Origin of the sequence: Anaerospora sp., assembly GCF_032013335.1 — a bacterium.
Classification (GTDB): domain Bacteria; phylum Bacillota; class Negativicutes; order Sporomusales; family DSM-15969; genus Anaerospora.
This window is the reverse complement of sequence record NZ_DALZUO010000024.1, coordinates 1-56,661: the sequence shown is the minus strand read 5'-3', so window position 1 is coordinate 56,661 and position 56,661 is coordinate 1. Positions and strand designations below refer to the sequence as shown.

The following is a 56,661-nucleotide window of genomic DNA, read 5'->3' as shown; positions in this document are numbered from 1 at the left end:
AGCAAATCCTGCTCCTGCATTATAGGACCTTAGCCCTGAAAATTTGTAGGTGCAGTTTTTATTAATCAGGTTTAGTTGCCGCACAGAAGGATCTGGACAATGAGCTGCATCCATATAATAAGACCTTAACCATTAATAGCTAAACTAACCATGATTAGTTTATTGAGTTACCATAAAAATATACGAATAGCATTATTTTGTAATAATAGTAAAATTATGAAAATATAGTTTATTGAGATAATATTTGGAAGAAAGGGAAGGAAATGGAATTCAAATGGCAAATATTAGTAATTTGTTGTATTAATTTTTAATATGTTTAGGGAGGAAGTTATTATGAAAAAGAAAGTTTTATTAACCTTGGCTGCTGCAATGGCAGTGACATCCGTAGCTTTTGCATCACCGCTAACTAATTATGAAAAAGGAAGTTTGGCTCTTGATATTAATACATCCATATCTCCAAAGTTAGAATTATCCGTTAATGGAATGAGCGAATCTGATGATTCTAAGGAACGTCTAGGTGCAGGCATATCTTATGGTCTGGGTAATAAATTCGCATTGCAATATAAATACTTGGATAATAAAACCAAAGAATACTTAGTAGATGAGTACATAGGATCTTTTTATGAAAACACGACACTTAATGCAAAACTTACTGGGCATGAAATAAATGTATTGTATCAAATAAACCCTAACGTATCTGCATATGTGGGAGTGACCAGATCAACAGCAAAAGTTACGGTAACAGAAAATTACGGTCCTACCCCTGGAAATATTACAGATAGCGAAAGTCTTTCTGAATCACAATCTAAAAATGGATATCAAGTAGGGCTAGTTGGGCAAACAAAGTTAGCAGACAAACTTACAGGATGGGCATCCGTTAGTGCCGGTAATAGAGTAAATGCTTACGAAGTTGGCCTAGGATACGATGTAGCCAAAAACACTGAGTTGAATTTATTCTATCGTGAGGTTAAATATAAAGATTTTGATGCTTATAGCACTACAGTGGATGTTACCACTAAAGGCCTAGGTGCAGGAGTAACATTTAAGTTTTAATTTATTATCAGGAATAATTTCTTGCCCCATGCTTTGACAGGGGACCTTTGTATCGCCCCGGACTTCTGAACTGCACCCCTTATGTTAGACAGGATGATATACTGTCCAACATAAGGGGTGCAGTTCAAATCGGTTCGGGCTTTTTTATTTTTAAACAATATCAGGACAATTATCTTAGACAAATAGGTGGAAATACTCAAGGGTTTGAGGGAAGGATTTGCAGAATATGATAAGATGCTACGTACTAAATAACGGAGGATTTAATTTATGGATAAAATGGTAGAAAGCGTCGCAGGATTTATTGCAGTATATTTTATCACCGGAATGCTAACTCTTTTTTATTATAGCTTTTTTAAAAAAGGAAATTGGAAAAAGTCCCTAGTACATGTTGGGATTTCTATGTTTCTCTTGATGTTTACTATTGCTTTTTCTTTCGGGCTAGGGAATGACGTGTAATTAATTAATGGCATAGATGCCTTGTCTGAATAAAATAAGAGCCCTAATATCTGGGGTATGCCGCTAATCCTTTAAGGTGGGCGGTTTTTTGAAACTGAATTATGCCTGTCACTTGAGGCAGAATTCTCTATTATTACCGCATTGTAACACTAAACGCATGGACAAAGAAAAAAATCCGCTTCGAAGTGTGAGCGGATTGGCTGGATTGTTGAACGACAGTAGGTATATATTTATCGCAAAATCTAATCATTCGGTGTGGATTCAGCTGCTAGGTTTTTGGGGGTTGCGAGTGTTATATTAGGGAAGTGTTTACTATATACTTCGCTTTCAACCTTAGAGTACATCGCATTAAAATGGCCCTTAAGATTTGCCCATGTTGAGCTATAGTTAAATGTCTGATCGGCAATATATTGGTTATGTGATACATCAATTATTTTCAAGTGTATTCCTGAAGTCTTAGGTCCCAAAGTGCTAGATTGAAATGGTAAGGCTTCATAAATTATAATATAGTCAGGATGAAAACTTTTAAATAAGTCAATAACGTCTTCGCGAGCTAGTGAAGCAATATCGGGCGCGTCAGGTGCATTATAAGGTTTTTTATATTGTTCACTCAAATAGAGATTGTAGTTTGGTAAAAATGCTTTTTGTGTTTGCCGCTTTGTAATTTTAATAAATTCATCATCATACATTTTATATTTGTTAAGACATCCTGCAAAAGCAAACATGATGGTAGGTTTTTCTTTTACTCCTTGTGGAAGTTCAGAGCAGTTTCCAATACTAAGATTACTCAATAACAATATAGTTATACAGAAAAAGAATAATAGTTTCTTCATATACATCGCTCCTAAAAAATTATAACACTTAGGCTTAGAAATCCTGTTGATTTAATAGTATTCAGCAGTGCTCCGGACTTCCGTCCGGGGCTTAATTTTAATTAAGCGACTTTTGAAACAAAGGTGGGAAAAACTGTTTAGTAATAGTGACAGGTATTTCTTCTTTTCCTCGAGCAATTACAATATTTATCATATGGCCTTCTTCTCCTTGCTCGAAATAAGAATCCAATTCTTGAGGGCTCATTTTTCTTGCAATAAGGCCGTTGACCTTTAAGATGCGATCACCGATTAATATACCTACTCGTTCGGCAGGAAGTCCTTTTGATAGGCTAACTACCTCATAGTATCCCTTTTTAAATGCATAATCAATGCCGTAATAATAACCACCATTATAATAAGTCTTAATAATTCTCAGTATTCTGTTTGTTGTATTTGCGTAACCCATTAAATCTTCTTTATATCTAGGGTAGTATCCCATTGAGTTAATATTATCGACGTTAGCTACATGAACTTGTTCTTTATTAGTGCCGGGATCAGCAACTATTTGTATTTCAAATGAAACTAAAGTATCTGGTCCTGTGGAAATTATATTCCATATGTGCAAAACTTTTGCCGCTCCCCATGTAACATTAAAAGCAAAAGGCTTTGCTCTATTATCTTCCAATATAATTGAGTAATCTGAGCTAGTTCTAATAGTTAAACCATCCTTTATTTCAGTAGTTAGAATATGATTATAAATTTCTTTTTGTGGAACATCTTTAATTACTATTGTGCTAGCAGCCTCCGTGGGATATGAAAAAAGCAATGAGATCAGAAAAACTATGAAGAATGTAATTTTGCGCATTTGTTAGTAACGCTCCTTTCTAAAAGTTTCTATTAATTCTGTATTATAATACTGTAAATTACATTATATTCCTGCTTTACATACGTACGTACAGTAAGTAATGTTTTTGGGGCGCTTAATCATAGCCCGGTGGCTTCGGCTGCCGGGCTTTTTTGGTAGGAACACAGAAAAAGTGTGTGTTCAATACCGAAGTATGTTAGACTAAACTCGTAAATACCTATGTGGAAGGAAGTAACATATAATGATTATAATGGGTCGCTTACTAGTATTAGCTTTCATCTTGTGCTTTATTGGAACCATATGGTTCAATGGATTTTACTCTAGTGTATTTTTGTTTTTTACTTTGATTTTTTTCTGTGCAGGCCTTGCAGTTGCAATATATATTAGCGATGAACCTATTTATTTTATTAATAAAACAGACCCTAAGAAATTCGCTAAGCTTTTTACTGTATCTTCCGCAATAGTATTATTTGCAGTGTATCAAGTTATTTTTAAATGAAATATAAGACACAAATCCCGGATGCCAGTGTGCGCTATCTGGGATTTTTTATTTTGTCCACTTGCGGATTAACACAAAAGTGTCATTTTACTTTCAGCGGGCGCACAGCAAAAGAAATACCGCCTATTCGGCGGCTTTAAGTTTATCTATTTGATATTTTGCTGCATTAGCCTTTTCTTGAATCGTGCTCAGATAATCCAGCGCGGCTGCATAATCTCCATCTTTCACAGCTTTGCGGATTAACTTAATTCTAGGGCATATGTAATCTATTTCCCAGGTATGGTCAAATTCTTTCATATTAGGCATACGCTATCAGTCCTTTCAATTGATAATTACGGCGGGAGAGTAACACATCCTGCTCCTACATAGTAGGACATTAGCCCTGAAGTTTCGCAGTTCCGACTGGTGACAATCAGGAATTTAAGAAGCAGGCTGCCGTACATAAAAAGGAGCCAGGACAAAGGAAAAATCTGCTCGGAAGAAGGAGCGGATTGGCTGGATTATTGGTATGGATGGTCAATCAACAACTCACAATGAAATTTTTAATACCGCCAAATATAAGAATAAAATAACGATAAAGGGTAGAACTGAAAACTCATCTTTCTTGGGGTCATTACAATTTTTCTTGCTGCATTCACAATCACAATCTTTTATAAAGGATGGATCCTTGTATTGCATATAAGTAATAAAGCCAAATACTGCAGTAGTCAATAAAAAATTAGTGATTGTATCTTCAATGGCTAAAGGAGCGCCAAATAGTACTGCTATTTTAGTCGCCACTACACTAATCAACATAATAACAATGAGGCTCAGGCCCAATAACACTATTAATACTAGCAAGGATATTAACGTATTCATGATAATATCTCCCTCAAGCTTAATATTATTAAGTGTATCATCTTTAATAGAGTGTTAAAAGGATATTTACACATTTTCTAATTAACGCCTGGACCACGGTCTGGGGCGTTTTTATTTCTCTTATTTAAACAATCAGGACAATTATCTTAGACAAATAGGTGGAAATACTCAAGGGTTTTGGGGATCAATTTACAGAATGTGATAGATGATACGAACTAAATAATGGAGGATTGAATTTATGGCTAAAATGGTAGAAATCGCCGCAGGAATTATTTCAGTATATTTTATCGCCGGAATGTTATCTCTTTTTTATTATATCTTTTTTAAAAAAGGGAACTGGAAAAAGTCCCTTTTACACGTTGGTATCTCTGTGTTTCTCTTGATTTTTACTATTGCATTTTCATTCGGGCTAGGGATTGCTGTGTAACTAAGGGCATAGATGCCCTGTCTGAATAAAGAAAGACTGGGGATAGTCGCTTGCCTTTGGATAGAGCGAGTGCTCTATTTATATATTTGCAGGAGTAATACTACAAACGTTGAAATTTGTAAACACGGGTACAAAGAAAAGCTTCGAATAAAGCATAGGATTTAAAATAGGTGAAGGATCTATGAAAAAATTTAAACTTGCATTAATTATTACTTTACTTGTCATTAGCAGCATAACCTCTGTCTTTGCGGAAGGTGTTACTCACCCCCCTCGCATACTAATGAAAGTAGATACTCAATATCCCGAAGAAGCAAAAAAACAAGGGGTAGAAGGGGTAGTTGTTATAAAAGTTTCCGTGTCAGAGCAGGGGGAAGTAGAGCATCTAGAAATTAGTAAAAGTTCAGGCAATGAAAGCCTTGATCAGGCTGCTATCGATTCTGTTAAACAATGGCGGTTTATTCCGGCATATGAGAATGGAAAGAAATGTTCTGCTGATGCTGAGACAGCTATCATTTTTAAATTGAAGTAATGAAGTGTTTTACGAATGACGTTCTTTTAATTACATATTCGGATATAAAAACTACTCCGCTTATGGGGGAGTAAATATTGTTCAAGAGACAGTGGATTTCCTTAATACTATTGATTTGCTTCGTAGGATGACTAAATAACTGATAATACTTGAATTCATAAAGCCTGCCAATTACGGCAGGCTTTATGAATTTTTTACCGCTTTACAAAACGGAACGTTTGTTCTGAAGTAACCATGTAAAACATATGTTCTTGTAAAAGGAGGTAGTAAGATGAGCAAAATATTTATCGGAGTAGTAGCCGAGCATGACCCGGAAGGCAGAGTAAAGCCTCTATCTATAACATGGGAGGACGGACGCAAATACAGTGTAGATAAGGTATTGGACGTAAGAATGGCAGCATCTCTCAAAATGGGCGGGCAGGGTATGCGCTATAAATGTAGGATACACGGCAAAGAGGTTTTTCTATTCTGTGATACCGGGCAATGGTTCATAGAAAGATAAAAAGCCCACACTGTGATTGTGTGGACTTTTAATTAATTGCGTTTACGCGGAGCCATCCATAAGCTGCCGTTTTGATAAACATCTAATCTTTCCAAGATTATTGTGGTATTGTTCCCGAACCAACATTCTGACTCGGGAACGATCTTATTATTGATCGTTTTGCCAACAGTTTCACTTGATCCGTGTTGTTGTGTGAGCCAATTCAATATATTGATATAATTGTTTGTTCCTTTAAAAGTGATATAAATATTGCTAAAAATATTATTATTAAAACCATATTCTATTCTAATAAATTGAGTATCATCGCCAAGGGTGAAATTTTCATTTTTTTTGATATATGATAATGATGTGCCTACTGAGCGATAATAAATGAAGTCTTCTTTTAAAGAATCTAAACTAGTACCCCACGTAATTCCATTAAAACCGTCGGGATCATTCTGTATATCTCTGGCGATTACAGTTGTTGTGGGAAGAAACAAGCAAAGTGCGATAATTAGCACAATGCAGACTGTTTGAATAATCGATAAAACGGATCTACTTTTCATATTTTCACCTCTTTTTATTATAAATAGAAATATATTCTAAGATACTACTATTTACTATAATATTCCTGCAATTGAAGATCAATAAACTTGCCTTAGAGATACACAAAGACATAAAAATAAACCCACTTCAATGGGTGGGATGGGCCGGATATTCACTAAGAATCTTGTCCCTTTTTTTGTCCCTACTGTGTGATTTTAAGGGGACAAAAACTGCTTAAAACTGCAAAAATAGAATTGAAAACCCAATAAATAAAAACGTTATAAATCAAGTTGAGGGTTAAAGAGGGGCGGCTGCCGGGCTAAGTAGTTTCTTCATTTCACAAAATTTGTCGCTCCACCGAACGGTTTTTATTTGCCCAAAAAAGACTAGGTTCTATGCGGACTTTGCGACGATGGATATAGTTAAACATATGTATGTCGGACATGGAACAGACGGCAGCATAAGAACTCAAATCCACATATAACCTTACATACTAAATATTACATTATCATTTCTAAAAGAAAACAAAAGTTTGTAAAATATATTAAATTAGTATAAGAACTTAAAAAAGAGGAGGAGACTGATGAAAAAAGTAGTTCGCAATATATTTCTGGGGCTTCTTGGCACTACCATTGGATTGTATATGATGGTAACACCTGCATCAGTTTACGCAAAATCGCAACAGACTCCGAACACCGTTGGCAAGACAACTAATTTGACAGCGCAAAATAATCAATCTCCTTCAGTTAGCCAAGTCACGCAAGATCCGGTGGCGGTGGTTAAGGCTTCCGCAGGTAAGCTGGGGTTCAATAGCAAAAAGGATTCGTTTTCCTTGGCTAGCAAATCTGCTAACCAGGCAGTTGTTTCTGTACGGCATGAAAAAACAATATATAATGTTACCCTTAAGTTAAACAGTGCTAATTCTCAATGGGTCATCACGTCCGTTAAAAAAGCGAAGGGTGCAGAATCCAATTCTTCAGCCAACAATAATGGTACTGTAAATAGCGGTAGCCCTACTACAGGAACAACCAGTAGTAGTACGAGTTCTGCCAATGTAGCCACTGCTGAGAAAAACGCAGTTGAATTGATGAATGCCGATCGTCGTGCAAACGGGTTGTCGGATCTAAAGGTGAGCTCTGCAGTGACTGCAGTCGCCCGCAGTCATGCCCAAGATATGGTTAACCGTAAATTTTTCTCGCATAGCAACCCGGATGGAAAAACACCTTCCGACCGTTTAAAAGCTGCCGGCATTTCTTATAGTGCTGTGGGTGAAAACATTGCGGAAAATACAAGTGTTCAGGCTGCAGAAACCTCTTTTATGAATAGCTCAGGTCACCGTGCCAATATATTGAATTCGAATTATACCACGGTAGGCATTGGCGTTGCTTATGACAGTGCGGGAAATGTGTACGTGGTTCAAGACTTTATCAAGTAAATCAATTTTTATCCAGCCGCACCTCCGGGGTGCGGTTTTTGTTTATTAACACTTCACAACACGGAGCGTTTGTTCTAAAATGGGCATAAAAAAACATTGTTCTATATTGAGATGGTAAATGTGCCAAATAAAAAAATCGGGGACGTCAGCGGAGCAAGCCGGGACGGTATAGAGGACAGGGCATGCGATATACTTGCCGGATTCACGGCAAAGAGGTATGCCTATTCTGTGATTCTGGTCAATGGTTTATAGAAAGCTAAAAGCACCGTCTTACCTTATTTGGTAGGGCGGTGCTTCCTTTTGTGGATTGACTATGAAGGGGTAATCGACAAAGAAAAACCACTTGTGTAAACGTAAGCGGATAGGCTGGATCATATAATAGAGTATAGAACTAAGCGCATTGCTCAATCAAGCGCGAAAAAGCATGGTAGAAACTCTGACTTATGCTATAGAGGGCGTAAAACCTTTATTGATATGCAATTTAAATTCTGAAATGCTTAAGAGCAATTGCAAGACGAACTGTAATAAAAAACCGTCCGTAGGCGGCGTATTACATTGCAGGTTTTAAAAGTAATGATGTGTCAATTGTAAATTCATCTAAAGCTTTACCTAAAGCTTCTTTATAGGCTTTATCGAAGGTTGGAGCGTTATATACGGCAGCGCTTGAACCTTCTTTAATTATTTGCTTGCTTGCTAAGTAGTTACCAGTACTAATATCTAGCAATCTAACGTCACATGTTACAGTTGTTTTGTATTTTACAGAAAACAATCCAGAACTAAAGCGCGGGGTATCATTGTTAATTAGGATAAACAAAGCGTAGTCGCAATTAAGATTCGCACCTATTTTTTTTGAATATTCAAACGATTTACTGGTTGGGAATATTCCGGAGAGGTGAACATTCGGTGATCCTCTTTAAAAGTCCTTAATTCATTACTGGTAGTATCAAATGAAACCAAGTTGAATTTATTAGCAGGGAAAAGTTTGCTCGCTTTTTCAGTAACCATTGTTCGAACAGTTTCGTTATTAACAAAAGCTACTGGAGCATCTAAAAATACACCTATAGTCGGCAGGCCGGGAGCAGCGTTAGCGGTTAAAGGCATTACTAAAAAAATCACATAACAAAAAGCAATCTTTTCATACAAATCCCCCCCATTTTATCTAATTTGTTCATACTAATCAATAAATACTTTGAATTAGGTACTGACCGGTCTTTTTTATTTAGGTAAGGTGGTAGAAAGTGCTGTGAGAATTTATTCGTTTAAAGTTGGTTAAATAGAGATTGCTTTTAGAAGAAGCATGTTGCAGGAATTAATACCTAATTATGGAATTAATAACTAACTTATATTAACTGGAGTGATTGAATGAAAAAGATAATATTGCTATTATTACTAATTACAGTTAGTGTTTACATTTCTGGTTGCGGAGCAACTAAATTGTCTGGTATTTATGAAAGCGATATTGATTATCTAGAATTTGCTAATGGTAAAGTTAGGATGCTTGGGAATAATTTTTATTATGATTATGAAATTAAGGATAACAAACTCTCCATTAATAAAGAAGGTAAATATTTTATGCTTGATGTAATAGATGATGGAAAAACTCTAGTTTGGTGGTCATCAACGCGTGGAGAAGTAAAATATAAAAAGAAATAGCTATGTTATAATCAATAATTTTATTTAATCTAGGAGATCTATGAAAAAATTTAAACTTGCATTAATTATTACTTTACTTGTCATTAGCAGCATAACCTCTGTCTTTGCGGAAGGTGTTACTCACCCCCCTCGCATACTAATGAAAGTAGATACTCAATATCCCGAAGAAGCAAAAAAACAAGGGGTAGAAGGGGTAGTTGTTATAAAAGTTTCCGTGTCAGAGCAGGGGGAAGTAGAGCATCTAGAAATTAGTAAAAGTTCAGGCAATGAAAGCCTTGATCAGGCTGCTATCGATTCTGTTAAACAATGGCGGTTTATTCCGGCATATGAGAATGGAAAGAGATGTTCTGCAGATGCTGTGACCACTATCGTATTTAAATTAAAGTAATTGGACAAGAAGTCAGAGAAAATCAGGAAATACCGCATATATATTTTCTCTGGTTAGACATATTTGTGAGATTTAACCTCGGCAATAGCCGGAGAGGAGGAGAGTATATAATGAACAGTCAAAGCGGTGACCCAATAATGCGTGAAGCTATTATTCATGCCGGTGAACGGAATGAGGGAAAAATTACAGAGATAAGACGTAAGCTGAAGGAAAAATTCGATGAGGGTAAGGTTCCTATAGGCTACAATTATATAAATGGTAATCTTGAAGTTGACGGGTTCGAAGTATCAGTAATACGATATTTATATAACTGGTGGAATAATTCCACCAAGGAAGAACGAAGTGCCTGTGAAAGTGAATCAACGTTGGTTCTCAATATGATTAGAAGCGCTGGAGAGTGGAAAATCATACAAAGCGAGCCAGTTATTAGCCCGGAGACATTTGCCAAGGCACAGGAGAAGTTGATTAAGAAGAACAATTGAAAAGTTGACTAAGTAGTATAATTGACAGTTATAGCCGCTCATCCTTCGGGGTGGGCGGATTTTATTTTAAATTTGGAGGAGTATGGAATTTTTATCGCGAATTTTTATATCATTAAAAGTAAAGGAGAGTAATCATGAAAAAAGCTTGCTTGTTACTTTTAGTTGTTTTATTTACTGTCTGTAATTTGTCATATACTTTTGCCGAAGAAAAGATCGATCCGCCTGTGTTAATTAAGAAAGTAAAACTTATTTACCCTAAATATGCCTTGAAAAATAAGATAGAGGGAAGGGCAATATTAAAAGTCCTTGTGTCCGAAAAAGGAACAGTTGACCAAATTGATATTATTCAAAGCACTGGCGATACTAGCCTTGATCAATCTGCTATTGACGCTGTTAAGCAATGGGAGTTTTATCCTGCATTAATAGATGGGGAAAAATCTGCATCATTAATAAGTCTTCCTGTTGTATTTAAGCTTAAGTAACGCAATCTATCGGATTACTATGCCTGCCCATCGCGGCAGGCTTTTTGTATTTTATTACCACTTCACAACACAGAACGTTTGTTCTAAAATGGGCATACTGAACATATGTTCTATATGAGGTGGTAAATGTGTCAGATAAAAAATTCGTGGATGTAACAGCGGAGCATACCCGGGACGGTAAAGTAAAGCCACTGTCAATAACGTGGGAAGACGGACGGGTGTACAGTGTTGACCGGGTGCTGGATGTAAGAATGGCGGCAGCACTTAAAGCAGGGGGTCAGGGCATGCGCTACACTTGTCGGGTCCATGGCCGAGAAGTCTTCTTGTTCTGCGATGAAGGTCGCTGGTTTATTGAAAGTTGACAGGTCACATTATTTGATGTGGCCTTTTTATTCTATGTTTTGTTCGAGGGGGTAATCGCATATGAGCCGCACTATTCTCCATGTCGACCTAAACAATTTTTATGCCTCCGTAGAGTGCCTGTACAATCCGGAAATACGCGACAAACCGGTCATTGTCTGTGGTGATGCCGAAGCCCGACACGGCATCGTTCTTGCCAAGAACGGCCCAGCAAAGGCCCTCGGCGTGAAAACCGGTGATGTTATTTGGCAGGCTAAGCTAAAGTGCCCGGGCCTCATTGCAGTGCCGGCCGACTTCCGCAAATACTTGCGCTTTTCTCGCCTGGCCAAAGCAATCTATGCTGACTATACTGACCGTGTTGAAGCATTTGGCGTGGATGAATGCTGGCTGGATATCACCGGCACGGAGAAGCTTTTCGGGGATGGTGAAGCCGTGGCCAATAAAATCCGTCAGCGCTTCCGGGAAGAGTTAGGCCTTACGGCATCTGTCGGAGTCTCCTGGAACAAGATCTTTGCTAAGCTTGGCAGCGATATGAAAAAGCCCGATGCAACCACAGTTATCACCAAAGAGAACTTCCGTGAAAAGGTGTGGCCGCTGCCGGTCAGAGAGTTGCTGTACGTCGGCCGCTCTACCCGGACCAAGCTGCAAAATCGCGCTATATACACCATCGGCGAGTTGGCCAACCGCGATATACATAGCCTTCGTTTGCTCTTAGGCGTTTGGGGCGAAACGCTCTGGCACTTTGCAAACGGGCTTGATACGGCGCCGGTAAAGTTTGTTGGCGAGGAAAGTGTGGTTAAGTCTGTTGGCAATAGCACCACCGCGGTGAGGGATTTGCAGAATTTCGAAGATGTAAAAATGATTGTCTATGTCCTCGCTGAAAGTGTTGCAGCGCGCCTCCGGGATCACGGGCTTAAGTGTACAACTGTGTCAATTAGCGTTCGTGATAAGGAGCTGCACTCATTTGATCGGCAAGGCAAGTTGTCTGTACCAACGTTTCTCTCCGGGGATATTGCTCAGAAAGCGCTGGAGTTGTTCGCGGCCAATTATCGGTGGGATAGGGCGATCCGGAGCATAGGCGTTAGGGGAGCGGACCTTGTGACAGCAGATGGGCATATTCAGCTGGATCTGTTTGATAGGGATAAGACGCAGATGGAGGGCTTGGAGTCTGCTATTGATAAAATAAGGCAGCGGTTTGGGCAGTATAGCCTGCAGCGCTGTACGATGTTGTTTGATAGGAAGTTGACCGGGTTTAACCCGAAGGATGAGCATGTGATACATCCGGTTTCATATTTTAAGTAATATATGGGTAAAATGTACGCCTGAACAAGAATTAGAGCCTTTGGTATGGACGTATGAGTTGAAAAAAATTACTGATATTTTATAAAAAATGATAAGTTAGGGCAGCCAACCACAATAAATAAAGCGTATGTACTCGGTACAAGTGAATGACAAGCTTATATCGAGGAGCGCGAATTAATGTTATTGAGATTAAGATCTAATTGCAAAATTAATAATGCATAGCAGTAAAGCTTGCGCCATCATTAAAGGATTTACTTATTTTTAGATATGTTTCTATAGACCATACTCGTATTCATCTTATATCGCACTTTTCTGACAAATACCCCAAATAACTTAACAGGAATTACCTAAGACTATGTTGAAAAATAGATATTTAGATTATAACTGGCAAAAAATGATTGAACGGTGTGTTACTCGCTTCGGCGTATGTATAAAGATTTATTGACAAAATAGGAACCCCCCCGCTTATGTTTCTAATCTATATTGCTGTAGTAGGAACAAAGGGTCCAAAATAGCCTTATTAAAATGCGAGAAGAGGACGTGCGGAATGTTTGTAACTAAAGATGTCAATATACCAAATGAAATTTTTGAGGCATTAGAGAATGGAAAACTGGTTATATTTGCTGGAGCTGGAGTGTCTGTTGACCCACCATCTAATCTACCGAGCTTTACAGACCTTGCCAAACAAATAGGGGAAGGCTGTACATCTATGAAAAAGAGAGAAGCTATTGACCTATATTTAGGACGGCTGCAGAATGAAGGAGTTATGGTTCACGACTTAGCTAAAAGTATACTTGGGGATGCTGCTTCGAGGCCAACAAAACTTCATACAGGAATTGTGAACTTATTTAAAGAGCATAAAAACTTAAGAATAGTGACAACTAACTTTGACCCGCATTTTTCTAAAGTCATTGATGGAAAGTTCCCGGGGCTTGTAGATACTTATTACGCACCTGCACTTCCACTGGGAGAACAGTTTACTGGCCTCATATACTTACATGGTTCGGTTAATAAAGAATCAAAATCAATAGTATTGACAGACAGTGACTTTGGTCATGCATACCTAACATCGGGTTGGGCGACACGATTTCTGCAAGGTATGTTTGCAGCCTATACGGTTCTATTCATTGGGTATAGTCTTAATGATCCAATTATGACCTACCTTTCAAGAGGATTGGCCCTTCATCATGTTGCTAAGCCTAAACGCTTTGCTTTTACTACTGTAGGACAGGAGGATCGCTGGAAGAGCTTCGGCATCCAAGCCATCACTTTTCCAAAGCGTTTAGGAAGATTGCCGTATAACGCGCTTCCTGAAGCAATTACACGTTGGGTTAGTCTTACTAATATGGGAGCTCTTGATCATGATGAAAGAATAAAAAAGATCGTAAGTTCTCCTCCTACTCTTGAGGTAGATATTATAGACTACCTAGAGACAGCACTAAAATCACCTGTTTGGGTTCAATCTTTTGTTAGATACGCTAATAGTTTAGAATGGCTTTTATGGGCATCAGAAAAGCCCGGGTTTAAGCTTCTGTTTACCTTAACACCCGTAGATGAGTGCTCACAGACTATTTCTAGGTGGATAGCGGAGCAGTTCGTTACAGACTGTTCTGATGAAGTAATGTCAATAGTTCAAAAGAACCACAGGATTATTAATCCAGTTTTATGGAACGACCTTGCGGCGACATTAGCGTATAAAGATAACTCGAATAGCGTGATACTGAATAAGTGGATAGAAGTATTGTTAAGTACTTATACCCCTGGTTGTGCAAAAGTCTTTCTAGAGTACCTTTTAGATAATTGTAAATGCTCGATAGACACTTACGCACCAGTTCAATTGTTTGATTTTCTTACACGTCTATTTATTAATCTAGAACCAAACTTTGCGGCAGTTCTTTACCCGAGTGAAAATCGTGATAAGGTCAGTGCGAAAATCAGTATGCTAAGTGACCACTATCATTTAAACAGAGCATGGAGTGACGGAATTAAAAATAACATTGGTTTTTTTGTGGATCGATTCGAGCTAATACTAACCTCTCGCATAACGGAAGCTCATTTTATGCTTAAAGGCTTTGAGGCAGTACATAATCACTTTGATCCGATGAGTTATCGTCGCTCTGCCATTGAGCCACATGAGCAAGACCGATACCCAGAAGAGTTTGATGTTATCATTGATGCAGCGCGTGACGTTTTAGAATGGCTCCTCATTAATGAATCAAAGCGTGGTCATATCTTACTAAGTAGATGGCTAATGAGTAAAGTACCTCTTCTTGTAAGGTTAGCGATTCATGGGATGGGTTTTGCAATAGATGTAAGTTCTGACTATAAGTTGCAATGGGTAATAAATAACAAACTACTATATGCACCAGGTGTAAAGCATGAAACATTCCAGCTTTTAAAGGCAGCATACCCTAGTTCTTCCCAAGTTACTCGCAGAAAGTTACTACAAGCAATAATGCAGCAGTCTGTCCGAGACTTTATCGAAGTTAGTGAGGAAACTGCCGATTATGAACGCTATAACGCTATAGTATGGCTGAAGAAAGCTTCACCAGAATGCCCGAATTTAGAGAAGTACTTGAAGATGCAAGATTCTAATCATAAATTTACTCCTAGAGAAAACCCTGATTTTGATAGGTACTCAAGCTCTGGGTTTGTTGGATATACTTCACCAATGTCGGTGAGGGAATTATTGATCAGTAATCCATGTGAAATAGCGGATTTCCTTCTCACATATGAAGAAGATGCGTTCAATGGTCCTACTCGTAGTGGTTTACTAACTAACATAAGTGACGCAGTATCGAAAAAGTTTATTTGGGCTAGAAAACTCATTTCAATGCTTCAAAGAAGAAACGCGTGGGAAAGCGATTTATGGGATTCCGTTTTAAGAGGGCTGGAAAAGTCTGAACTCGGTAGTCGGCAGTGGAGGGTGGTTCTAGCAGCAATTAATGCTCACGGCAAGCCGTCTCTAATTGCAAATTCCGTGGCTGACTTACTATTATCATCTATCCGGAAGGAAACCCAAGGATTACCTGAGGACTGCATACTTTTTGCTGATCGGACTGGCGAGTTCATCTTTGATTCAATTCTTTTCGAACCATGCGAAGAAGGTAAGGACAGTAATATTAATTTTGACGGTAAGGATTGGTTAGGGATAGCTATGAATTGGCCGGGGGGAAAGATAACGGAGTACTGGCTGTACAGCTTATCAGCAGTAGTTAGGAAAGATAAGGACCTTCGTCATCTTCCAAAGCACTATACCGATATATTCACTAAGGTTCTTAACAGTAATCACTTTCAGGCCACACTAGGTAGGGTTTTACTAGCTGGGCAAGCCTTGTTTCTATATTCAATTGATCAAGAGTGGGCCGTTAAGAACGTTTTAACTTTGTTTAACTGGAAAAATGCAAATGAGGCTAAACGAGCATGGGAGGGATATCTTAAGCTAGGTAAGTGGAATGAGGGTATCTTAGAGCATATGATACCTTTATTTGAAAGTACTTTGTCTAGAGTCGAAACTGACATTCCCCATCTCGAAAAAAGATTTGCTGAGTTTATTGCAACAATAGCAATGTTCAGTTCTTTAGATCCTACTGCTTTTCTCCTACAATATAATAGGAAGGTATCTTATGTCGGAAGAATTTCATTAATTGACCATATGAGAAAAATCCTAAAAGAAATGGAGCCAAAAGCAACGGCAGAAGTATGGTCACGCTGGATGCAGAAATATCTTACAAATAGATCTAAAGGGGTTCCTGTAGCAATGTCTGTAGAGGAGGTAGTGGCCACGCTGAGGTTACTACCTTACCTAGAACCTGTTTTTGAGCCAGCAGTTAATGTAATCCTAAAGTTACCGGCACCTAGGGTAGATCGAAATTATTTTTACTATGAGCTTGAGAAACAAAAAATAGTAGAGAAGTATCCTAAAGAGGTTGCTAAAGTACTCCTCCATTTACTGCCAGAAGAGGAACAACCCTTCTACTATAGCCAGCAGGTAGCAAAAATGGTAATCTCTTTAGAACAAAGCGGCATTAGCCAATTTATATTACTTTCAATTTGTGATCAATTGGCTCGCCTAAGATATCAAGGGGCAGTAGAATTAAGACAAAGAATACTTATGAGTGCTAAAGACCGAGGGAAAATTACAAAATCAAAGTCGACATCGAAAAAGAACTAGTCATGAAGATAGTGACATTACTTCAGAATTTCTGCAAAAGAAGCTTTTCTAAGGCAGTAATGGCAGTTTTAGAATGCTTAACAAAGCGCTATGGAGAAAGGTATCATAATTTTATCGCAGAATTCTTGAAAATAAAACCGCATGTGTAACTCAGTTTTCTGATTTATATGACAAGATAATCCTACTGATGAAGATAAGGCTCGAATTGAAAAGTAGATCAGAGCCGTTGAAAGAATGTGTGATGTTTTGCCTATGGGCTCCGGGTTAAAGGGGATTATAAAAGTTGATGGCTACGTGACTATTCAGCCATTTATGACACATGATGATTTTTGGCATAGATTTATTATGTTTCTAGGAAACTAGGGATGGTATTACATGGGATTTTTCCAATGATGTAACTGATAAGAAAAATAGAGATCTAGCTAAGCTATTAAATACATATATGCTGTCTTACATATTCGCTATTATGGGATGCAGATGAAATTGTTAAAATTTAGGAGTGTTTCGAATGTTGTCAAATGCTCAGTTTAGAAAATTACTATTGAGTCTTAAGCCTTACGTATTTGTTGTCGGAAGTTATGCAACTGGTTGTAATCGAAAAGATAGTGATTTAGATTTATATATAAGACCGTTGTCAGATGGAATTAATATAGACTATGCTAATATAGCAAAAGTCGAAAAAATTATATTAGAATTCGGACTGCAGTTTGAACAACAGCTACCTACTGATTTTTGGATTACTAAGGGAGTTCCCATAGTTCTTGATATAAATGCACTTCACGGTGCCCTTTTAACGCAACCTCCAACTTATGGTACTGTTATTATTTTAGGAATCGCTATGGATGCAATTACAAACGTGTGGGATAAGTAATTGCTTTAAATTAGCGGTGTTGATTTAGCTTGTTTCATTAATATAAGAATCTAATCTTTTGCCATAAAAAAGTCTTCCAGATATTTCGCTGGAAGACTTTTTGAATTTTAGCTTTATACTTTGGCTAGCCATACAAAAAGGGGATTGATAAGACTATGAAGAATAGCCAAAAACAAGAAGTGTTATTTAAAGCGAGTGCGGGAAAGAGGATGAGGCATTGAACTTTATCGAGCTTAACCAATATAAGTATCTTTTTCTTGATAATATTCAAGATTCAACTGAAAATCCATTTGCAATAATAATTACCTTGAAAACTGGTGAAGTTAGTGAACAAACGGAAGACTTAACTGTTGGTGGAGCAACAATCCAGGATGTTAGGCCTATTATAGAAAACGAAAGTAATCGTATTAAAGTGATCTTTCCATCTTATGTGGCATATAACATACAACGTGAGACATACTCATTGGGGAATGATTATGATATATTCGAAGGAAGAAATGCACGAGAATATTCTAAATCACGCTATATGGAATTTGTCAAAAGTGATACTATAGCTTCGGATGAATGGCCGGGAAAGCTAAAGCATTTTGGAATTAGTTGTTGCTGGGAGATTGTAGATATAATTTCCGTAGATAAGCCTAAGATATTTGTAGATGCGTGATCGAATTTTAGTTACCTTTATATCATATAGGAGTGAGATATCATGTTCCTTAAAAATAGAGAAATGGAGCGAGTTATTGCTGTCATCAACGAAAGTGAGGAACCTCGACACAACTTGTCTGAGATATCTCGTGTATTATGGCCTGAATTTATTGAGGTTAGTGAGTGTATCATAATAAAGCAAAACAACGAAAACCTTCAAGAATTGAATATGGATCATATTTATAGGATGTTTGGAGATAGGACCGGATTTGAAGCGTCTGATAGTCATGTTCATATGATGGACTTAGCAAAGGAATTTGAACTACAACCATTGGAAGGGTTTAAATTTGCACTGAAGCTTTTAGAAATATGGGAGTGTAAATTAAAGCGTCATTTCCCTCAATATCAATTTGTTTTAATTTTATCCTTCGATGGGAAGGATAGCATTTTGAGATTTCATAAAAATAGAAATGAAGAGGGCTCCTGGCTGAATAATAACGACTTAGATGGTTATGAGGATACAGCAATTTTGGTTAAGTATGTAGGATAGGTACAATGGTTACATGAGAGGTGAAAAATGTCTACTTGGAAATTGAACTTTGACTCTGAAGAGTCGGTTGCGTCGTCAACATTAATTTCGCTGTTTATTGAAGTAGAGATTAAGGACGTTAAAATGGAAGATATATTGGATGTAGATGTTTTATTTTTGGCTATCCAAGAGCAAGGTTACTTGCCCTTATTTACTTGCTCGTGCGGAAATTTTAGTTGTGGCGGTTATTATGTAAAAGTATCACATCTAGACGGAGGTATTTGTTTCAGTGATAGGTATAAGCCGGTTGATAATCCCAGTGAGGCAGATTTGATAGAGCCTTTTGAATGTGAGTTATCATGGAAGGAATTATACCTTGTAGCGAGTGAAGTTTATGACAAGTTAATTGAAATAAGCAAGTCTTATCCTAGCTACGAAATTGGTTGTGGCGCTTTTGGTGAAGATGTGTTGAATAAAATAGATCGTTATGAATTATTATTGAAGGAACTGCGGAATAGGTTTAATGATTAATCTAGGAAGTAGAGTTTACACGTTTGACCTAAGAGGTGACATATGTTTTTCTTTAAAAAGAAAAATCCTGAAATTGATAAAAGAGTTAAATGTCCTTGCTGTGGCTATCCGACGTTATCTGCTAGATGTGAGTGGGAGATATGTATTTATGCGACTGGGAGGATGATGGTCAGGATAGCCCACATGAAGATGCTGTTTGGGGTGGCCCGAATGGATGGTATTCACTATCTGAAGCGAGGCGTAATTTTAAAAAATACTTGGTAATGTATTCTCCAGATAATGATACGAGAATTACTAAAGGAGATTCGCCGGAACAAAAGCTTTTAAAGCAACAGATAGTAGATGCTTTCGAGGAAATTGCTACTATGAATGATCAGGTTAAAATAAGCGAAAAATGGTCGAAGGTCATAGAATATGAGAAAAAATTGGGTGAGATCCTGGGCTATAGATTGAGGCAGTATGAGGAACAGGCTATAAGAAATAGGGAAGTTTGATTTGAATTAAGCAGTTTGAAGTGGGCTTAAGATCTATTGTTATATATACGGTATTTAGCTTTTTTGAGGTGTTTAAAAATAAATGGAAATTATAACTCGACAAAATCTTAGTCAAATAAAAACAATATACTTCCATGATGCAGAAATCTCAACAATAATATGCGATTATATAGAACATACGGTAAGGATGCCAATTAAGCTCTATAAAAGGGATGGTATGAAAGAATCTGAAATTACTTTTGAAAACATTGTAAATGTAGATATCAGTTTAGCCGAGCTATGGGGAGCCGGTATGTATGTAAATGGAGTAGCCGCAGAATCTATTGAGGTAAGAACAGGCTTTAATGCGGTTCTAAATTCAACTGATTATTTTAAAGTATGTTTTGAATTAAATTCTGGAGACAATATTAATATCGTAACATCAAAAATGGTTCTTGAAAGGACTTAACTAAAGCAAAATTTAGCGAGAAGTAACAGGAAAGAGGATGGTCTTTTGGCCCGGAATTTAGTGGAGGACGTTAAGATGGATCAAAACGAAAAGGCCATAATTTCTCCTAGTGGACAACACAAGGCCATAGTCTTAGAAAAAACAAATTGCTATAAATTGGACTTATATATTCTTTCTCAAGATCTTGACTCTGAGAATGGAACTATATATGGAGAGTATTGGTCGAGGCAAACTAAACATCCAATATTAATTGATAAAAATAAAAGCCCAGAGGGGTTTGCTATGCAAGAAATGAGAACCCTAGTGGGTGAACCAGACTCACCTTTATCAATTGAATGGATAAGGGATTTTTCATTCTGTCAGGATGCGAAGTTCTTGGACCCCGGCGAAGTTAACGTCTTTTGTAATGTTAATGGCCAAAGTGCTGTTGCAATTGAAGCAAAGACAATAATTAATTTTTCAGGATTATGCCTTGTTGAAGAGGTTGGATGCGAAGGTCAATGGCTAATGGGACAAATAGATGAAAACGGTAGAATATATTGCTGGGGTAGCTATGGTAATATAAAGGAAGCAATTATAGGTTTATGATAGAAAAGAAGGATATATTGCTTGACTGGAGATTTATATGAGAGTTAGAGTGTATGATAAACAATCAAATAGTTATTTTATTTCTGAAGTTTATGCAATAATAAACACTGGATATTATGAAAAATATTTAATTCTTGAAAGCAAAAATGATGCTAGATATTTTAGGCTTGTTGAGTACCTGTATAAATCAAATAGTAATCTTCCTGTAAATGTAAACTTAATAAGTTCGAATGATTTGACGGAATGGATATTCAAAGAGGAAAATGATTTAAAAGATATTAATAGTCGACTTGATGCGAAAGATAAGAATGATAGTTTTTATAGTTATCGTGGATACAATTTCATTTTTAAGCAAGAAAACTTACTAATAACATTATTAAAAGGTGAACAAGTTGATTATGAATCAATGTGTGGAAGAGAAAAAGAAGTTTCAACCAAATTAGATAGTTGGATTTATATTGAGAGCGAGAATGATATACATAATTTGATGGAAATATTCCACGGATTTCATGATTCTGTATTAAGAAACTTAAATTACATTAGTGGTTCTGGAAAAAGGGATAAAGGGATTATTGTTTCAGATAGCATTAGACAAGTTTCTATGATATTTGATAGCCTTTGGTCTGAGAGTATAGAAATTGTTTTTGAGGGTGTATTGTTACTTAATTTGAGACCGGCGCAAGATAAGTATTCTTCTGATTTATCGTCAGCAACGATCTTGATAAAAGATAGTGCAATATTGTTTTATGACGATAAGGTAGATTATGAACAGAAAAGTTATGAAGGAACCTGGATTAATGCTTTGGGAATGAGATGGAGATTTCTATTGGATTAAGACTTAATAGAATCGGTTGTGCTAAGTTGACTTAGGTAAGGTGCTAAACTCCTCAGCGAACCACTCGTCAAGCCGCACAAATCCGCCTCCCACAGCCGGACCGTCTTCTCATTAACCCCAAGCCTATCTGCAAATTCCTTCTTAGTGAGCCCGTGATATAGCCGTGCTTTTCTAATACGCTGCCCAAGCGTATTCTCCGGGAGAGCCTCATAGCACCCCAAAAACCAAACCGGCTGCTCCAGTACACTGGCCAAAGCCCGAATCGTCAATACAATCGGAATCTGCCGGCCATTCTCAACCTTACTAACTGTCGCAGTGCTCAGACCGGCGGCTCTGGCCACATCAACAATATCCATGCCAGCTCTAAGGCGCGCCCAATGGCAGCGATCGGCTATCGTGTTGCCTGGAGAGTTTCCTTCATTAATATAGGCATTTCTTGTTATATTGAGCAAGTTGTTGTCTACACGGTTGTCCGTGTGGCTATGTAACGGATTCAGAAAAACAGTGCACTTGCAGTCTGGTGAGATACGGCTCTATATCAAAAAAATATCCGGTCCATTATAGGACCGGATTGATGTACATGTACATGTTCGACGACCGAACTACACAGAACTAACTGCAAGCCGTGCCTGTGAAATGGCAGAAGACTGTGGTAATAATACTGTTGAATTACGTTGCTTGGCCTGTGATAGTACGGCGATACTAGTAGAATAAGATTATTTTTTAAGCGATTGCCAAATGGCAATCGCTTTTTTATGACGTATAAGATGCACTGGTTGTTATTGTAACTTCGATCGAAGCGCTACTTTATTGTTTTTGTGATTTAATAAGCTCAACAACACCAGATTCTTGGACAGCGTTGGTTAGTTTTTTATTCTCAAATATCCATTGAGTTTGCATTTGTTTGGTATCCAGGTATTCATATTGTAAACCCATGGCCTCAATATCCTTTTTAAAGTCAGGATCATTTATCATTGCATCTAAACCAGTAATTAACCGAGCTCTTATATCGGCAGGCATTTCTTTCGGTGCAACTACGCCGAATTGATTACCATAAAAAAGCTCCAGGCCTTGCTCTTTGAAGGTAAGCGCATTAGCAAAAACGGGATCAACTAAATGATTCGCATCAGCGACCGCTAGTGTTTTAAGCATACCACTTTTGACGTATTCTTTTACTGTTCCTGGATTAATAAATACTATCTGAATATGCTCACCTAATAAAGCCGTGACTGCCTCTGCTGCACTACGAAAGGGAACCTGACTCAATGTAATATTCGCAGATTTGGAAAAGGTTTCGCCAACGACATGTGGAATTGAGCCTACGCCACTGTGGCCAAATTTTAGTTCCCCTGGATGTTCTTTAGCATAAGCGATAAGATCAGTAGCATTTTGCCAAGGTTGGTCAGCCTTTACCACCATGATAACCGGAGTGGATGAAATCTGGGCTAATGGCTCCAAGGCAGTTGGATAATTATATCTTGATGTACCATAAAGCGGATGTAAAAAAAGTTCTGAAGCTGAAATACCAATTGTGTAGCCATCTGGTGCAGAAGTGACTAATTCATTCCATCCAAGAGTTCCTGCCGAGCCAGGCTTGTTGATGATAACAAGAGGTTGACCTAAATGTTTTACTGCTGATTTTTCTAGGATACGGGCTACTAAATCCATAGCACCGCCTGCTCCAAAGGGAACAATGAAAGTAATTGGCTTATCAGGGTATTTTTCCTTCGTTGTTGTCACTTTACTTTGCATGCTTGTACACCCTCCAATCATGGTCAAAATAATCAATAGGCAAGCTATTGTTAAAATAAGGGGCTTTTTTTGCATTTTGTCACCTCCTGAATATTCATGAAATATATGGAATATTATGGAATTAATAATATAGTAACATATATTATTAAAAAAGTAATTAGCTGATTTTGTAATAATCAGCTAATTACGAGTACAAAAGTAAAAAAAGGAAACCGCCCTTTGAGGCGGGTATAGTTTCACTTTTTCTTTTGGTTACTGTGGTCTACTTGGATAAAATAATCCATACTCTCCGTAACACTTGAATTAGAGGACCATTAGATGAACTTTATGCTTACACGAGGCTAGCTTGATGGAAGGAAGATAGGATTATTTCTTTGGGTTATCGTAATCTTCTTTTGGAAGGTGTACCGGCTTGGAAGTTGGTTGACAGATCGGTTTAAAGAATTGTCGATTTGCTGAGTGCCCTTGATATGAGGTTTGGGTTTGCAGGCATTGAAGGAGTATCCATCTACAAAATATTGCTCGTGCTAAAAATGTAATAAAATTATTGAAGTAATTCCAGTGTATTAACCGCACTTCACCCACTAGTACAAAAAGCGGGATGATAGCAAACGCATAAATACCACCTGCTATCACACTGTACATCAGAAATTTATTCCAACTGTCCGAATACTGATAAACAAGCATCAGCGCAATCGGAGCAAGTGTTAAGTGAAATGGAAAAAATGCAGGGCTGAATGGCAAGATTTTTACAGTGTACTGCCAAAGGACTAAGTTTTCAGCAATTAAATCAATGAAGGCGGACATAACTGCTATTAGCGATCCGAATAAAAGTAACTCTACAAGTTTTGATTTTTCGAGGAGTTTCCACCAGATGAAATAACTCGTTACGAGAAAGAGCACGCTAAACCACCAAGTAAAAGAGAAAAGTTCTGTAGTAAGCCAGGTGTGTTTATTTTTGCAGGAATATGTTATCAAGTGAAGAACTTAATTAAATTTAATAGGTAAATACGAATTGGATGATGATTTAATTTAAGAGGGTCTCTGAGGTAAAAGTAATGAAGCCAATACAAATTATTGATCGTATCAGCTATATTGCATTTGCTAACTTTTTCTTATTTATGGTTATGAGTGTAGTCATTGGTGGCGATGCATTAAGCGGTTTCGTTAAAGACGAAGAATACTTTGTTTCTGATTATGGCGAATATGCTCAAGTTGATATCTTTACCTGGTATTTAAGCAGAACATTAGGCCTAGGTGCGTTGGTATTTATGCCGTTAGCAATCACTTTGAAGTTCAGTCATTACTTATACCGTTTAATCCGAAGAATTTATGAGCTCATCAGAAAAAAATGCCGAAATAGCGAAAGTCAATAAAAAATTACACCAATCAAATACACATGAATGGTGTAATTTTTTATGCTATTGAGTAATCACTGCTTCCAAGTTTTCGTAGGAGTTAAATTTATGTAGAGAATACATTTCATTTGAGTATACTCCTAAAGGCCACATCAGACCATTGTCAATACACCTTCTCAGCGACGTTTAAAAAACCATTTAACCATCTTTTGGTTCAACCAAAAGACAAGTGTGATACTGATAAAAGTCCAATACCACTGCCAGCCTGAATATTTAATAAGCAGGGTATATTGCTCAAGAAAGACTTCAATCCCTGTGATCAGTAAGCTGATGCCTGTAAAATACATTGCTTTTACTAACCTTGCTGCTTGCCACGGATAGTAATTATTTACGTGTACGCATAGTACCGGCAAAACCATATATTCAAAAATAAAGCTAGTTCTGTTGACAGTTGCTAGCTCCCTGGCAGGATACTCCAGTAGCCCCAACTCCACCGCCGAGAGGCCGAGTATCCAGGTGGGAAACTGCACAAAAAGTATAATAAACTGCAGCTCCAGGCGCTTGTTTTTTGGAGTAAACGCGAGAGATAGTAGTGAGACCACGACTGCTGTTGCGAGAAATTTACCCTCCAGTGTCATTGCTGATCTGACCTCAGCTTTGCCAACTGGCTAAAATACCAATCCGCATAGATACGTTTTAAAAAATAGGATATGATAAAAAAAGGAACTGCCTTGTAACCTGAAAACGTAATATAGAGTAATAAATCAGTATATTTTTGCACAGCGACATGTACGAGGATGATGGCGCCCGTAAAAGCTAGAGTGTAAGCGATCTGGGCGAAATGGTTTCTACTTCGGGGATAGTGCCAATAATACGCAACAAATGCTGTAGGGAAGAAGATAAAAGATAGTAGAAAATTACTGTCGGTGGCTTTTGGGAACAGCCGAACCGGACTTTCGAGGATGCCCGAATATACTGCCAAGATTGTTGTTGGCCAAGTCACCGTTTGATCCAAAGTAAAAAGGAATAAGCTCTCGCGGGGCTTATCAGGTCGGCCCAGCACTGTCACTAGTAAAATACTGGCTATTGCCAGAGCGACCATCATCCAATATTCTCTGCTGATAGTCGATTCCTCCTCGTCTTACTACGCTTACATCATAGTGTTTACCTATCATTTCAACTACATACCGCCATTAAATCCGAGGATGGAGCGATCATTTGAGGAGGAAGATTTAAGTTGTTATTTGTTAAGAGAATAAAGTACAGAGCTAAAGTACTGGTTAATGCTAAGCTAATTCGGGGCTTTTTAATGAGCCATTATCGGGTAGTAAGATAAGTCCAAAAGCGCCTATAAGGTAAACTAAAATCCAAATAGTGCCTATAAGGTACTAGCAGCTTTAGGCAGCCGCCGGTGACGGATAGAAGTTGAACAAACACAATTTGAATGAACTACTAAGTTTTGAAGAACCAGCGATAGTACACTCCCATAGTAGTGCCCAACTATTAGAGTTTGGAGTTGAAGGCTGGTAGGCGGCATATCTTGTCTGGGATGATGGCTGGAAAATAGATAGACTAAGGAATGAAAGTCAAGTGCCTAAGTCAGCAAATGACCTTCCAGGTTTCCTTAGCCTAGATTAATTATATAAGGTGTAAACATTTATTATACCAAAGAAGAGAATGCGAAAGCCTTTAGGCAGTTAGAGGTGATACTTGCTGCATTTACCTTTGTATAGCGTATCAAGAGTGGCCCGGAAACGTAAGCCTTGTTTGCCATAGATTAAGCCCATTATAGGCATGTTAAAAATCATCTTTATTATCTTCAAGCGGTTTGTTGGCAGCGGGTTGAAGACTTGATGAAATACTTAACTTTTTGAACGGACTAGCATCGCCTTCCTGCCAAAGCTGATACCAATATAAGAGAACGGCACTTCCAGTAGCTACAAGGAACAATTGAAGATTACTTATATTCTGCATTTGTAAAATGCCTCTATTGACAAGCCAATTATTTAAAGGAAATGTGAGGATTAAATCAATAACTGCATTTATGGCAAGAAATAGCCAGAACCGGTTGTATGTGTACTTAAAAATCCAGATTATCCCAATAAGGAAAGAGCCGTAAATAAATATCGGCATATTAATAAATGGGAAAACTGTTTCCTTAGTCAACCACCAATTCAAAGTGACGCCTGCTTCTACTACAATGGTAGAAATTAAGGCTCCAAACAAGGCGACAGGCATATACCTTTTAAGTTCTGCCTTCTGTAGAAAAATAACAGATAGCCAAGAACTAACGAAACTTGCCCATAATAAGACTTGATTACTCATCTAAATCAACCCAATCAAAGTTATTTTATTTTAAGTGTTGGTTTGTTTTGTGATAAATATACAATTCGAAAAACTTTCAGCCAGAACGGAGATTACAAAGTACGGTGCAGTTACTTCCAGGCAGTTGAGAAAGGTCTACGACACTATATTATACCATCTGGGATGTTAGCCTAGAATGTCCTACGTAGTTGATCAAAGTATTCTCGCCAGTAAGCGGGATAATTTTCTCTCCTCGCTTCGGCGGTCTTTTTATTTTTATTAATTAGAACAATATCAGAACTTCATCCTTGGGCGGCGTTTTTAGTTCAGCGCATAACGCTTGCTTCTAGTCTAGCATATGCTATAAGTGGCAGCATCTGGCAAATAATAAGAGAGGAGTTTCTACGAGTATTGCACTATAAATTCAGTTTCATGCTAACTGGTAAATGTAAACTAATTAGGTGTTGATTAATAATCATAATTTTGACATTCTGATCAATTGTTGATAAAATATAGTACAGTTAAATATGATTTAAATCGGTTGGACAGGAAACTGTTTTCAAGTTGTCTGGGCACTCAGGGGGGAGTACCCAGACTTGTTGAAAGCAGTTTTCTTTTTTAATTTAAAAGAGCTGGAACAATGTACCAAGAGTAGTCGCTTAAAATTAGGAGGATTGTATGCTATGTTACTGTTTGCGGAAATATTGATCATATTGATAGCAACTAAATTAGGTGGTGCATTAAGTGTTAAACTAGGGCAGCCGGCAGTATTGGGCAAGCTTGTTAGTGGGATTGTTATCGGACCGGCTGTATTAGGTTGGATCGCTCCCTCTGAAATGATTACGCAGATTAGCGAGATTGGTGTTTTATTATTAATGTTTATTGCCGGTTTAGAAACAGATATTAAAGCACTAAATGAAAATCGTAATTCGTCTATTGCCGTTGCCGTAGGTGGAGTAGTGGCGCCATTATTTGTTGGGTATTTATCAGGCTTAGTAATTGGTATGGAGCAAAGCAATGCGTTATTTTTAGGCCTATTACTTTCAGCTACTTCTGTGAGCATTTCTGCACAGACACTCAAGGAACTCGGACAGTTAAAAAGCAGAGAAGGCACAACTATATTAGGTGCAGCTGTGCTAGACGATGTTTTAGTGGTTATCGTGCTAGCGGTTATGATGAGTTTACTCACTGCGGATCAGGTAAGTCTCAGCTTAATTATCGGCAAGAAATTTTTATTCTTTGCTGCAATTGTGCTGCTTGGTTGGAAGGGTGTACCACGGGTACTGAAACTCTTAGCTCCGCTGCCGGTATCTGAAACAGTTATTAGCGCAGCTTTAATCATTTGCTTCTTTTTTGCCTATTTGGCTGAAACTCTTGGCGTAGCTGGAATCATTGGATCATTTGCTGCCGGAATAGCTATTTCTCAAACAAAGTTTAAACATCGAGTAGAGCATAAAATTGAACCTATCGCATATGCGTTCTTTGTGCCGGTATTCTTTGTTAGTATAGGCCTTTCTGTTTCCTTTGCCGGGACTGGCAGCCAAATGGGAATAATTTTAGGGCTTACCATAGTCGCTATTGTAACCAAGTTATTTGGCTCAGGGATTGGGGCAAGACTAACAGGTTTTAACAATGAATCTTCACTGCGCGTTGGGGCAGGGATGATATCACGTGGAGAGGTAGCGTTAATTATTGCTGCTATTGGTCTAGAATCGAACTTACTAAAAGCAGAGCTTTTTACAGCTATCGTTATTGTTGTTATACTAACAACGTTAGTCACGCCTCCGATGTTGAAAGTATTGTTCGCAGATAAACGTCAACATGTCAATGACATCGAGTAAGTGCCGTAACATCACCCCAGACTTCTAGTCTGGGGATTTTTTGTTTCTATCACCTTTTATACCCAAGTAACATATTATGTAATATAAGGAGGTGTTATTTAATGTCAGATAGACTTTGCAATCAGGACGATAATAGACTTAGCGCCAGGGTAGAAAGATTAGAAGATGAAGTCGATCAACTACAAAGACAAGTACGCGAGCTTCAATTATTAGTTCGTCAGCTAGTAGCACAAGAAAGTTGTCTCAGCTAATATCAGCTTTATACACCAGTACCATCTGATGATTGATGCTTATTTGCCCGGTGGTCATATACCACCGGGCTATTTTAATTGTATTGACGGCTGAACTTTACTTAAAAGGAAAATTCATTGTATAATAATTACTCAGGTAAGGATATTGCATATCGCAATGCTATTACAGTACAGAAAAAGGAGTAACGATGGATACGCTAATTGGCTCAGATTATAAAAATATTAAGCCGCTGTTTTCTATTAATGATATAAGAGCAATCTTTCCAACCGGTAAGGCGAATACTGAAAGTTGGCTTTTTCTATCCACTAGTGGAATCAATGGAACATACATAACGTTAGATGATATTGAAAAAGGCAAGGCTAATGGAATAACAATACTCATTATTCAGCCACGTTTAGTTTGTATTCATCAAGGGCATATCGAAATAGGCATAGAAGATATACCGTATTTACGTAAATTAGTTGCTTCAACAATAAAAGCAATATCTATCTCCCAAACAGGAAATTTAGAGAAACAAGAAAGCTAGCAATAGCTATCCCAGTCCCGGACTTTTGTCTGGGACTTTTTTCAAAACGCAGTAATTAGCCGCCAGGGTTAACCCTGGCGGCTAATTATTATATGGCGTCTATAAGTCTTCGGATGTTGCATATATTTGTCTTAAATGATTCTATTATAAAACAAAACTGTTGTAGATTTAATGTTTAAGGAGAGGATTGTAAATGAAAGGGATTGATGTAAGTTATCATAATGGTAATATTGATTGGCAGTCCGTAATAGCTGCCGGATGTGAATTTGTCATAATCAGGCTTGGTTATGGTAAGCGTCATTTAGATATCAAGTTTGTTGATAATGTAAATGAAGCCTTACGAGCTGGGTTGAAAATTGGTGTGTATTATTACAGTTATGCTCTTGATGTTGAAGCTGCAAAAGCAGAAGCGCAGTTTGTACATGAAATCCTACAAAAGCATGGAGTTAATCCTGAGCTTGGCATCTGGTTCGACATGGAAGATGCAGATAGCTACAAGGCACGCAATGGGATGCCGGACAAGCAGACTATTACTGCAATGTGCTCTGCATTTATTTGCACGCTCAATGATATTGGCTATTCCTATGTCGGTATTTATGCCTCGTATTCATGGCTGACAGAAGTAATTGATACGACGCAGCTTGCCGATTATGTACCGTATTGGAATGCTCAATGGGGAAGCTGCAATGGTTTTTCTCGGGCGAGAATGTGGCAATTTACAGATAGCTTAATGATTAACAACCATAAATTTGATGGAAATGTGTATTATAGATAGAAAGTGTTCCTTCCTTTCAGTTGTTTTTCAGACTCGGGTTGTATACTGAGTTTGTATAGGAATTTACGTAACTTTAACTATAAAGCAGCCCGCTGCTTTATGATAAGGCACACGTAAGAGGAGGATTTATGTCATATACAAATTCATTAGAAACGACTAAAGATGACCGGATACCTCTAGCAATTATTATATTGGAAGTGGTTTTGTTTGCAGTTTTTGTTTTTAAAATGTTTGACGGTTGAATGGGTATCATCTTATACCTAGATGCAGTCCGTGTATTTGAAACTTAATTGAACTTATTATTATATACGGCATGATCCGGTTATGGATACTTCTACCTACTGGTAGTTAGTTTTTTTGTCACCTCAAAAGACTGTAAAACATATTATGTAAAAACAGGAGGTGTAAATGATGTCTGATGAAACTCGTGATCTTATTAGCTCATTTAAGAAACGGTTAGAAAGATTAGAAAATCAAATAGCAGAAATAGATAGAAATGTCGATGAAATTCTCCAACTGGCTCGTAAAAGAGAAGAGGAGGATTAATGCTTTTATTTCCCTGGCTCCGCAATTGCGGGGCTTTTTTATTCTAGAAAAATCTACATGCGCCGAACGATATCTTTTTGCATACGATAGTTAGCAAAGCACCTTTATCAGAGGAGGTCTTAAGATGTACGGTGGTTGTAAATGCCATAATAATTGTTTTCCTGATAACAGGACAGGGATCGTAGTTCTATTTATTATTGCTTTTTTATTGTTTTTCTGGTGTCCTGATGATTGCTGTTTTAATTACAATTAATCGTTGCTGAAAGCTTTTGTTCAATTCCAGCTACGAAAAAGTAATGGGTGGTAATCAAACAAACCGCTGGTCTTTTAGCGATATTTTTTGCTGTCAGATATTTTATTTTGATGAATTGTAATAATATCCAATAAAATATGATATAATAAACTATGTTGATATAAAGACTTAACAATATTTTATGTGAGGTGAAGCTGGCTAACGAGAGAGAAAAATGAAGTGAGGGAAATGAAATGATCAATCCACCGTTAGATGTCTTGTTAGACAAAGTTGGCGACAAATATACTCTTTCTGTTTTTGCAGCAAAACGGGCACGCGAAATATTAAGTTCTGGTGAAATGGTAGTAGATGGGAAACCAAAGAAACCCGTAAGTGCTGCTTTAGGGGAAATTGCTTCTGGAAAAATAAGCTTTCAACGAAGTAAGGGTGGAATTAAATAATTATCATCGCGGGGTGGAGCAGCTGGCAGCTCGTCGGGCTCATAACCCGAAGGTCACAGGTTCAAGTCCTGTCCCCGCAACCAGAAAGGTAAAACCGTATCCTGCAGGATGCGGTTTTATTTTTTGACAAAGAAAAAATGTTTGTCTATGCAATGAATATCGCAGTAGTTCATAAAGAAGATTCAATAGAATAAAGAGCCTTGCCAGCAAGGCTCTTTATTCTATTGAATTTATGTTCTCGCGTCATAATGTGGTTACTGGATGCATATCGTTTATAGAAAATATGTACGGAGGTGCCCCATGATGTTAGAAACCCTGATCAGCTGCGCTAATTTAGCAGTTCAAATATATAGAGCATGGAAAGATTATGGGGATACAGGCAGTAATACTATCTCTGAAAACGAAAAAAAATTTGTAAATACTGTTATGGATAATTCTCCTGCTATTACAGAACAATTATTAAGCCTTGAGCGGACCTTTGTTCAAAAAGGTGATCTTGAATCAGCGCAAAGAGTTAATCAACTGATTGATGAACGATTGAGAATAACAGAAGAATCTTATATAATATTAAGTTCTTATTTGGCAAGTGATGAATTTTATAAAAAATTATAGGGATAACGTAAAAAACAACAGCGAGAGCATTCCGATCCGCTCTCGCTGTTGCCGCCACTTCCCAGCACTGCTGCGTCACCACACGCAACAGCTCCCCACATAAAGATACACTATTTTTATGTAAAAAGCAAATTTTATAAGATGAAAATTTCAAAAGCTGTAATATCTCGAAGGAGTTCTACATTCGATCTTAATTGTATATATATTTACCAGCAAATTAGGGGGGCTAGAATGTGTGGCTTGATGGATCGGATGTTCCTAAATTGGCAGTTATTGTTATTGGAATAACTGCCTTATGTATATACTGGATTATGCATTCTGACCGTTCATAACATTGTTATACCAAATCACACTATCCGGCGGCTAAGGCTGCCGGTTTTTTTCTTTCTTACCTCCAGTACCCCGGTAAAAAGAATGCTAAAATTTCTCTATATAATAGAAGGGAATGTTAAGTTTAGGTTAAGTTTGTGATTCCTCATCCGCTAAATAGAAGCTTTTATACTAAGAAATAAGCTTTACTGCTAGAAGGAATTAATTGTAAAATATAGAATAATTTACAGAAAGTTGCGAATTAATGCTGGCAGTTTGAACAGTAGAAGGCATTGCGGCCACCGACGCGCTGCGTTTGGATTGGCAGGCCGCATTCGTAGCAAGGCCCATCTGTCCGGTATGCAACTTTAAGATACGGGACATAGCCGCCAGTCAGCGTATCACTTCGCGAGTATTTACGATCATAAACACCTCCGCGGTATATTGCTTGGTTCAATATGCTTCGCAAACAATGATAGATATGGCTAAGCTCTTCATCTGTCATTTCCTTGACTTTACGGGTTGGTAGTATTCGACTGCAAAATAAGACTTCATTCGAGTAAACGTTGCCAATACCAGCGATAAGTTTTTGGTCCATCAGCAGTGGTTTAATCATTCCCTTGCGTGTTCTAAGTAATGCTAAAAAATGAGAAGCAGTGAAATCCTCAGATAACGGCTCGGGTCCAATATTACTCACATCATCAATTGTTCGCCAATCTGTTGTGGGAAATAAATGAATATATCCCAGATTAATCTTAAAAAAAGCCAGCGTTTTGTCGGTAGACAAGCAAAGAGCTACTGACGCATGCGATAAATCCGGATCATCACTCTTTAACAATTGTACATAGCCTTCCAACATGAAGTGAATGGTGATCGTGTGATGATTGGAGAGTGTCAACAGGATTATTTTTGCACGCCTGCCGACAGCTGAGATTGATTGTCCAGAGACCAGGCTAATAAATGATTCAGAAGCGATATTTAAACATTTTGCGCGGTTAATGGTAATACCAGTGATGGGAGAGTTGAGGACTGAATCACGTAAATGAGTGCATACAGTTTCAATTTCCGGTATTTCGGGCAAGTCAAATCATTCCTTATTTATCATTTTTGTTTAGTATTTACCCGATCTATCAATAAAATTAAGCGAGTTTTGGAAGTAAGAATACGAGGGATGTGATAAGATGGAGCAAAATGGTGTATTAGAATGTTTTATGCGAACTGCCAAGTATATCCCACAGTTGGTTAGCGGTAAAGTCGGTATAGTTATCAGCAATAGAGAAAAATGGCTATTATCGCTCTCAATTCCGGAGATTGCTAATCAGGTAGTGGTAGGGGATCCGATTAAAGACGGGTCGGCAGTATACCAGGCAATGAAGAAAAAGCAGCGTGTAGTGGTAGAAGTACCGAAAGAAGTGTATGGTATTCCCTATATTGCAATCAGTATGCCAATTGTTGATGATAACGGCCTGGTAATTGGTGCGGTTGCCGTTCATGAGTCCCTCGAGAGAAAGGAAACGCTTCTTTCAGCAGCTGGCCAGCTTTCAAAATCAGCCGGAGAGCTTTCATCCTCAACCCAAGCAATTTTAGCACAGGCCCAGGAGCTTGCAGCAAGCGGAAGTTTCCTTAAAGATCTTGCAATACAAGCTAATAAAGAAGTCAGTGAAACAGATAATGTTGTTGCATTTATCAAAAACGTAGCGAAGCAAACAAATCTGCTGGGGTTAAACGCAGCAATTGAAGCTGCTAGAGTAGGCGATCAAGGCAGGGGCTTTGGTGTTGTAGCTGATGAAGTTAGGAAGCTCGCAATTGATAGCGCGGGTTCCGCCAGTCAAATAACCGGTACATTAGGAAAAATAAACGAATCTATCAAAAAAATTGTTATAGAAATTGAGCAAGTTGACGCAGTTTCTCAGCACCAGGCCGATACAATTCAGCAGTTAACTGCTCACAGTCAGGAATTAATCGCGATGTCAGAACAGCTTACTAAATTAGCAGCCGATTTGAATAAACAGTAATCCGAAAACCTGCACGCTATAAGGCGGCAGGTTTTTTACTTATCAAGCGTAAGAGAATGTGTAGATTTATGAATAAAAAATTTTAAACTGTAGATTAATTGTGATACAATAATAGATGTTTTGTTACAATTCGCCTATTGTGATAAGAGGAAATCTTTGAAAGGCGAAAAGGAGGCATTTTTTTGCGACCGCCAAGAATTCTTTTTCTTACAGCACCAATAGGAGCAGGTCATACACGCGCTGCGCAAGCAGTGAATAAGGCAATGGGCAGGCTTTATCCCGGGTGTGAAATGCGTATTGCCAATATATTTGATTTCTTTCATCCAGCCATAGGGAAAACAATTTTGGGAATTTATTTAAAAATATTGAGTGTTGTACCCGGCCTTTATGGATCGATGTATGGTTGGGGAAATGACAGCCGGTGGGCATTACGGGCAAGAGAATTGATTAATTCCTATCTCGCCGAACGAATGAGACGTTTTATTATGGAATATAACCCAACCGCTATTGTCTGTACTCATGCTACACCGGCCGGGATTGCATCATGTCTGCGTAAAGAAGGCAGCATTGAGGCTCCTGTCCTGGCAGTAGTGACTGATTTTGTGGTCCACAAATTATGGGTATACCCGACTATTGACTATTATTATGTAGCAGGCCAGACTTTGCGGGATTATTTAAACACTAATGGGGTGCCTTACTGTAAATCGTTATCAACGGGTATTCCAGTTGATTCAGATTTCTTTTCTGAGAGTGTTGTTAGTCCTAATATGGGGTCTTCTCTCGGGTTGAATTCTGATATTCCCATTATATTGATTATGGGCGGTGGGGCAGGGGTACTACCGATGGAAGAAATTATTATGGCCTGTCAGAATATTGAGCAACCTATTCAAATTATCGCTGTTGCCGGTCATAATAAAGCGTTATTTAATCAACTGACTGCTCGGCAGCAGGAGTTTAAGCATTGTGTTCGTATCTTAGGATATGTGAATAATGTTCCCGAACTAATGGCAATGGCCCAGATCATTATATCAAAGCCTGGTGGTATGACTTCAGCTGAAGCTTTATGTGCGGGTGTTCCTATGATTATTTACAAACCGATTCCCGGTCAGGAAGAAGCCAATACCAGTTATTTGGTTGCACAGCAAGTTGCCGAGCAAGTAGATTCGCTTGAAGAGCTGCAGACTTCACTTAATCGTATCCTTAGTGAAACAACAGAAGAGCGCAGTATGCGACGGCAGCGTTCTTTGTTGCTTTCTCGACCTTCGGCAGCCGATGATATTGCCAGTCATATCTTAAAATTGACAGTAGACGGTCAGGCTTAGTCTTGACCGATCTTTTTTTGCCAGTTATAATACCAATAATTACAAAATCTGATTTGCTGTTCTAAAGTTTGGAGGCAGGAATGAAGAACATACATCTGGCAGCTCTGCATATGGTCCCTGGAGTGGGGCATGCCCGTATAAAAAGCTTAGTTGCGTATTTTGGCGATGCTGAGCAGGCATGGCTTGCGAGCAAGGATGATTTGCGTTTGTCAGGCTGTCTGGATGAGATGTTATGTAATAAAATTGTTATTTGCCGGGAAAAGATAGATGTAAGTAAATTATTGGAGAACTGGGAGAGAAAAGGAATCAGGATTGTCAGCTTAGGAGAGGCTGAATATCCTGCTTTACTGGCAAACACGTATAATCCGCCAGCAGTTCTTTATTACCGGGGCACATTACCTGTTAGTGATAAGCTTATCTCTATCGTCGGCTCAAGGCGTGCTACAGCTTATGGACGCAACGTATGTAAAATGTTAGCCAGCCAGCTGGCGGCTGCAGGGATAGGCGTTGTAAGCGGAGCGGCTAGAGGGATTGATTCAGCTGCACATAGTGGAGCACTCGAGGAAGGCTATACCATAGCCGTACTTGGCAATGGGGTTGATATTTGTTATCCTCCGGAGAACGCTCGTCTTTTTGAACAAATTGTAGAGAAGGGATCTCTTCTGTCTGAATATCCTCCGGGAACAAACCCTCAGCCTAAGCTGTTTCCCGCTCGCAATCGAATTATTAACGGACTTTCACGAGGCGTGCTTGTTGTGGAAGCCGCTGAGCGCAGTGGATCCCTGATTACTGCCGACTTTGCATTGGAAGAAGGAAGAGATGTTTTCGCCGTTCCTGGCAGTATTCTCTCCAAAACAAGCAAAGGAACGCATTATTTAATCAAGCAAGGTGCTAAATTAGTCGACTGTGCAGCGGATATTTTAGATGAATATGGCTGGGGTGGATTCCAGCGCGAATGTAAGCCGCAATTGTTATCTACTGAGGAGCAGTCAGTTTATCATGTTCTCCAAGCGGATAATCCCGTAGGGATCGACGAAATTGTTTCACAAACACAACTACCAGTTCCTACGGTTACTCATATATTATTGCAACTGGAATTACAAGATTTAGCAATTGGATATGGCGGGCAGCGATATATGCGGACCGCCAGGGAGGGAACCAGGTGAGCAAAACGCTCGTTGTAGTCGAGTCTCCAGCAAAAGCCAAAACAATAGAAAAGTTTTTAGGAAAAAACTATATTGTACGTGCTTCTATGGGACACTTACGTGATTTGCCCAAAAGTCAGTTTGGCGTTAATGTAGAGCAAGACTTTGAGCCCAAATATATTAATATTCGGGGCAAGGGAGATCTGATTAAAGCATTAAAGGAAGCTGCCAAAACTGCCGATAAAGTATTTCTTGCAACTGACCCTGACCGGGAAGGGGAGGCCATTGCATGGCATTTAGCACATATTCTTACTATTGACCCATCCCGTGCCTGTCGTATTGAATTTAATGAAATAACGAAGTCTGCTATTCAGAATGCGGTTAAACATCCCCGCCCTTTGGATATTTCCAAAATTGACGCTCAGCAGGGGCGGAGAATTTTGGATCGCATTGTAGGGTATAAATTAAGTCCGCTTCTTTGGCGGAAAGTGCGGAAGGGGTTAAGCGCAGGACGTGTTCAATCAGTAGCGGTAAGATTAATATGTGACCGTGAAAAAGAAATTCAGGCCTTTGTGCCGGAAGAGTATTGGACAGTTACGGCTAAGCTGCGAGAAAAGTTAAAAGCACCCGTTTTTGATGCAGAGTTAGTTACAATTGAAGGCCAAAAGGCGCAGATTGGAAATGAAGATCATGCTATGGTTATTAAAACTCACTTAGAAGAAAGTGAGTTTACTGTAACCGACGTAAAAAAACGAGAGCGGCGCCGCAATCCAATTCCGCCATTTACAACCAGCAGCCTTCAGCAGGATGCCTCGCGTAAGCTCGGGTTTACTTCGCGGAAAATTATGATGCTGGCGCAACAATTATATGAAGGCTTGGAAATTGGCAAGAGCGGACATATTGGCTTAATTACTTATATCCGTACGGACTCTAATCGGGTTTCTGAATCAGCGCAGAGTGAAGCGCGTTCATTTATTACTACAAAATATGGAGCCGAGTATTTGCCTGATAAGGCGCCTATATATACTTCAAAAAAAAATGCCCAAGATGCTCATGAAGCAATACGGCCAACTAGTGTGGAGTTGCCGCCGGAGAGCGTAATTGCTCATCTGTCTAAAGATCAGTATAAGTTATATTCACTTATCTGGGATCGTTTTATTGCCAGTCAAATGACGGCAGCGATTTATGATACATTAACTATTGAGATTAAGGCTGGTCAATATGGCTTACGGGCAACTGGCTCCCATCTTAAATTTGCTGGTTTTATGGCTGTTTATACAGAAAGCAAAGAAGGCGAGGAGCAAGATAAGGACGTTGATCTTCCTGAGCTTACTGCCGGTCAATCCCTCAAAACATATAAAATTCTGCCTAAACAGCATTTTACGCAGCCTCCACCGCGCTATACGGAAGCTTCGTTAGTGAAAATATTAGAAGAAAAGGGGATTGGACGCCCCAGTACCTATGCTCCTATTATTGATACAATTGTCACTCGCGGATACGTAGAGAAAATAGAGAAAAAATTTCAACCAACAGAACTTGGGTGCTTAGTCGTTGATCTTTTGAAGCAGTATTTTGAAAACATTGTTGACGTTGAGTTTACGGCTAATATGGAAGACCGCTTGGATGATGTAGCGGAAGGAGAAATACCGTATAAGCAAGTTCTGCGGGATTTCTATCAGCCCTTTGCCGAGACGCTAAGCCATGCCGAAGAGGAAATTGGTCAAGTCGAGCTTCCAGTGGAGGTTTCGGACGTGCAATGTGAAGCATGCGGCCGTTTTATGGTAGTGAAAAAGGGGCGTTATGGCAGTTTTCTGGCTTGCCCTGGATTTCCGGCATGTAGAAATACAAAGGCTATTGTCAAAGATACTGGGGTAACTTGCCCGAAATGCCAGGGTGCAATTATTGAGCGACGAACAAAACGTGGCAAAGTTTTTTATGGCTGCCAAAAATATCCTGAGTGCGACTACGTAACATGGGACACTCCGCTGAAAGAAGTGTGCCAGACTTGCGGGACATTCATGTTAAAACGAGGGTTTAAAAAGGGTGGAGCTGCAAGTGTATGTGGAAACCCGGCATGCCCGACGCAGGTAGAGAGCACTCCCAAAACAAGTAAAGCTCCCAAAGCGACGAAAACAACGAAAGCAACTAAAGCAGCAAAAACAGCAAAACGGAGGAATAAGAGTGGCTAAAGTTACAGTTATTGGTGCTGGACTTGCTGGTAGTGAGGCCGCATGGCAGATTGCCCAAAGAGGCATTGAAGTTGATTTATATGAGATGAGACCCAAAACGTCTACTCCGGCTCATCACAGCAATTTATTTGCAGAATTGGTTTGCAGTAACTCACTGCGCGCAGCTAATATAGAGAATGCAGTAGGCTTGTTAAAAGAAGAAATGCGGCAATTAAACTCTCTGGTGATGAAAGCTGCTGATTTAAATAGAGTGCCTGCAGGTGGAGCTCTAGCAGTAGATCGACAGGGATTTAGCCAATATATAACGGATGTGCTGAGTTCTCATCCCCTTGTTACCGTACATCATGAGGAAGTAGCTGCTATCCCTGATAGCGTTCCTGCAGTGATTGCCAGCGGACCGTTGACATCACCTGTACTTTCCGAAGCTATTGCAGAGCTGGCCGGGCATGATTATTTGTATTTTTATGATGCGGCTGCCCCCATTGTTGTAGGCGACTCATTGGATATGGATAAAATATATCGGGCTTCCCGTTATGGAAAAGGTGACGAAGATTATCTCAACTGCCCAATGACCCAAGCAGAATATGAACATTTCTGGCATGAATTGATTCATGCAGAGCGGACTGCCGTCAAAAACTTTGAAAAGGCAATTTTCTTTGAAGGCTGTATGCCGGTCGAAGAAATGGCATCCAGGGGAATTGATACCTTGCGATTTGGACCGTTAAAACCAGTCGGCTTGAAACATCCGGTGACAGGAGAAATCCCTCACGCTGTCATTCAGTTGCGGCAGGATAATTTTGCGGCAACATTGTATAATCTTGTCGGATTTCAAACCCACTTAAAATGGCCAGAACAAAAAAGAGTTTTTCAATTGATCCCAGGGCTGGAAAAAGCAGAGTTTGTCCGCTATGGTGTTATGCATCGGAACACATACATCAATTCACCGCGGATATTGCAGCCTACATTAGAAACGAATACCCGGACAGGGTTGTTTTTTGCAGGTCAAATCACTGGCGTTGAAGGTTATGTGGAATCAGCTGCTTCAGGTCTTGTCGCTGGAATTAACGCAGCTCGCCTAGCGGTGCAGCAAGGCCCGGTTGAATTTCCGGCCGACACTGCTCATGGCGCACTATGCCGGTATATTACGCAAGCATCACCAGATGGGTTTCAGCCAATGAATATCAATTTTGGTTTATTGCCACCATTGGAATATCGGGTAAAAGACAAAAAACAAAAGAACAGTATAATAGCCGAAAGGGCATTAAGTTCATTAAAAAAATTAATAGAAAAGTTAGACAATGGTATTGCGTAAACTGAATTGCTGTGCTACTATAGATTAATAATTTAGTCCATATTTCGACAAAAAATGGATGAAATGAATGATTTTAAGCATAACCTTGATCGTTTTGTCGTATATTTGCAAGTAGAGAAGCGGGCTTCCCGGTGTACGATTAACAACTACCGTTCTGATTTAGAGCGGTTTGTTGCTTTTGCCCAAGAACAGGGGGCAGGTGATGTACTGGTTTGCAATATTACACAATTGCTGATTAGGAACTATCTTACCACGATGCATGCAAAAGAATATTCCTATGCCACAATTAACCGTAGTCTTGCTGCAATGAGATCGTTTTTTTTGTTTCTTTGCAAGCAAACTGTGATTGATGCTAATCCATGTGAAAATCTGCACGCTCTAAAACGTAAAAAGACAGTAGTACCAGTTTTAACCTCCTATGAAATTTCCGATTTGTTAGGGTTACCTGACCAAAGTGATTTGGGCAGACGGGATTTGGCTGTGCTTGAATTATTGTATGCAACCGGAATTCGGGCAAGCGAATTAGTGAAGTTGGCAACAGTGGATTTAGACTGTTTTAATGGATGTGCTGTCATTTCTGACAGCGAAGGCGAAGAGCGCATTGTACCAATAGGCAACAGAGCTGTTCGGGCGCTGGAACAATACATAAGACAAAGTCGTCCGCAGTTATACCGCAACAACACTGGAACACCTCATGACTATGCTTTTGTAAACAGCAAAGGTGGCCCGTTAACTGACCGAAGTATTAGGCGCATACTCAGTAAATATGTTGATATGCTTGCTTTGGAACAGTCCGTTAGTCCCGCTACTATCCGTCAGACCTTTGCAGTACATATGCTGAATAACGGCGCTGATTTTTGCTCAGTACAGGAGATGTTGGGACAGTTAAGTTTGTCGCAAATGCTACCTTCAATAGAAAAAGAGCGAATCAGATCAGTCTACAAAAGCGCACATCCTCGTGCGTAGGAGGTGTTGTTCATGTTTCATGCTACAACGATTGTAGCTGTTCACCATCAAGGGAAAACAGCAATTGCCGGCGATGGCCAGGTAACCTTTGGTGGCAATACAATAATGAAGCACAATGCTAAAAAAGTACGGCGACTTTACCATGGCAAGGTTTTAGCTGGCTTTGCCGGATCGGTGGCAGACGCGTTTACGTTATTTGAGAAGTTTGAAAGTAAGTTGGAAGAGTTTAATGGCAATATGATGAGAGCTGCAGTAGAGCTTGCAAAGGATTGGCGGCTTGACCGCGTACTGCGCCGCTTGGAGGCATTACTTATTGTAACGGATGCTCAGCACTTGCTGATTATTTCCGGTAATGGTGAAGTAATTGAACCTGATGATGGTGTTACTGCTATTGGCTCAGGTGGTCCTTATGCGCTGGCGGCAGCCAGGGCGCTTGTGAAGCATTCTGATCTGCCTGCAGCAGAAATTGTGCGGCAGGCATTGGAAATTGCTGCTGATATTTGTGTCTATACCAATTCGCATATTACAGTAGAAGAATTATAATGGCGAGGAAGGTGTGACAATGGAATTAACTCCGAAACAAATTGTCGGTGAACTGAATAAATACATCGTTGGTCAACATCAGGCTAAAAAATCGGTAGCTGTCGCTTTGCGAAACCGCTGGCGGAGTAAACGCTTGCCTGCTGAGCTGCAAGATGAGGTTATTCCTAAAAATATTTTGATGATTGGGCCAACTGGTGTTGGTAAAACTGAGATTGCACGGCGTCTCGCGAAATTGGTTAATGCTCCATTTGTTAAAGTGGAAGCAACCAAGTTTACCGAAATTGGTTATATTGGACGCGATGTAGAGTCCATGGTCCGCGATTTGGTTGAGACGGCAATCCGCATGGTTAAAACAGAAAAAATGCTTGCTGTTAATGACAAAGCTTATGAATTGGCTAACGAGCGGATACTGGAATGCCTAAAACCTTTGCCGAAAAAAGATACTGTTCGCAATCCCTTTGAACTTTTATTTTCAAATGCTGTAACTGCACCTAAGGAGGAACAGGTTGAACCTCAACCGGCATTTGATGATGAACGGCAGCAATTAATGAAACAATTACAAAATGGCAGCCTGGATGATGAGTTGATTGAAATTGTAGTTGAAGATAATGCACAGCCCATGGCAGGGATGTTTGCGGGGTCAGGGGTCGAAGAAATCGGGGCGAATATCCAGGATATGCTGGGCAATCTGTTGCCGAAGAAGCAAAAGAAAAGAAAAGTGACTGTTGCCAATGCGCGCAAGATCTTTATTCAAGAGGAAGCGCAAAAGTTGATTGATATGGATGAGGTAATTGCCGCTGCCATAAAGCAAGCTGAAAACTACGGGATAATTTTTCTCGATGAAATAGACAAAATCGCCGGGCGCGGGAAGTCAAATGGCCCCGATGTTTCAAGGGAAGGGGTACAGCGAGACATACTGCCAATTGTGGAAGGCTCCACGGTAGTGACTAAGTATGGACCGGTAAAAACAGATCACGTTCTGTTCATAGCTGCAGGTGCATTTCATATCTCAAAACCGTCAGATTTGATACCGGAGCTGCAAGGCAGATTTCCTATTCGAGTAGAATTAACGAATTTGAGTAAAGAAGACTTTCGGCAAATTCTTACTGAGCCAGCTAATGCGTTAATCAAGCAGTACGTTAGCTTATTAGAAACTGAGAGTATAAAAATCAGCTTCACCGACGATGCTATTGATGAGCTAGCAGAAATTGCCTGTAAAGTAAATACTCAAACGGAAAATATCGGAGCCCGCAGGCTGCATACGATTTTAGAAAAGTTACTGGAAGATTTAGCTTTTGATGCTCCTGATTTAGAGGAAACGTCAATAGTGATTAATCGTGATTATGTAAAAACTAAACTTGACCACATCGTAGTTAATTTAGACTTAAGTCATTACATATTATAATGGAGTTTGAAAGGCAGGAGTGATTGTAGTGTTAGCTTTGTTAGAACGTACTCGAAAAATTAATAAGATACTGCAAAAATCGGAGAATGTCGAATATGGTGAAATTTCCCGTGTGTTAAGTACCGTAATGAGTGCCAACGTTTATATCGTTGGTAAAGAAGGTGCTGTACTGGGCTTTGCTCTTCTGGATGATTTTGAATGTGATTTAATGCGTGATAAAGTTTTGCAGCAGGGAATTTTCCCGGAGCGCTATGTAGACTGGCTGCTTAGAATCACAGAGACATCACCGAATCTGCGCTTAGACAGCGGTAAATGTGCTTTCCAGGAGGGTACGGCTTGTATTTTCCAGGATAAGTTCACGACAATTGTGCCTATTCATGGTGGTGGGCAGAGAATAGGAACGCTGCTTGTGGCAAAATTCCACGAAGAATTTACGGATGCTGATTTAATCCTTGCTGAATATGGCTCAACTGTAGTTGGCATGGAAATTTTGCGTGACCGCAGTGAAAAGATTGAAGAAGAAGCCCGTAAAAAAGCGACCGTTCAGGTTGCACTTGGAACATTGTCCTACTCTGAGTTGGAAGCTGTTATGCACATTCTTAATGAATTAGAAGGAAATGAAGGATTATTGGTGGCAAGTAAAATTGCTGACCGCGTGGGAATTACCCGCTCCGTAATCGTAAATGCGCTTCGCAAATTTGAGAGTGCCGGTGTAATTGAGTCTAAATCGCTGGGGATGAAGGGCACATATATTAAGGTATTAAATGAACGTTTACTTGATGAGTTGAAAAAACTAAAAAAATAACATTATTAACAAAAACAACCACTCGACTGGAGTGGTTGTTTTTGTTATCTTATTAGAAAGTATAACTTTCTGATTACGTGCATAAGAACGACATAGACTTCCGCCTGCGCCCTAAAGGGCTTGGTACAAGTCAAGTCTTTTCTAATACTTTTTATAAAAAGAAAAAATTTCTAAACATGCAAAAGTGGAGAGGAATTTGTAGTTTTTTGTAGAATGTAGCCTAAAGCTTTTCACACAGTATGTATTTTACAAAAATGCAGGGGGGGTTTTTCGTGATTCAGTCTATTATGGGGTCTTCGCAAGCTTATGTGCTGGAGAAAGCCCTTTCCGCCTCATCGCTACGGCAAAAAACAATCAGTAATAATATAGCCAATGTCAACACACCTAAATTTAAGCGCAGCGAAGTTCTATTTGAGGATGTTTTGCAGCAAAAAATGTTTGGTTCCCAGCTAGAATTAGCGAAAACAAACGAAAAGCATATTTCAACACAGTCGCAAGCTTTAGGTCCAACAATGCGTACGGTGACAGATAATTCTTTCCGTACTGATGGCAACAATGTAGATATTGATATTGAAATGGCAAATATGGCTAAAAACAGTATTTATTATGACGCTCTGGCTCAGCAGCTTAGCCGTTACTTTTCTACATTGAAATCTGCAATCAATGAAGGGAGACGTTGATTATGCGCATGTTTAGTGCTATTGATGCCGCTGCTTCAGGGCTAACTGCAGAAAGGCTGCGGATGGATGTAATTTCTAATAATATTGCCAATGTTAATACTACCCGTACCGCTGAAGGCGGCCCTTATCGCCGTCAATTGGTGGTGTTTCAACCGAGAGAGGGACAAGCTGGCTTTTCCCAGATTTTATCGCAACAAATGGAAGCTGGTAACGGCGTTCGTGTGGTAGGAATTGAAAAGGATAATTCTCCAACTCGCAATGTTTATGATCCTCATCACCCTGATGCCAATCAAGAGGGATATGTTGAAATGCCCAACATTAATATTGTTTCTGAGATGGTTGATATGATAACGGCCACTCGTGCTTATGAGGCTAATGTTACAGCAGTGAATACCGCTAAAAGTATGGCTATGAAAGCACTGGAAATTGGAAAATAGGAGGCTGGTTAAATGCGTATCGACCCAATTAAATTAACACCTGTTACTTTTAGTGGCGGCTTAGATAAGTCGTCAGAAGTAACTGAAAGTGGTAAACCGTTTTCGGAAATCTTCTCTGAAGCGCTGAACAATGTAAATAAATTGCAATCTAATGCAAAGGAAGCCTCTATTAAATTAGCGGCAGGCCAAATCGAAGATATTTCAGAAGTAATGATTGCTTCTGAAAAAGCTTCCGTTGCACTTCAATTAACAATGCAAGTACGGAATAAAGTGGTAGACGCTTACCAAGAAGTTATGCGTATGCAAGTGTAAATACGTTATTACATAATCAGTATGATTATTTGTAACTGAAAGGTTGGAGACCATGGCCGACTGGAAGGAACAGCTGCTGCGCGTATGGCAAAATGTTGGTAAAAAAGAAAGGTATATGATTCTTGGTTCGGCAATACTGCTTTTTGTGGCTTTGTTAACATGGAGCTATTTGTGGGGCGGACGTCCGGATTATGTACCCTTATTTACAAATATGGAAGCAAAAGATGCCGGCGAAGTTGTAGCTAAATTAAAAGAATTAAAAATTGATCATAAAATTGACACCAACGGCACAGCTATTTTAGTGTCGGCTAAAGATGTTCATCGGGTGAGACTGGAATTAGCCAGTCAAGGATTGCCGCGTGGATACAAAGGTTTTGAGATTTTTGATCAGAATAAGTTTGGTGTTACAGAATTTCAGAACAAAGTGTACTATTTGCAAGCGCTGCAAGGAGAACTGACTCGCACGATTGAGCAAATGGCGGAAGTTGAGAAGGCTCGTGTTCATATTGTTATGACAGAAGACAGTTTGTACAAGAAAAACGAAAAACCGGCAACTGCTTCTGTTATGCTGAAACTTCGTCCTCAGACACAGTTAACCAAAGAACAAGTAAAAGGGATCGTTAATCTCGTTGCCCATAGCGTACAAGGGCTAAAGCCTGAAAATGTCACGGTTGTCGATCAATTAGCACGTGTGCTTAATAATGATCAGTCCGATACTCCCCAAGCGGCTGGTGCTGCTACGGTAACGCAAATTGAACTTACCAAAAAAATGCAGGACGATATCCAGAAAAATGTTCAAACTCTTCTTGAACAAGTGTTAGGCCCAGGAAAAGCAGCGTCGAGAGTGAGTATTGAACTAAATTTTGATCAGCGCATGCTGGATCGACAAGTTTTTGAACCCGTTGTCGATGATAAAGGAATTGTCCGAAGTTCGCAGGAAGTGAATGAATCCTTTAAAGGAACATCTGCTGCTCCCGGTGGTACACCAGGGACGACTTCCAATATTCCCGGTTATGTTACTGCCAACGCGGGACAATCCAATTATGACAAAAAAGAAGTCACTCGCAATTATGAAATTAATGAGACAAAAGAAAAAGTAATTAGTTCACCCGGCTCGATAAGGCGTCTTACTGTTGCCGTTCTTGTTGACAATAATGTAACAAGAGCGCAGCAAGACAGTCTTACAAAAGTCGTAGCTTCTGCTGTAGGACTTAATCCTGCACGGGGGGATGTAATTTCAGTTGAAAGTATTCCATTTAGCACTGAAGTTGCTGATAAACAAAAAAGAGAAGAAGAACTTTACGAACAACAAGCTAAACAAAATATGTGGATGAAAATCGCGGCTGTTGTAGGTGCCGTAGTGTTGGTCTTATACCTAATTCGCGTCTTTGCGCGCCGTAAGCAGGAAGCGGAAGAAGAAGAGTCGCAAATTGCAGCTGCGCTTTCGACAATTGATGAGTTGGAAGAGCCGACTGAAAAAGAGCTTTCGCAACAAGAGAAGGAACGGGCGCAGCAGCGTGAAGTTATTGAGAAGTTGGCTAAATCCAGGCCTGATGATGCGGCCCAACTGATCAAAATGTGGTTGGCCGATGAATAATTACAGGGGAGGTGAGGTGCCGTGTACCAATCAAATGATTTAACGGGCAAACAGAAAGCGGCTATCTTGTTGATTTCCCTTGGCCCCGATATTTCTGCGCAGGTTTTTAAGCATTTAAAAGAAGAGGAAATAGAGAAGCTTACTCTTGAAATTGCCAACCAACGGAAGATACCGCAAGAGCAAAAAGATAAGGTTTTGTCTGAATTTCACCAGATGTGTATTGCTAAAGATTACATATCGTCCGGTGGTCTTGATTATGCTCGAGAAATTCTTGAGAAGGCCCTGGGGGCTGAAAAAGCAGTTCTCATTATTAACCGTCTGACGTCAAGCTTGCAAATCAGACCTTTTGATTTTGCGCGTAAAACCGATCCCGGTCAATTGTTGAACTTTATTCAAAATGAGCATCCTCAGACAATTGCTCTAATTATGGCCTATTTACAAGCTGAACAATCGGCAGCTATTTTATCTGCGCTGCCTCCTGACCGGCAGGTGGATGTCGCCAAACGCATTGCTACTATGGACAGGACATCGCCTGATGTGATTAAGGATGTTGAACGCATTCTTGAGCGCAAGCTTTCCTCGCTTGTTACGCAGGACTTTACAGCTGCGGGTGGTGTGGATTCCATTGTTGAAGTATTGAACAGAGTAGACAGAACAACTGAACGAACCATTATTGAAAATCTGGAAGTTCAGCATCCTGAACTTGCTGAAGAGATCAAGAAGCGGATGTTTGTATTCGAAGACATTGTGCTGCTTGATGACCGTTCGCTGCAACTGGTACTGCGAGAAATTGAATCAAAAGATCTTGCTCTTGCTCTTAAAGCTTCTTCAAGTGAGGTTGCCGAGAAAATATACCGTAATATGTCTAAGCGGGCTTCCGAGATGTTGCGCGAAGAAATTGAATATATGGGACCTGTCCGCATCCGTGATGTGGAAGAAGCACAGCAGAAAATTGTTAATGTAATACGTAAACTCGAAGAATCGGGTGAAATTATTGTTTCCCGTGGTAAAGGGGACGAGATCATTGCCTAGGATTATCAAAAGCATTGATATTAGTGATGCACCGATCGTTTGTATTGCGGTGCCGGTGCCTGCCTATGAAGAACAGGAAGTTTTGCTTGTTGGACCGATTGAACCACTCAATGAAATTGATCCTGTTGCAGTTCAAAAAGCGCAGGAGCTTCTTGCGACAGCACAGGAAGAAGCAGCAGCTTGTCTTGCGGCTGCAACCCAAACTGCTCAAATGCAGTGTGAGGAGGCCCATAAACAGGGTCATGCGCAAGGGTATGAAGAAGGGCAGCGGGAAGGGTATGAAAACGGTTATAAGGAAGGAATAGATGCTGCTGCACAGGAGATGCAAACAAAGCTTCAAAGTGCAATTGCCAAAGCTGAACAGATCCTGTCGATAGCTGAACAGCAAGCGAAGGATATTATTGTTGGCGCTGAGCGGCAAATCATTGATATTTCTATGGCTATGGTAAGTAAAATCCTGGCAAGAGAAGTAGAGGAAAATCCCATGGTTGTTTTACCGATCGTCACGGCAGCCCTAAAAAAAGTTCGTGATCAAGAACAAATTGAGATTCGTATCAATCCGGAGGAATATCATTTGCTACTGCAAGCTCGCAAGGACTTGCAAATGGTATTAGGACGCGAGCAGGCTCTGCAAATTGTTGCTGATCAAACGATTGCAGCAGGCGGCTGCATCATTGATACTGCCTACGGCAGTGTGGATGCGCGTATTGATACTCAGTTTGACACTCTGCGCAAAGCGCTGGCAGAAATAATACCATGAGTACAATTGATTTCAATAAATACCTGTCAGTGATTAACAGTACAGCCTCAATGAAGTTTAATGGTAAAATAACGCAAATCATTGGTTTGGTAATCGAATCGCAAGGCCCAAATGTTAATCTTGGAGAGCTTTGCTATATTTATCCTAGATCGGGACAGCAGCCTATTCCGGCAGAAGTTGTCGGGTTTCGCCAGGAAAGAGTGCTCTTAATGCCAATTGGTGAAATGCAGGGTATAGGACCGGGCTGTGATGTTGTAGCAGCACAGCAGACCTTAAAAGTGCCGGTGGGCATGCATTTACTGGGTAGAATTCTTGACGGACTGGGAAACCCGATAGATGGGCGAGGCCCGTTGTTAAGTAATTCTTCTTATCCTCTGCATGCAATGCCGCCACCACCACTTAGCCGTCGCCGCATCACAGATAAACTGTCAGTCGGTGTCAGGGCAATTGACAGCCTGCTTACCCTTGGCCGAGGGCAGCGTGTTGGTATAATGGCAGGCAGTGGGGTGGGAAAAAGTACTTTATTAGGAATGATTGCCCGTAATACCGAAGCAGACATCAGTGTGATTGCCTTAGTAGGAGAACGAGGCAGGGAAGTTCGTGAATTCATTGAGCGCGACTTGGGTGAAGAAGGGTTGAAAAGATCGGTAGTGGTAGTTGCTACTTCAGATCAACCGGCGTTAGTTCGCCTTAAGGGTGCCATGACAGCTACTTCGATTGCAGAGTATTTTCGCGATGAAGGCCTTGATGTGATGTTAATGATGGATTCGGTAACGCGTTTTGCCATGGCGCAGCGGGAAGTAGGATTAACAGTAGGTGAACCACCGGCTACCCGCGGATATACTCCATCAGTATTTGCCATGTTGCCTAAACTGTTAGAGCGTTCCGGAACAGGGGAGCAAGGGTCTATAACAGGGATTTATACTGTCTTAGTCGATGGTGATGATATGAATGAACCCATCGCCGATGCAGTGAGAGGGATTCTTGATGGACATATTGTTCTTTCCCGGAATTTGGCTGCACAAAATCATTATCCGGCAATTGATGTTTTAGCTAGCGTAAGCCGTGTCATGCTTGAAATTGTTGATGAAACCCATTGGCAGGCAGCACAGAAACTGCGCACTGTTCTAGCAACCTACCGCGAAGCGGAAGACCTGATTAACATTGGAGCATATGCAAAAGGCAGCAATGAAAACATTGACCAGGCTGTCAATTTGATTAGTGGAGCCAAGAGTTTTCTCCAGCAGCAAGTCTATGAAAAAACAACTCTTGAAGAAACGATACAGAGCTTACGGTCTGTTGTACAGGCCAAATGACAGGAGTTGGTCCGCTGAATGAAGCAGTTTAAGTTCCAATTGGAAGCATTGCTGCGTATGCGCCGGTTGCAGCAAGAGGAAGCGCAGATGCACTTTGCTCAGGCAACCAGTCGTCATCAAGCAGAAGTGATGCTTCTTGAGCGTCTGCAAAATGAGCGAAAAGCGCAATTACATGAATTCCGGGCTGAACAAGCAAAAAAGCAAACGATAGATACACTTAAGAATTATTATTTTTACATCGATAAACTAAATGTAACCATTACTATGCAGCATGAGCAAGTTGAAGCAGCTGAACAGTATCGGTGTACTTGTCTTGCTGCATTGGCAGAAGCAACGACTAAGCTTAAGCTGGTAGAAAAGCTTAGGGAGAAAAGATTAGCTGAATACAAAACAGAATTGTTACAACAAGAACAAAAAATGCTTGATGAACTTGGTATGCAAGTTTTCATGCGGAATTGTTAGGTGTGAAATGGATAGTATAAGCCGTGTCTTACAACGTATCGATGCAATTGAACAGCGTTTTAATAAGCCTGCAGTGACTGCCAGCGGTTTTTCTGCGCTACTGTCCAAGGCGGAGCAGGCTGATAAAGCACCATCTCAAGGAAACAGTACTACAAGTGAAATTGCCAAAATGGTACAGGTTGCCGCCCAAAAGTATGGTGTTGACCCTAAATTAGCGATTGCTGTTGCTAAAACCGAGTCAAACATGACAGCTGATGCCGTGTCATCGGCTGGTGCGGTAGGTGTTATGCAACTTATGCCGGAGACGGCACGGGCGATGGGCGTTCGCAATATTTATGACCCTCGCGAAAATATTGACGGTGGCGTGAAATATTTAAAACAAATGCTGACTACATTTAATGGCGACATTGAAAAATCAGTTGCAGCCTATAATGCCGGTCCCAGTGCTGTAACAAAATATGCCGGTGTACCGCCATATTCGGAAACGCAGGCCTATGTGGGGAAAGTACTCGCTTTATATAGTTAATAGGTTAAGTGAATACGAGTAAAGGAATTGCTATGGCTGAAAAAACAAAAAAAACAATACCTCCTATGCCAAAACAATCAACTCCGCTTCCAAAGCCGAAAGCCAGATTTAGTTTTCTAAAAGCAACGGTTATTTTATTAGCACTTCTGGTAATCGGATGTGCGGGCTTTGCGGCCGGAGTCTACTTGAATGTCATTGATGTAAATAAGCTGGCAGCGGATTGGAAATTGAATCAGTATCCGGTAATCGGCCGCTATTTTCCAGTGCCGCCCCAAACTAATTTCGAGACTGTAGAGCTAACCGATTCCGCTACTGAGCAGACTGTTGAACCTGCTCAGCCCACTCAGTCAGTTCCTGTAACGAAACCAGATATGGCTGTTCCACAGGAAACTCCGCTGACAAGTGAGGAAATGCAGAAACTAGAGAAAGCTAAACAACAGGAAGAGGCAAAACGGATAGGGAAAATGGCGCGACTATATGGTGCAATGAAGCCTGAAGAAGCTGTGCCAATCCTAAATCAACTTGCAGATCAGGAAATCATTACGATTTTTAGCAAAATGGAAGAAGAACAAGTGGCTAAGTTACTGGCGAACCTGGATAGTAACCGGGCGGCTAGATTGACGCAGGCTATGCTAAAAAGTAAGCCCCTATAATAAGGCTATTAGGCAGTGAAAGGAGGTGAAAAGATGACTGAAATAAATTTAGCTTTGCCACAAGCCGATATGACTCCTAATGCTGCATTACCAGCTAATGGTAAAACCTGCAAACCGTCTTCAGGAAAAAAAGGCGCTTCCTTTGGAGCAATTTTGGATTCTGCAGCAGATGCAGGAACGGAAACGGGCAAAGGAGATGGTAAGACGGCAGCCAATGATAATCTGGCTTTCTTAGCGCTTAACGGTATCGTTCTTGCTTCACTGCCAACAGTGGTGAATACGCAGGAACAAGCAATTGACGTTGATCAGGCTGCTAACCCGGCGACATTAAATTCAGCTGTTAATCCGGTTTCTATTGTTACTGCAAATCAAGAAGTAATTAGCAATGCAAGCGAAGTTAATGTGGCCACAGCCAGTGAAACTCCTGCAATTATTCCTGCTCACCAAGCAATTGCTGCACCGGATTTTTCGTATTTGAAGAATGATAATGCGGCTGTTCAGCAGACGGTAGTTAATCTTCCGGCAGCACCGGCTAATGCGCAAATAGTTCAGCCTGAACAAGCAGGTGTCCAGCCTGAGCCAGTAGGTAGCGCAGTAACTGTTACACCACAGCAAGCAGCTATTGTAAATGATTTGCTCCGTAACAATAATGAACAAACTACGGGGAATATTGCCGGTAATGATTTAACGGTGCTTTCCGTAAAAGCAAATCCTGTTGTTACAACTACGATAGTACAGACAATTAAAGATACTGATTCGTTTTCTAAAAAAGAAGGCGCAAAAAGTTCTGAACTGGATAACTCAATTCCTTTACCTGCAGAGAATAATCTTGAAACGGTTGTAACTCCTGTTGCAGCCAAAGAAGCAGTAAAACCAGGCAAGGAAGAGCAGCAAGAGACGTTTTCTCAAACAAACCAACCTGAGCGCAGTGCTGCTTTAACAGACAGTGATGTGACTGCTGATTATGCCAAGGTGGAAACAGGCGTAAATAGGCAGGTGATAGTTGGTGAGCACGTGCCTATTGCCAATTTTGCCAGGACGGTTGAAGGTTCGAGCCCGACAGCTAGCCAACTGACTGCTGGCGTACCTGAGGATCCTCATAATATTGCCGGGCAGATAGTCGAACAAGCGCGAATGATTAACCGGGTGAATAATTCTGAGATGATTGTTAAATTGAAACCTGAACATTTAGGGGAATTGACCTTAAAGGTAACGGTCGAAAATGGTGCTGTAAGTGCATCCTTCCACTCGAATAACTCAGAAGTAAGAACCATAATTGAAGCATCCTTGACTCAGTTAAAGCAAGAATTATCGACGCAGGGTTTGAAGGTCGAAAATGTTGGCGTTTATGCAGGACTAAATCAATCTTTCTCTAATGAACAGCAGCAGCAAGCTGCTCAGCAGCAACAAATAAAATTTAAAAATCGTAGACAAGAGGAAAGCTTTATCAATGCAATTGAAGCGGCAGCTGTTTTGCCGGCAACTTCAGATGCGGGCGTAGATTATCGTATATAAAAAAGGAGGCGTAATCATGAGCACAACAGTAACGAATAATGAACAAACGTTCAGAACTGCTACTAATACCAGTTCTAATAAAACAACAAGTAAGGCTAACGACGCTTTAGGCAAAGATGATTTTCTCAAAATGCTTGTCACTCAGCTGCGTTACCAGGATCCTCTCCAGCCAATGGAAGACAAGGAATTTATTGCTCAAATGGCGCAGTTTTCCAGTTTAGAGCAAATGCAGAATATGAATACTGCCATGATAACGACACAGGCGACGAACTTAATTGGCAAAGAAATTCATTGGATGAATGACCAAGGGAAAGAGCAAACCGGTGTAGTTACAGCAGTAACGACATACGAAGGTGTTTCTAAGCTAATAGTTGGTGATACTTCTGTTGGTATGGACAAAGTCTTCAAAGTCTCTATAAAAGCATAGGTGCCTGCTATGGGAGACAATCGAATTTATTACCCTCAGACACCCCTGATACAAACACCGCAGACGAATAAAAGTCCAGTAATAAAACCAAGCACTTCAGCTTCCAACTCAGGGATATCGTTTAATGAGATACTCGAAAAACAGCTGAATGGTGAAGTTAAATTCTCGCAGCACGCCCTTCAGCGTCTGCAAAGCCGTAATATTAAACTTGATCAAGCTGCTATGGATAAGCTGAATGGTGCTGTGGATAAAGCAGCCCAAAAAGGTGCGAAAGAGTCTTTGATATTGATGAATAATTTGGCTTTGGTTGTCAGCGTCAAAAACCGGACAGTGATCACTGCCATGGATGAGTCGAACATGAAAGATAGTGTTTTCACGAATATTGATAGTGCTGTAATTGTGTAAGGGCTGGACCTCTTGAGGAAGCCCAAGCCGCAGAATGACTGATGCGGTATAAAACTAAATTGAATTTGTAGGAGGTCAGTTTATTATGATGCGTTCCCTTTATGCCGGTGTTTCCGGCCTGCGTAACCATCAAACCCGGATGGATGTTATCGGTAATAATATTGCTAACGTAAATACTGTCGGCTTTAAAGGCAGCCGTGTTACTTTTCAGGATGTGTTGAGCCAATCCATGAAAGGGGCTTCAGCCGGTAATGGTACCAGAGGCGGTACAAATCCTATGCAGGTAGGCCTTGGCATGGGTGTTGCCAGTATTGATACTCTCTTTACTGATGGCAGTTTCCAGCCGACTGGTAAGCCAACAGATCTTTCCATTCAAGGTTCTGGCTTCTTCATCCTTACTGATGGGATGAATCAGATGTATACTCGTGCAGGTAATTTTGATTTTGACAATGAAGGCAATTACCTTGTACCGGGAACGGGCTACAAAGTAGCTGGTTGGGTAGCTGATGATTCCGGTGTTGTCAATGCTAACGGCCCTGTAACCGGTATTAAAATACCTGTGGGCGTAACAATGGCAGCCAAAGTCAGTACGCAGACAACAAGCGCGGGCAATTTGTCAGCTGATGATCCGGTGGGCACCATAGTTCAGGCACCGACTGAACTATATGATTCTCTGGGTATTGCCCATAAAATGAACACAACTTATTACAAAATTGATAATACAACCTGGTTGTCGAAAACAACTGTTGCTGATGGGGCTATTACAGCTGATACCCAGTGGCAGCAAATCTCTTTTAATACGAATGGCTCTTTTAAAGAGGCTGTTACAATTAATCCGCCTACAACCACCGCAACCACACTAAACATCCCTAATCTGAAAATGGATGCAACTCCCAATGCAGTTCATACAGCTAATCATACTGTTTTTGATGCAGATGGAACTCCACATGCTATATCCATGACGTTTACCACTAATGCTGCAGGCAATGGATGGACCTATAAAATTTCTGAATCGGGTGTTAAGAATCCGACTGTAGTTGAAGGTACAATGGACTGGGATTCTGCGTCAGGTTCATATGTTCAAACACCGCATACAACACCTGTTGTTCCATTCTCCAGCCCAATCGCTGTGAAAGCAGGTGAGACCACCTATAGCTTCACCTTTACTCCTAATGCTCCAGGCACGGCCTTTAATGCTTCCCTAAGTCAACAAACATATCACACTAATGCGGTTACGACCGGTTTGACGCTACCTGCTCTTCAGATGGATAGTGACCTTGCTTCTTCACAAACTACACCGGAAGTTACAGTTGTTGATGCTGACGGGAATGTGAATACTTTTTCAATAACATTTACACAAAATGGGACTGGATGGGATTATAACTATACGATCAATGGAACAGCTACAGCAACAATGGGATCCGTTACATGGGATACTGCTACTTCAACCTATGCGGGCTTGCCAACAACCGTGTCGGTCGGAACTCCGCCAATAGCTTATGCTCTTGCAACTACTAATCCAGTAGCTCCTGCAAGCAATCCGACCACATCCCTTTCGACTACGTCTAGTCAAGCGACACTTGATAACTTCGATATAACTCCGACAACCGGAGCTACTCCGATGTCCATCAAAGCTAACCTAAATTCTATAACTTCTTATGCTGGTGAATCAACGGTGCAAGTGGAAAAAGATGGTTACGGCGCTGGTACGCTTGATTCCAAATATATCGATACTACTGGTGTTATTGTGGGTAACTTTACGAATGGTCAGAGTAAAGTTCTTGGACAGGTTGCATTAGCTACTTTTAACAATCCTTCCGGATTAAATAAAGTAGGTGATAACCTATTTGGTAAGTCGGTTAACTCGGGTGAGGCAAAGGTGGGCACATCCGGTTCCGGCGGCAGAGGAACATTTAATCCTGGTAATCTGGAAATGTCGAATGTTGATCTGGCCCAGGAATTCAGCAATATGATTATTACTCAGCGTGGCTTCCAGGCCAACTCTAAAATCATTACAACAACAGACCAAATGTTAGAAGAATTGGCTAACCTCAAACGTTAATTTACTAAGGAGGAGGGGGAGTAGCATCCCCCCTCATCCGATTTTATGGAGGCTGTAGAATGATTAA

General features: G+C 40.0%; 66 protein-coding genes and 1 tRNA gene. 53 read left to right on the top strand and 14 right to left on the bottom strand.

Features of this window, described 5'->3' with window-relative positions:
* Window positions 1-333: 333 nt before the first annotated feature.
* The gene (locus RTR76_RS16565) at window positions 334-1,053 is read left to right on the top strand and encodes an outer membrane beta-barrel protein (RefSeq protein ID WP_312522734.1); all 720 of its coding nucleotides are present in this window, start codon (window positions 334-336) and stop codon (window positions 1,051-1,053) included.
* 267 nt (window positions 1,054-1,320) lie between these two features.
* Window positions 1,321-1,509, top strand: coding sequence for a hypothetical protein (locus RTR76_RS16560; RefSeq protein WP_312522732.1), 189 nt, complete (start codon window positions 1,321-1,323; stop codon window positions 1,507-1,509).
* A gap of 242 nt (window positions 1,510-1,751) precedes the next feature.
* Here RTR76_RS16560 and RTR76_RS16555 read toward each other — a convergent pair whose 3' ends face one another.
* From RTR76_RS16555 to RTR76_RS16540, 4 genes are all read right to left on the bottom strand, one after another.
* The gene (locus RTR76_RS16555) at window positions 1,752-2,342 is read right to left on the bottom strand and encodes a hypothetical protein (protein ID WP_312522730.1); all 591 of its coding nucleotides are present in this window, start codon (window positions 2,340-2,342) and stop codon (window positions 1,752-1,754) included.
* Window positions 2,343-2,439: 97 nt separating this feature from the next.
* The gene (locus RTR76_RS16550) at window positions 2,440-3,186 is read right to left on the bottom strand and encodes a PDZ domain-containing protein (protein ID WP_312522729.1); all 747 of its coding nucleotides are present in this window, start codon (window positions 3,184-3,186) and stop codon (window positions 2,440-2,442) included.
* Window positions 3,187-3,808: 622 nt separating this feature from the next.
* Window positions 3,809-3,991 (bottom strand): hypothetical protein, encoded by a 183-nt coding sequence (locus tag RTR76_RS16545; protein WP_312522727.1) that lies wholly within the window; start codon window positions 3,989-3,991, stop codon window positions 3,809-3,811.
* Window positions 3,992-4,213: 222 nt separating this feature from the next.
* Entirely contained in the window at window positions 4,214-4,543 is a 330-nt protein-coding gene (locus RTR76_RS16540) for a hypothetical protein (protein ID WP_312522723.1), read from the bottom strand.
* A 238-nt stretch (window positions 4,544-4,781) separates the two neighbouring features.
* Between RTR76_RS16540 and RTR76_RS16535 the strand changes: the two genes are divergently transcribed.
* The 3 genes from RTR76_RS16535 (at window position 4,782) to RTR76_RS16525 (ending at window position 6,001) form a co-directional block, all read left to right on the top strand.
* Window positions 4,782-4,970 carry a hypothetical protein gene (locus RTR76_RS16535; protein WP_312522721.1) on the top strand — a complete coding sequence of 63 codons (189 nt, stop codon included), beginning with the start codon at window positions 4,782-4,784 and terminating at the stop codon, window positions 4,968-4,970.
* Window positions 4,971-5,151: 181 nt separating this feature from the next.
* On the top strand, window positions 5,152-5,499 hold the full coding sequence (locus RTR76_RS16530) for an energy transducer TonB (protein WP_312522719.1): 348 nt from the start codon (window positions 5,152-5,154) through the stop codon (window positions 5,497-5,499).
* A 271-nt stretch (window positions 5,500-5,770) separates the two neighbouring features.
* Window positions 5,771-6,001, top strand: a complete 231-nt coding sequence (locus RTR76_RS16525; RefSeq protein ID WP_312522717.1) for a hypothetical protein — start codon at window positions 5,771-5,773, stop codon at window positions 5,999-6,001.
* Between the two features lie 32 nt (window positions 6,002-6,033).
* Here the strand turns inward: RTR76_RS16525 and RTR76_RS16520 are convergent, their stop codons facing one another.
* Entirely contained in the window at window positions 6,034-6,546 is a 513-nt protein-coding gene (locus RTR76_RS16520) for a hypothetical protein (RefSeq protein WP_312522715.1), read from the bottom strand.
* A gap of 563 nt (window positions 6,547-7,109) precedes the next feature.
* Between RTR76_RS16520 and RTR76_RS16515 the strand changes: the two genes are divergently transcribed.
* Window positions 7,110-7,961, top strand: coding sequence for a CAP domain-containing protein (locus tag RTR76_RS16515; protein ID WP_312522714.1), 852 nt, complete (start codon window positions 7,110-7,112; stop codon window positions 7,959-7,961).
* Window positions 7,962-8,511: 550 nt separating this feature from the next.
* Here the strand turns inward: RTR76_RS16515 and RTR76_RS16510 are convergent.
* Window positions 8,512-8,685: a hypothetical protein gene (locus tag RTR76_RS16510; RefSeq protein WP_312522712.1), complete on the bottom strand. Its 174-nt coding sequence runs from the start codon at window positions 8,683-8,685 to the stop codon at window positions 8,512-8,514.
* A 116-nt stretch (window positions 8,686-8,801) separates the two neighbouring features.
* Window positions 8,802-9,104: a hypothetical protein gene (locus RTR76_RS16505; RefSeq protein ID WP_312522710.1), complete on the bottom strand. Its 303-nt coding sequence runs from the start codon at window positions 9,102-9,104 to the stop codon at window positions 8,802-8,804.
* A 219-nt stretch (window positions 9,105-9,323) separates the two neighbouring features.
* Between RTR76_RS16505 and RTR76_RS16500 the strand changes: the two genes are divergently transcribed.
* From RTR76_RS16500 to RTR76_RS16430, 15 genes are all read left to right on the top strand, one after another.
* Window positions 9,324-9,614 carry a hypothetical protein gene (locus tag RTR76_RS16500; RefSeq protein WP_312522708.1) on the top strand — a complete coding sequence of 97 codons (291 nt, stop codon included), beginning with the start codon at window positions 9,324-9,326 and terminating at the stop codon, window positions 9,612-9,614.
* Window positions 9,615-9,654: 40 nt separating this feature from the next.
* Complete coding sequence (locus RTR76_RS16495) at window positions 9,655-10,002, top strand: energy transducer TonB (RefSeq protein WP_312522705.1); 348 nt, start codon at window positions 9,655-9,657, stop codon at window positions 10,000-10,002.
* A 110-nt stretch (window positions 10,003-10,112) separates the two neighbouring features.
* The gene (locus tag RTR76_RS16490) at window positions 10,113-10,484 is read left to right on the top strand and encodes a hypothetical protein (RefSeq protein ID WP_312522700.1); all 372 of its coding nucleotides are present in this window, start codon (window positions 10,113-10,115) and stop codon (window positions 10,482-10,484) included.
* Between the two features lie 134 nt (window positions 10,485-10,618).
* Complete coding sequence (locus RTR76_RS16485) at window positions 10,619-10,966, top strand: energy transducer TonB (protein WP_312522696.1); 348 nt, start codon at window positions 10,619-10,621, stop codon at window positions 10,964-10,966.
* Between the two features lie 128 nt (window positions 10,967-11,094).
* Window positions 11,095-11,328 (top strand): hypothetical protein, encoded by a 234-nt coding sequence (locus RTR76_RS16480; RefSeq protein ID WP_312522695.1) that lies wholly within the window; start codon window positions 11,095-11,097, stop codon window positions 11,326-11,328.
* A gap of 61 nt (window positions 11,329-11,389) precedes the next feature.
* Window positions 11,390-12,628 carry a DNA polymerase IV gene (locus RTR76_RS16475; RefSeq protein WP_312522693.1) on the top strand — a complete coding sequence of 413 codons (1,239 nt, stop codon included), beginning with the start codon at window positions 11,390-11,392 and terminating at the stop codon, window positions 12,626-12,628.
* Window positions 12,629-13,175: 547 nt separating this feature from the next.
* On the top strand, window positions 13,176-16,802 hold the full coding sequence (locus tag RTR76_RS16470; RefSeq protein WP_312522691.1) for a DUF4020 domain-containing protein: 3,627 nt from the start codon (window positions 13,176-13,178) through the stop codon (window positions 16,800-16,802).
* Between the two features lie 508 nt (window positions 16,803-17,310).
* A complete protein-coding gene (locus RTR76_RS16465; RefSeq protein WP_312522690.1) occupies window positions 17,311-17,673 on the top strand; it encodes a nucleotidyltransferase domain-containing protein in 363 nt (120 codons plus the stop codon).
* A 217-nt stretch (window positions 17,674-17,890) separates the two neighbouring features.
* A complete protein-coding gene (locus tag RTR76_RS16460) occupies window positions 17,891-18,334 on the top strand; it encodes a hypothetical protein (protein ID WP_312522688.1) in 444 nt (147 codons plus the stop codon).
* A 42-nt stretch (window positions 18,335-18,376) separates the two neighbouring features.
* Window positions 18,377-18,865 (top strand): hypothetical protein, encoded by a 489-nt coding sequence (locus RTR76_RS16455; RefSeq protein ID WP_312522687.1) that lies wholly within the window; start codon window positions 18,377-18,379, stop codon window positions 18,863-18,865.
* A gap of 27 nt (window positions 18,866-18,892) precedes the next feature.
* Window positions 18,893-19,375: a hypothetical protein gene (locus RTR76_RS16450; RefSeq protein ID WP_312522686.1), complete on the top strand. Its 483-nt coding sequence runs from the start codon at window positions 18,893-18,895 to the stop codon at window positions 19,373-19,375.
* A gap of 140 nt (window positions 19,376-19,515) precedes the next feature.
* On the top strand, window positions 19,516-19,869 hold the full coding sequence (locus tag RTR76_RS16445; protein ID WP_312522684.1) for a CPCC family cysteine-rich protein: 354 nt from the start codon (window positions 19,516-19,518) through the stop codon (window positions 19,867-19,869).
* Window positions 19,870-19,951: 82 nt separating this feature from the next.
* The gene (locus RTR76_RS16440; RefSeq protein ID WP_312522681.1) at window positions 19,952-20,317 is read left to right on the top strand and encodes a hypothetical protein; all 366 of its coding nucleotides are present in this window, start codon (window positions 19,952-19,954) and stop codon (window positions 20,315-20,317) included.
* Between the two features lie 75 nt (window positions 20,318-20,392).
* Entirely contained in the window at window positions 20,393-20,905 is a 513-nt protein-coding gene (locus RTR76_RS16435) for a hypothetical protein (protein ID WP_312522679.1), read from the top strand.
* Window positions 20,906-20,942: 37 nt separating this feature from the next.
* Window positions 20,943-21,740, top strand: a complete 798-nt coding sequence (locus RTR76_RS16430) for a hypothetical protein (RefSeq protein ID WP_312522677.1) — start codon at window positions 20,943-20,945, stop codon at window positions 21,738-21,740.
* Here RTR76_RS16430 and RTR76_RS16425 read toward each other — a convergent pair.
* The 3 genes from RTR76_RS16425 to RTR76_RS16415 form a co-directional block, all read right to left on the bottom strand.
* Window positions 21,737-22,192, bottom strand: coding sequence for a helix-turn-helix transcriptional regulator (locus RTR76_RS16425; RefSeq protein WP_312522675.1), 456 nt, complete (start codon window positions 22,190-22,192; stop codon window positions 21,737-21,739). The two genes, RTR76_RS16430 and RTR76_RS16425, sit on opposite strands and share 4 nt — an antisense overlap.
* A gap of 355 nt (window positions 22,193-22,547) precedes the next feature.
* Entirely contained in the window at window positions 22,548-23,492 is a 945-nt protein-coding gene (locus RTR76_RS16420) for a tripartite tricarboxylate transporter substrate binding protein (RefSeq protein WP_312522778.1), read from the bottom strand.
* A gap of 366 nt (window positions 23,493-23,858) precedes the next feature.
* Window positions 23,859-24,395, bottom strand: a complete 537-nt coding sequence (locus RTR76_RS16415; RefSeq protein WP_312522673.1) for a CBO0543 family protein — start codon at window positions 24,393-24,395, stop codon at window positions 23,859-23,861.
* A gap of 155 nt (window positions 24,396-24,550) precedes the next feature.
* Here RTR76_RS16415 and RTR76_RS16410 point away from each other — a divergent pair, with 155 nt between their 5' ends.
* A complete protein-coding gene (locus tag RTR76_RS16410; RefSeq protein ID WP_312522671.1) occupies window positions 24,551-24,868 on the top strand; it encodes a hypothetical protein in 318 nt (105 codons plus the stop codon).
* A 158-nt stretch (window positions 24,869-25,026) separates the two neighbouring features.
* On the opposite strand, the gene RTR76_RS16405 is transcribed toward RTR76_RS16410, so the two are convergent.
* From RTR76_RS16405 to RTR76_RS16395, 3 genes are all read right to left on the bottom strand, one after another.
* On the bottom strand, window positions 25,027-25,488 hold the full coding sequence (locus RTR76_RS16405; RefSeq protein ID WP_312522667.1) for a CBO0543 family protein: 462 nt from the start codon (window positions 25,486-25,488) through the stop codon (window positions 25,027-25,029).
* Window positions 25,485-25,955, bottom strand: coding sequence for a CBO0543 family protein (locus RTR76_RS16400; protein WP_312522661.1), 471 nt, complete (start codon window positions 25,953-25,955; stop codon window positions 25,485-25,487). The genes RTR76_RS16405 and RTR76_RS16400 overlap by 4 nt, the downstream gene beginning before the upstream one ends.
* Before the next feature lie 692 nt (window positions 25,956-26,647).
* Entirely contained in the window at window positions 26,648-27,175 is a 528-nt protein-coding gene (locus RTR76_RS16395; RefSeq protein WP_312522658.1) for a hypothetical protein, read from the bottom strand.
* Between the two features lie 662 nt (window positions 27,176-27,837).
* Here RTR76_RS16395 and RTR76_RS16390 point away from each other — a divergent pair.
* The 8 genes from RTR76_RS16390 to RTR76_RS16355 all read left to right on the top strand — a co-directional run bounded on the left by RTR76_RS16390 (window position 27,838) and on the right by RTR76_RS16355 (window position 32,399).
* Entirely contained in the window at window positions 27,838-28,995 is a 1,158-nt protein-coding gene (locus RTR76_RS16390; protein ID WP_312522655.1) for a cation:proton antiporter, read from the top strand.
* Window positions 28,996-29,096: 101 nt separating this feature from the next.
* Window positions 29,097-29,246 carry a hypothetical protein gene (locus RTR76_RS16385; protein ID WP_312522653.1) on the top strand — a complete coding sequence of 50 codons (150 nt, stop codon included), beginning with the start codon at window positions 29,097-29,099 and terminating at the stop codon, window positions 29,244-29,246.
* A gap of 188 nt (window positions 29,247-29,434) precedes the next feature.
* Window positions 29,435-29,773 carry a hypothetical protein gene (locus RTR76_RS16380; protein ID WP_312522651.1) on the top strand — a complete coding sequence of 113 codons (339 nt, stop codon included), beginning with the start codon at window positions 29,435-29,437 and terminating at the stop codon, window positions 29,771-29,773.
* A 193-nt stretch (window positions 29,774-29,966) separates the two neighbouring features.
* Window positions 29,967-30,548, top strand: coding sequence for a GH25 family lysozyme (locus RTR76_RS16375; RefSeq protein WP_312522649.1), 582 nt, complete (start codon window positions 29,967-29,969; stop codon window positions 30,546-30,548).
* 408 nt (window positions 30,549-30,956) lie between these two features.
* A complete protein-coding gene (locus tag RTR76_RS16370; RefSeq protein WP_312522647.1) occupies window positions 30,957-31,094 on the top strand; it encodes a hypothetical protein in 138 nt (45 codons plus the stop codon).
* 486 nt (window positions 31,095-31,580) lie between these two features.
* A complete protein-coding gene (rpoZ, locus tag RTR76_RS16365; protein WP_312522645.1) occupies window positions 31,581-31,787 on the top strand; it encodes a DNA-directed RNA polymerase subunit omega in 207 nt (68 codons plus the stop codon).
* Window positions 31,788-31,794: 7 nt separating this feature from the next.
* Window positions 31,795-31,870 (top strand) — tRNA-Met (locus tag RTR76_RS16360).
* A gap of 217 nt (window positions 31,871-32,087) precedes the next feature.
* Window positions 32,088-32,399, top strand: coding sequence for a hypothetical protein (locus tag RTR76_RS16355; RefSeq protein ID WP_312522643.1), 312 nt, complete (start codon window positions 32,088-32,090; stop codon window positions 32,397-32,399).
* 571 nt (window positions 32,400-32,970) lie between these two features.
* Here the strand turns inward: RTR76_RS16355 and mutM are convergent.
* On the bottom strand, window positions 32,971-33,789 hold the full coding sequence (gene mutM / locus RTR76_RS16350) for a DNA-formamidopyrimidine glycosylase (RefSeq protein ID WP_312522641.1): 819 nt from the start codon (window positions 33,787-33,789) through the stop codon (window positions 32,971-32,973).
* A gap of 100 nt (window positions 33,790-33,889) precedes the next feature.
* Between mutM and RTR76_RS16345 the strand changes: the two genes are divergently transcribed.
* From RTR76_RS16345 to RTR76_RS16235, 23 genes are all read left to right on the top strand, one after another.
* The gene (locus RTR76_RS16345) at window positions 33,890-34,723 is read left to right on the top strand and encodes a methyl-accepting chemotaxis protein (protein WP_312522639.1); all 834 of its coding nucleotides are present in this window, start codon (window positions 33,890-33,892) and stop codon (window positions 34,721-34,723) included.
* A gap of 182 nt (window positions 34,724-34,905) precedes the next feature.
* The gene (locus tag RTR76_RS16340; RefSeq protein ID WP_312522637.1) at window positions 34,906-36,045 is read left to right on the top strand and encodes an MGDG synthase family glycosyltransferase; all 1,140 of its coding nucleotides are present in this window, start codon (window positions 34,906-34,908) and stop codon (window positions 36,043-36,045) included.
* A gap of 80 nt (window positions 36,046-36,125) precedes the next feature.
* Window positions 36,126-37,211, top strand: coding sequence for a DNA-processing protein DprA (gene dprA, locus RTR76_RS16335; RefSeq protein ID WP_312522635.1), 1,086 nt, complete (start codon window positions 36,126-36,128; stop codon window positions 37,209-37,211).
* Window positions 37,208-39,379 (top strand): type I DNA topoisomerase, encoded by a 2,172-nt coding sequence (gene topA, locus RTR76_RS16330; protein ID WP_312522633.1) that lies wholly within the window; start codon window positions 37,208-37,210, stop codon window positions 39,377-39,379. Before dprA ends, topA begins: the two co-directional genes overlap by 4 nt.
* Window positions 39,372-40,691: a methylenetetrahydrofolate--tRNA-(uracil(54)-C(5))-methyltransferase (FADH(2)-oxidizing) TrmFO gene (gene trmFO, locus RTR76_RS16325; protein ID WP_312522631.1), complete on the top strand. Its 1,320-nt coding sequence runs from the start codon at window positions 39,372-39,374 to the stop codon at window positions 40,689-40,691. The genes topA and trmFO overlap by 8 nt, the downstream gene beginning before the upstream one ends.
* 63 nt (window positions 40,692-40,754) lie before the next feature.
* Complete coding sequence (locus tag RTR76_RS16320) at window positions 40,755-41,657, top strand: tyrosine-type recombinase/integrase (protein ID WP_312522630.1); 903 nt, start codon at window positions 40,755-40,757, stop codon at window positions 41,655-41,657.
* A 12-nt stretch (window positions 41,658-41,669) separates the two neighbouring features.
* A complete protein-coding gene (gene hslV / locus RTR76_RS16315; protein ID WP_312522628.1) occupies window positions 41,670-42,200 on the top strand; it encodes an ATP-dependent protease subunit HslV in 531 nt (176 codons plus the stop codon).
* 19 nt (window positions 42,201-42,219) lie between these two features.
* Complete coding sequence (gene hslU, locus RTR76_RS16310) at window positions 42,220-43,605, top strand: ATP-dependent protease ATPase subunit HslU (protein WP_312522625.1); 1,386 nt, start codon at window positions 42,220-42,222, stop codon at window positions 43,603-43,605.
* A gap of 28 nt (window positions 43,606-43,633) precedes the next feature.
* Window positions 43,634-44,410, top strand: coding sequence for a GTP-sensing pleiotropic transcriptional regulator CodY (codY, locus tag RTR76_RS16305; protein WP_312522623.1), 777 nt, complete (start codon window positions 43,634-43,636; stop codon window positions 44,408-44,410).
* Window positions 44,411-44,682: 272 nt separating this feature from the next.
* The gene (gene flgB / locus RTR76_RS16300; protein ID WP_312522621.1) at window positions 44,683-45,090 is read left to right on the top strand and encodes a flagellar basal body rod protein FlgB; all 408 of its coding nucleotides are present in this window, start codon (window positions 44,683-44,685) and stop codon (window positions 45,088-45,090) included.
* 2 nt (window positions 45,091-45,092) lie between these two features.
* Complete coding sequence (flgC, locus tag RTR76_RS16295; protein ID WP_312522619.1) at window positions 45,093-45,527, top strand: flagellar basal body rod protein FlgC; 435 nt, start codon at window positions 45,093-45,095, stop codon at window positions 45,525-45,527.
* 12 nt (window positions 45,528-45,539) lie between these two features.
* Complete coding sequence (gene fliE / locus RTR76_RS16290; RefSeq protein WP_312522616.1) at window positions 45,540-45,839, top strand: flagellar hook-basal body complex protein FliE; 300 nt, start codon at window positions 45,540-45,542, stop codon at window positions 45,837-45,839.
* Between the two features lie 52 nt (window positions 45,840-45,891).
* Complete coding sequence (gene fliF / locus RTR76_RS16285; protein ID WP_312522614.1) at window positions 45,892-47,436, top strand: flagellar basal-body MS-ring/collar protein FliF; 1,545 nt, start codon at window positions 45,892-45,894, stop codon at window positions 47,434-47,436.
* Between the two features lie 21 nt (window positions 47,437-47,457).
* Window positions 47,458-48,468, top strand: coding sequence for a flagellar motor switch protein FliG (gene fliG, locus RTR76_RS16280; protein ID WP_312522612.1), 1,011 nt, complete (start codon window positions 47,458-47,460; stop codon window positions 48,466-48,468).
* Window positions 48,461-49,228: a FliH/SctL family protein gene (locus RTR76_RS16275; RefSeq protein WP_312522610.1), complete on the top strand. Its 768-nt coding sequence runs from the start codon at window positions 48,461-48,463 to the stop codon at window positions 49,226-49,228. The genes fliG and RTR76_RS16275 overlap by 8 nt, the downstream gene beginning before the upstream one ends.
* Window positions 49,225-50,544 carry a flagellar protein export ATPase FliI gene (gene fliI, locus RTR76_RS16270; protein WP_312522608.1) on the top strand — a complete coding sequence of 440 codons (1,320 nt, stop codon included), beginning with the start codon at window positions 49,225-49,227 and terminating at the stop codon, window positions 50,542-50,544. The genes RTR76_RS16275 and fliI overlap by 4 nt, the downstream gene beginning before the upstream one ends.
* A gap of 18 nt (window positions 50,545-50,562) precedes the next feature.
* Entirely contained in the window at window positions 50,563-51,006 is a 444-nt protein-coding gene (fliJ, locus tag RTR76_RS16265) for a flagellar export protein FliJ (protein ID WP_312522607.1), read from the top strand.
* Window positions 51,007-51,013: 7 nt separating this feature from the next.
* Window positions 51,014-51,532 carry a lytic transglycosylase domain-containing protein gene (locus tag RTR76_RS16260; protein WP_312522605.1) on the top strand — a complete coding sequence of 173 codons (519 nt, stop codon included), beginning with the start codon at window positions 51,014-51,016 and terminating at the stop codon, window positions 51,530-51,532.
* Window positions 51,533-51,564: 32 nt separating this feature from the next.
* Window positions 51,565-52,185, top strand: coding sequence for a magnesium transporter MgtE N-terminal domain-containing protein (locus RTR76_RS16255; protein ID WP_312522603.1), 621 nt, complete (start codon window positions 51,565-51,567; stop codon window positions 52,183-52,185).
* Between the two features lie 33 nt (window positions 52,186-52,218).
* The gene (locus RTR76_RS16250) at window positions 52,219-53,700 is read left to right on the top strand and encodes a flagellar hook-length control protein FliK (protein WP_312522601.1); all 1,482 of its coding nucleotides are present in this window, start codon (window positions 52,219-52,221) and stop codon (window positions 53,698-53,700) included.
* 16 nt (window positions 53,701-53,716) lie between these two features.
* Window positions 53,717-54,127: a flagellar hook assembly protein FlgD gene (flgD, locus tag RTR76_RS16245; protein WP_312522599.1), complete on the top strand. Its 411-nt coding sequence runs from the start codon at window positions 53,717-53,719 to the stop codon at window positions 54,125-54,127.
* A 9-nt stretch (window positions 54,128-54,136) separates the two neighbouring features.
* Complete coding sequence (locus tag RTR76_RS16240) at window positions 54,137-54,532, top strand: TIGR02530 family flagellar biosynthesis protein (RefSeq protein WP_312522597.1); 396 nt, start codon at window positions 54,137-54,139, stop codon at window positions 54,530-54,532.
* An 85-nt stretch (window positions 54,533-54,617) separates the two neighbouring features.
* Window positions 54,618-56,594 (top strand): flagellar hook-basal body complex protein, encoded by a 1,977-nt coding sequence (locus RTR76_RS16235; protein ID WP_312522595.1) that lies wholly within the window; start codon window positions 54,618-54,620, stop codon window positions 56,592-56,594.
* The last annotated feature ends 67 nt before the right edge of the window (window positions 56,595-56,661 follow it).

Excerpts from the sequence above, each read along its gene's own strand:
- RTR76_RS16475 (WP_312522693.1), top strand. The coding sequence starts at position 11,390 with ATGAGCCGCACTATTCTCCATGTCGACCTAAACAATTTTTATGCCTCC.
- RTR76_RS16420 (WP_312522778.1), bottom strand. The coding sequence starts at position 23,492 with ATGCAAAGTAAAGTGACAACAACGAAGGAAAAATACCCTGATAAGCCA.
- RTR76_RS16495 (WP_312522705.1), top strand. The coding sequence starts at position 9,655 with ATGAAAAAATTTAAACTTGCATTAATTATTACTTTACTTGTCATTAGC.
- RTR76_RS16560 (WP_312522732.1), top strand. The coding sequence starts at position 1,321 with ATGGATAAAATGGTAGAAAGCGTCGCAGGATTTATTGCAGTATATTTT.
- RTR76_RS16430 (WP_312522677.1), top strand. The coding sequence starts at position 20,943 with ATGAGAGTTAGAGTGTATGATAAACAATCAAATAGTTATTTTATTTCT.
- RTR76_RS16370 (WP_312522647.1), top strand. The coding sequence starts at position 30,957 with ATGATGTCTGATGAAACTCGTGATCTTATTAGCTCATTTAAGAAACGG.
- RTR76_RS16535 (WP_312522721.1), top strand. The coding sequence starts at position 4,782 with ATGGCTAAAATGGTAGAAATCGCCGCAGGAATTATTTCAGTATATTTT.
- RTR76_RS16545 (WP_312522727.1), bottom strand. The coding sequence starts at position 3,991 with ATGCCTAATATGAAAGAATTTGACCATACCTGGGAAATAGATTACATA.
- RTR76_RS16405 (WP_312522667.1), bottom strand. The coding sequence starts at position 25,488 with ATGACACTGGAGGGTAAATTTCTCGCAACAGCAGTCGTGGTCTCACTA.
- RTR76_RS16525 (WP_312522717.1), top strand. The coding sequence starts at position 5,771 with ATGAGCAAAATATTTATCGGAGTAGTAGCCGAGCATGACCCGGAAGGC.
- RTR76_RS16355 (WP_312522643.1), top strand. The coding sequence starts at position 32,088 with ATGATGTTAGAAACCCTGATCAGCTGCGCTAATTTAGCAGTTCAAATA.
- RTR76_RS16260 (WP_312522605.1), top strand. The coding sequence starts at position 51,014 with ATGGATAGTATAAGCCGTGTCTTACAACGTATCGATGCAATTGAACAG.
- RTR76_RS16390 (WP_312522655.1), top strand. The coding sequence starts at position 27,838 with ATGTTACTGTTTGCGGAAATATTGATCATATTGATAGCAACTAAATTA.
- RTR76_RS16565 (WP_312522734.1), top strand. The coding sequence starts at position 334 with ATGAAAAAGAAAGTTTTATTAACCTTGGCTGCTGCAATGGCAGTGACA.
- RTR76_RS16440 (WP_312522681.1), top strand. The coding sequence starts at position 19,952 with ATGGAAATTATAACTCGACAAAATCTTAGTCAAATAAAAACAATATAC.
- hslU (WP_312522625.1), top strand. The coding sequence starts at position 42,220 with ATGGAATTAACTCCGAAACAAATTGTCGGTGAACTGAATAAATACATC.
- RTR76_RS16530 (WP_312522719.1), top strand. The coding sequence starts at position 5,152 with ATGAAAAAATTTAAACTTGCATTAATTATTACTTTACTTGTCATTAGC.
- RTR76_RS16550 (WP_312522729.1), bottom strand. The coding sequence starts at position 3,186 with ATGCGCAAAATTACATTCTTCATAGTTTTTCTGATCTCATTGCTTTTT.
- rpoZ (WP_312522645.1), top strand. The coding sequence starts at position 31,581 with ATGATCAATCCACCGTTAGATGTCTTGTTAGACAAAGTTGGCGACAAA.
- RTR76_RS16500 (WP_312522708.1), top strand. The coding sequence starts at position 9,324 with ATGAAAAAGATAATATTGCTATTATTACTAATTACAGTTAGTGTTTAC.
- RTR76_RS16465 (WP_312522690.1), top strand. The coding sequence starts at position 17,311 with ATGTTGTCAAATGCTCAGTTTAGAAAATTACTATTGAGTCTTAAGCCT.
- flgC (WP_312522619.1), top strand. The coding sequence starts at position 45,093 with ATGCGCATGTTTAGTGCTATTGATGCCGCTGCTTCAGGGCTAACTGCA.
- RTR76_RS16235 (WP_312522595.1), top strand. The coding sequence starts at position 54,618 with ATGATGCGTTCCCTTTATGCCGGTGTTTCCGGCCTGCGTAACCATCAA.
- RTR76_RS16485 (WP_312522696.1), top strand. The coding sequence starts at position 10,619 with ATGAAAAAAGCTTGCTTGTTACTTTTAGTTGTTTTATTTACTGTCTGT.
- RTR76_RS16385 (WP_312522653.1), top strand. The coding sequence starts at position 29,097 with ATGTCAGATAGACTTTGCAATCAGGACGATAATAGACTTAGCGCCAGG.
- RTR76_RS16375 (WP_312522649.1), top strand. The coding sequence starts at position 29,967 with ATGAAAGGGATTGATGTAAGTTATCATAATGGTAATATTGATTGGCAG.
- RTR76_RS16520 (WP_312522715.1), bottom strand. The coding sequence starts at position 6,546 with ATGAAAAGTAGATCCGTTTTATCGATTATTCAAACAGTCTGCATTGTG.
- fliE (WP_312522616.1), top strand. The coding sequence starts at position 45,540 with ATGCGTATCGACCCAATTAAATTAACACCTGTTACTTTTAGTGGCGGC.
- RTR76_RS16445 (WP_312522684.1), top strand. The coding sequence starts at position 19,516 with ATGTATTTATGCGACTGGGAGGATGATGGTCAGGATAGCCCACATGAA.
- RTR76_RS16255 (WP_312522603.1), top strand. The coding sequence starts at position 51,565 with ATGGCTGAAAAAACAAAAAAAACAATACCTCCTATGCCAAAACAATCA.
- RTR76_RS16250 (WP_312522601.1), top strand. The coding sequence starts at position 52,219 with ATGACTGAAATAAATTTAGCTTTGCCACAAGCCGATATGACTCCTAAT.
- RTR76_RS16515 (WP_312522714.1), top strand. The coding sequence starts at position 7,110 with ATGAAAAAAGTAGTTCGCAATATATTTCTGGGGCTTCTTGGCACTACC.
- RTR76_RS16435 (WP_312522679.1), top strand. The coding sequence starts at position 20,393 with ATGGATCAAAACGAAAAGGCCATAATTTCTCCTAGTGGACAACACAAG.
- RTR76_RS16395 (WP_312522658.1), bottom strand. The coding sequence starts at position 27,175 with ATGAGTAATCAAGTCTTATTATGGGCAAGTTTCGTTAGTTCTTGGCTA.
- flgD (WP_312522599.1), top strand. The coding sequence starts at position 53,717 with ATGAGCACAACAGTAACGAATAATGAACAAACGTTCAGAACTGCTACT.
- fliJ (WP_312522607.1), top strand. The coding sequence starts at position 50,563 with ATGAAGCAGTTTAAGTTCCAATTGGAAGCATTGCTGCGTATGCGCCGG.
- RTR76_RS16320 (WP_312522630.1), top strand. The coding sequence starts at position 40,755 with ATGAATGATTTTAAGCATAACCTTGATCGTTTTGTCGTATATTTGCAA.
- RTR76_RS16540 (WP_312522723.1), bottom strand. The coding sequence starts at position 4,543 with ATGAATACGTTAATATCCTTGCTAGTATTAATAGTGTTATTGGGCCTG.
- fliF (WP_312522614.1), top strand. The coding sequence starts at position 45,892 with ATGGCCGACTGGAAGGAACAGCTGCTGCGCGTATGGCAAAATGTTGGT.
- fliI (WP_312522608.1), top strand. The coding sequence starts at position 49,225 with ATGAGTACAATTGATTTCAATAAATACCTGTCAGTGATTAACAGTACA.
- RTR76_RS16240 (WP_312522597.1), top strand. The coding sequence starts at position 54,137 with ATGGGAGACAATCGAATTTATTACCCTCAGACACCCCTGATACAAACA.
- RTR76_RS16345 (WP_312522639.1), top strand. The coding sequence starts at position 33,890 with ATGGAGCAAAATGGTGTATTAGAATGTTTTATGCGAACTGCCAAGTAT.
- RTR76_RS16410 (WP_312522671.1), top strand. The coding sequence starts at position 24,551 with ATGAAGCCAATACAAATTATTGATCGTATCAGCTATATTGCATTTGCT.
- dprA (WP_312522635.1), top strand. The coding sequence starts at position 36,126 with ATGAAGAACATACATCTGGCAGCTCTGCATATGGTCCCTGGAGTGGGG.
- RTR76_RS16380 (WP_312522651.1), top strand. The coding sequence starts at position 29,435 with ATGGATACGCTAATTGGCTCAGATTATAAAAATATTAAGCCGCTGTTT.
- RTR76_RS16450 (WP_312522686.1), top strand. The coding sequence starts at position 18,893 with ATGTCTACTTGGAAATTGAACTTTGACTCTGAAGAGTCGGTTGCGTCG.
- RTR76_RS16470 (WP_312522691.1), top strand. The coding sequence starts at position 13,176 with ATGTTTGTAACTAAAGATGTCAATATACCAAATGAAATTTTTGAGGCA.
- RTR76_RS16455 (WP_312522687.1), top strand. The coding sequence starts at position 18,377 with ATGTTCCTTAAAAATAGAGAAATGGAGCGAGTTATTGCTGTCATCAAC.
- RTR76_RS16555 (WP_312522730.1), bottom strand. The coding sequence starts at position 2,342 with ATGAAGAAACTATTATTCTTTTTCTGTATAACTATATTGTTATTGAGT.
- RTR76_RS16490 (WP_312522700.1), top strand. The coding sequence starts at position 10,113 with ATGAACAGTCAAAGCGGTGACCCAATAATGCGTGAAGCTATTATTCAT.
- RTR76_RS16400 (WP_312522661.1), bottom strand. The coding sequence starts at position 25,955 with ATGATGGTCGCTCTGGCAATAGCCAGTATTTTACTAGTGACAGTGCTG.
- hslV (WP_312522628.1), top strand. The coding sequence starts at position 41,670 with ATGTTTCATGCTACAACGATTGTAGCTGTTCACCATCAAGGGAAAACA.